At 64.2% G+C, this 57,671-nt stretch carries 46 protein-coding genes, 1 other RNA gene and 1 pseudogene (2 of these 48 only partly in view); 22 read left to right on the plus strand and 26 right to left on the minus strand.

Features of this window, described 5'->3' with window-relative positions; translation table 11 throughout:
* The 3 genes from clpA to icd form a co-directional block, all read right to left on the minus strand.
* Positions 1-1,093, minus strand: the 5' portion of a protein-coding gene (gene clpA, locus R1T44_RS15210; protein WP_043333850.1) for an ATP-dependent Clp protease ATP-binding subunit ClpA. 1,172 nt of this gene lie to the left of the window's left edge; only the first 1,093 of its 2,265 coding nucleotides appear in the window; the start codon lies at positions 1,091-1,093; its stop codon lies beyond the left edge, outside the window.
* Positions 1,094-1,126: 33 nt separating this feature from the next.
* Complete coding sequence (gene clpS, locus R1T44_RS15215) at positions 1,127-1,528, minus strand: ATP-dependent Clp protease adapter ClpS (protein ID WP_284726668.1); 402 nt, start codon at positions 1,526-1,528, stop codon at positions 1,127-1,129.
* Positions 1,529-2,028: 500 nt separating this feature from the next.
* A complete protein-coding gene (gene icd / locus R1T44_RS15220; RefSeq protein WP_043333852.1) occupies positions 2,029-3,291 on the minus strand; it encodes an NADP-dependent isocitrate dehydrogenase in 1,263 nt (420 codons plus the stop codon).
* Between the two features lie 100 nt (positions 3,292-3,391).
* On the opposite strand from icd, the pseudogene R1T44_RS15225 reads away from it, so the two are divergent.
* The 11 genes and pseudogenes from R1T44_RS15225 to R1T44_RS15275 all read left to right on the plus strand — a co-directional run.
* Positions 3,392-3,994: pseudogene (locus R1T44_RS15225) on the plus strand (pseudouridine synthase); the annotation flags it as partial.
* 191 nt (positions 3,995-4,185) lie between these two features.
* Positions 4,186-4,635: an NUDIX domain-containing protein gene (locus R1T44_RS15230; RefSeq protein ID WP_043333853.1), complete on the plus strand. Its 450-nt coding sequence runs from the start codon at positions 4,186-4,188 to the stop codon at positions 4,633-4,635.
* 200 nt (positions 4,636-4,835) lie between these two features.
* On the plus strand, positions 4,836-6,017 hold the full coding sequence (gene mnmA, locus R1T44_RS15235) for a tRNA 2-thiouridine(34) synthase MnmA (protein ID WP_054555617.1): 1,182 nt from the start codon (positions 4,836-4,838) through the stop codon (positions 6,015-6,017).
* A complete protein-coding gene (gene hflD, locus R1T44_RS15240; protein ID WP_043333854.1) occupies positions 6,014-6,649 on the plus strand; it encodes a high frequency lysogenization protein HflD in 636 nt (211 codons plus the stop codon). The genes mnmA and hflD overlap by 4 nt, the downstream gene beginning before the upstream one ends.
* 154 nt (positions 6,650-6,803) lie before the next feature.
* Positions 6,804-8,171: an adenylosuccinate lyase gene (gene purB, locus R1T44_RS15245; RefSeq protein ID WP_192837462.1), complete on the plus strand. Its 1,368-nt coding sequence runs from the start codon at positions 6,804-6,806 to the stop codon at positions 8,169-8,171.
* A 263-nt stretch (positions 8,172-8,434) separates the two neighbouring features.
* A complete protein-coding gene (locus R1T44_RS15250) occupies positions 8,435-9,679 on the plus strand; it encodes a cupin domain-containing protein (RefSeq protein ID WP_054555618.1) in 1,245 nt (414 codons plus the stop codon).
* The gene (locus R1T44_RS15255) at positions 9,676-10,107 is read left to right on the plus strand and encodes a GNAT family N-acetyltransferase (RefSeq protein WP_107336137.1); all 432 of its coding nucleotides are present in this window, start codon (positions 9,676-9,678) and stop codon (positions 10,105-10,107) included. Before R1T44_RS15250 ends, R1T44_RS15255 begins: the two co-directional genes overlap by 4 nt.
* 337 nt (positions 10,108-10,444) lie before the next feature.
* Positions 10,445-11,215 carry a hypothetical protein gene (locus R1T44_RS15260; RefSeq protein WP_284726669.1) on the plus strand — a complete coding sequence of 257 codons (771 nt, stop codon included), beginning with the start codon at positions 10,445-10,447 and terminating at the stop codon, positions 11,213-11,215.
* A gap of 197 nt (positions 11,216-11,412) precedes the next feature.
* Entirely contained in the window at positions 11,413-12,723 is a 1,311-nt protein-coding gene (aceA, locus tag R1T44_RS15265; protein WP_284726670.1) for an isocitrate lyase, read from the plus strand.
* A gap of 534 nt (positions 12,724-13,257) precedes the next feature.
* A complete protein-coding gene (locus R1T44_RS15270) occupies positions 13,258-13,761 on the plus strand; it encodes an outer membrane lipoprotein (protein WP_052384587.1) in 504 nt (167 codons plus the stop codon).
* Positions 13,762-14,269: 508 nt separating this feature from the next.
* Positions 14,270-15,298: a lipid A deacylase LpxR family protein gene (locus tag R1T44_RS15275; protein ID WP_284726671.1), complete on the plus strand. Its 1,029-nt coding sequence runs from the start codon at positions 14,270-14,272 to the stop codon at positions 15,296-15,298.
* A gap of 158 nt (positions 15,299-15,456) precedes the next feature.
* Here the strand turns inward: R1T44_RS15275 and R1T44_RS15280 are convergent, their stop codons facing one another.
* A complete protein-coding gene (locus tag R1T44_RS15280; RefSeq protein ID WP_043333859.1) occupies positions 15,457-15,741 on the minus strand; it encodes a hypothetical protein in 285 nt (94 codons plus the stop codon).
* Between the two features lie 493 nt (positions 15,742-16,234).
* On the opposite strand from R1T44_RS15280, the gene R1T44_RS15285 reads away from it, so the two are divergent.
* A complete protein-coding gene (locus R1T44_RS15285; protein WP_043333860.1) occupies positions 16,235-16,717 on the plus strand; it encodes an FKBP-type peptidyl-prolyl cis-trans isomerase in 483 nt (160 codons plus the stop codon).
* Positions 16,718-16,908: 191 nt separating this feature from the next.
* Here R1T44_RS15285 and R1T44_RS15290 read toward each other — a convergent pair whose 3' ends face one another.
* The 5 genes from R1T44_RS15290 to R1T44_RS15310 all read right to left on the minus strand — a co-directional run bounded on the left by R1T44_RS15290 (position 16,909) and on the right by R1T44_RS15310 (position 23,709).
* A complete protein-coding gene (locus R1T44_RS15290; RefSeq protein ID WP_284726672.1) occupies positions 16,909-17,607 on the minus strand; it encodes a DUF3047 domain-containing protein in 699 nt (232 codons plus the stop codon).
* An 82-nt stretch (positions 17,608-17,689) separates the two neighbouring features.
* Positions 17,690-18,337 (minus strand): CDP-alcohol phosphatidyltransferase family protein, encoded by a 648-nt coding sequence (locus R1T44_RS15295; protein WP_043333861.1) that lies wholly within the window; start codon positions 18,335-18,337, stop codon positions 17,690-17,692.
* Positions 18,338-18,396: 59 nt separating this feature from the next.
* A complete protein-coding gene (locus tag R1T44_RS15300) occupies positions 18,397-20,160 on the minus strand; it encodes an ABC transporter permease (protein ID WP_317292264.1) in 1,764 nt (587 codons plus the stop codon).
* Positions 20,136-21,419 carry an ABC transporter substrate-binding protein gene (locus tag R1T44_RS15305; RefSeq protein WP_317292265.1) on the minus strand — a complete coding sequence of 428 codons (1,284 nt, stop codon included), beginning with the start codon at positions 21,417-21,419 and terminating at the stop codon, positions 20,136-20,138. The genes R1T44_RS15300 and R1T44_RS15305 overlap by 25 nt, the downstream gene beginning before the upstream one ends.
* Before the next feature lie 67 nt (positions 21,420-21,486).
* Positions 21,487-23,709, minus strand: coding sequence for an FAD-dependent oxidoreductase (locus tag R1T44_RS15310; RefSeq protein WP_317292266.1), 2,223 nt, complete (start codon positions 23,707-23,709; stop codon positions 21,487-21,489).
* A gap of 296 nt (positions 23,710-24,005) precedes the next feature.
* On the opposite strand from R1T44_RS15310, the gene msrA reads away from it, so the two are divergent.
* Positions 24,006-24,683, plus strand: coding sequence for a peptide-methionine (S)-S-oxide reductase MsrA (gene msrA, locus R1T44_RS15315; protein WP_317292267.1), 678 nt, complete (start codon positions 24,006-24,008; stop codon positions 24,681-24,683).
* 117 nt (positions 24,684-24,800) lie between these two features.
* Here the strand turns inward: msrA and R1T44_RS15320 are convergent, their stop codons facing one another.
* On the minus strand, positions 24,801-26,120 hold the full coding sequence (locus R1T44_RS15320; RefSeq protein ID WP_317292268.1) for an MFS transporter: 1,320 nt from the start codon (positions 26,118-26,120) through the stop codon (positions 24,801-24,803).
* Between the two features lie 187 nt (positions 26,121-26,307).
* Here R1T44_RS15320 and R1T44_RS15325 point away from each other — a divergent pair, with 187 nt between their 5' ends.
* Positions 26,308-27,282, plus strand: a complete 975-nt coding sequence (locus R1T44_RS15325) for a LysR family transcriptional regulator (RefSeq protein WP_317292269.1) — start codon at positions 26,308-26,310, stop codon at positions 27,280-27,282.
* A 151-nt stretch (positions 27,283-27,433) separates the two neighbouring features.
* On the opposite strand, the gene R1T44_RS15330 is transcribed toward R1T44_RS15325, so the two are convergent.
* The 13 genes from R1T44_RS15330 to R1T44_RS15390 all read right to left on the minus strand — a co-directional run bounded on the left by R1T44_RS15330 (position 27,434) and on the right by R1T44_RS15390 (position 44,225).
* Complete coding sequence (locus R1T44_RS15330; RefSeq protein ID WP_082388350.1) at positions 27,434-28,033, minus strand: C40 family peptidase; 600 nt, start codon at positions 28,031-28,033, stop codon at positions 27,434-27,436.
* 311 nt (positions 28,034-28,344) lie between these two features.
* Positions 28,345-30,972 (minus strand): DUF1266 domain-containing protein, encoded by a 2,628-nt coding sequence (locus tag R1T44_RS15335; protein WP_317292270.1) that lies wholly within the window; start codon positions 30,970-30,972, stop codon positions 28,345-28,347.
* Between the two features lie 241 nt (positions 30,973-31,213).
* Positions 31,214-34,297 carry an efflux RND transporter permease subunit gene (locus R1T44_RS15340; RefSeq protein ID WP_317292271.1) on the minus strand — a complete coding sequence of 1,028 codons (3,084 nt, stop codon included), beginning with the start codon at positions 34,295-34,297 and terminating at the stop codon, positions 31,214-31,216.
* Between the two features lie 3 nt (positions 34,298-34,300).
* Positions 34,301-35,533: an efflux RND transporter periplasmic adaptor subunit gene (locus R1T44_RS15345; RefSeq protein ID WP_317292272.1), complete on the minus strand. Its 1,233-nt coding sequence runs from the start codon at positions 35,531-35,533 to the stop codon at positions 34,301-34,303.
* An 86-nt stretch (positions 35,534-35,619) separates the two neighbouring features.
* Complete coding sequence (locus tag R1T44_RS15350) at positions 35,620-36,246, minus strand: TetR/AcrR family transcriptional regulator (protein ID WP_317292273.1); 627 nt, start codon at positions 36,244-36,246, stop codon at positions 35,620-35,622.
* A 353-nt stretch (positions 36,247-36,599) separates the two neighbouring features.
* Positions 36,600-37,079 (minus strand): YcgN family cysteine cluster protein, encoded by a 480-nt coding sequence (locus R1T44_RS15355; RefSeq protein ID WP_054555633.1) that lies wholly within the window; start codon positions 37,077-37,079, stop codon positions 36,600-36,602.
* Positions 37,080-37,148: 69 nt separating this feature from the next.
* Positions 37,149-37,505 (minus strand): YcgL domain-containing protein, encoded by a 357-nt coding sequence (locus tag R1T44_RS15360; protein ID WP_317292274.1) that lies wholly within the window; start codon positions 37,503-37,505, stop codon positions 37,149-37,151.
* 115 nt (positions 37,506-37,620) lie between these two features.
* Entirely contained in the window at positions 37,621-38,802 is a 1,182-nt protein-coding gene (gene rnd, locus R1T44_RS15365) for a ribonuclease D (RefSeq protein ID WP_131432637.1), read from the minus strand.
* A gap of 234 nt (positions 38,803-39,036) precedes the next feature.
* Positions 39,037-39,663, minus strand: coding sequence for a recombination mediator RecR (recR, locus tag R1T44_RS15370; RefSeq protein ID WP_107336122.1), 627 nt, complete (start codon positions 39,661-39,663; stop codon positions 39,037-39,039).
* The gene (locus tag R1T44_RS15375; protein WP_043333871.1) at positions 39,663-39,995 is read right to left on the minus strand and encodes a YbaB/EbfC family nucleoid-associated protein; all 333 of its coding nucleotides are present in this window, start codon (positions 39,993-39,995) and stop codon (positions 39,663-39,665) included. The genes recR and R1T44_RS15375 overlap by 1 nt, the downstream gene beginning before the upstream one ends.
* Before the next feature lie 181 nt (positions 39,996-40,176).
* Positions 40,177-42,402: a DNA polymerase III subunit gamma/tau gene (dnaX, locus tag R1T44_RS15380; protein ID WP_317292275.1), complete on the minus strand. Its 2,226-nt coding sequence runs from the start codon at positions 42,400-42,402 to the stop codon at positions 40,177-40,179.
* Positions 42,403-42,835: 433 nt separating this feature from the next.
* An RNA gene (ffs, locus tag R1T44_RS15385) (signal recognition particle sRNA small type) lies at positions 42,836-42,932 on the minus strand.
* Between the two features lie 129 nt (positions 42,933-43,061).
* Positions 43,062-44,225, minus strand: a complete 1,164-nt coding sequence (locus R1T44_RS15390) for an AbrB family transcriptional regulator (protein WP_317292276.1) — start codon at positions 44,223-44,225, stop codon at positions 43,062-43,064.
* Between the two features lie 179 nt (positions 44,226-44,404).
* On the opposite strand from R1T44_RS15390, the gene R1T44_RS15395 reads away from it, so the two are divergent.
* From R1T44_RS15395 to R1T44_RS15405, 3 genes are all read left to right on the plus strand, one after another.
* Positions 44,405-45,220: a response regulator transcription factor gene (locus R1T44_RS15395; RefSeq protein WP_317292277.1), complete on the plus strand. Its 816-nt coding sequence runs from the start codon at positions 44,405-44,407 to the stop codon at positions 45,218-45,220.
* Complete coding sequence (locus R1T44_RS15400) at positions 45,217-46,941, plus strand: sensor histidine kinase (protein WP_317292278.1); 1,725 nt, start codon at positions 45,217-45,219, stop codon at positions 46,939-46,941. Before R1T44_RS15395 ends, R1T44_RS15400 begins: the two co-directional genes overlap by 4 nt.
* A 98-nt stretch (positions 46,942-47,039) precedes the next feature.
* Positions 47,040-48,296, plus strand: a complete 1,257-nt coding sequence (locus R1T44_RS15405) for an ABC transporter substrate-binding protein (RefSeq protein WP_317292279.1) — start codon at positions 47,040-47,042, stop codon at positions 48,294-48,296.
* Positions 48,297-48,432: 136 nt separating this feature from the next.
* On the opposite strand, the gene mscK is transcribed toward R1T44_RS15405, so the two are convergent.
* Entirely contained in the window at positions 48,433-51,978 is a 3,546-nt protein-coding gene (mscK, locus tag R1T44_RS15410; RefSeq protein ID WP_317292280.1) for a mechanosensitive channel MscK, read from the minus strand.
* Positions 51,979-52,391: 413 nt separating this feature from the next.
* Here mscK and R1T44_RS15415 point away from each other — a divergent pair, with 413 nt between their 5' ends.
* The 4 genes from R1T44_RS15415 (at position 52,392) to R1T44_RS15430 (ending at position 55,194) form a co-directional block, all read left to right on the plus strand.
* Positions 52,392-53,606: a phospholipase A gene (locus R1T44_RS15415; protein WP_317292281.1), complete on the plus strand. Its 1,215-nt coding sequence runs from the start codon at positions 52,392-52,394 to the stop codon at positions 53,604-53,606.
* Between the two features lie 442 nt (positions 53,607-54,048).
* Positions 54,049-54,387, plus strand: coding sequence for a DUF883 family protein (locus R1T44_RS15420; RefSeq protein WP_082388358.1), 339 nt, complete (start codon positions 54,049-54,051; stop codon positions 54,385-54,387).
* A complete protein-coding gene (locus R1T44_RS15425) occupies positions 54,387-54,809 on the plus strand; it encodes a phage holin family protein (protein WP_043333873.1) in 423 nt (140 codons plus the stop codon). Before R1T44_RS15420 ends, R1T44_RS15425 begins: the two co-directional genes overlap by 1 nt.
* A gap of 34 nt (positions 54,810-54,843) precedes the next feature.
* The gene (locus R1T44_RS15430; RefSeq protein WP_052384593.1) at positions 54,844-55,194 is read left to right on the plus strand and encodes a YqjK-like family protein; all 351 of its coding nucleotides are present in this window, start codon (positions 54,844-54,846) and stop codon (positions 55,192-55,194) included.
* A 95-nt stretch (positions 55,195-55,289) separates the two neighbouring features.
* Here R1T44_RS15430 and R1T44_RS15435 read toward each other — a convergent pair whose 3' ends face one another.
* Complete coding sequence (locus tag R1T44_RS15435; RefSeq protein WP_317292282.1) at positions 55,290-56,486, minus strand: MFS transporter; 1,197 nt, start codon at positions 56,484-56,486, stop codon at positions 55,290-55,292.
* A gap of 246 nt (positions 56,487-56,732) precedes the next feature.
* Here R1T44_RS15435 and R1T44_RS15440 point away from each other — a divergent pair, with 246 nt between their 5' ends.
* On the plus strand, positions 56,733-57,641 hold the full coding sequence (locus R1T44_RS15440; RefSeq protein ID WP_284726692.1) for a LysR family transcriptional regulator: 909 nt from the start codon (positions 56,733-56,735) through the stop codon (positions 57,639-57,641).
* 27 nt (positions 57,642-57,668) lie between these two features.
* On the opposite strand, the gene R1T44_RS15445 is transcribed toward R1T44_RS15440, so the two are convergent.
* Positions 57,669-57,671, minus strand: partial view of a BaiN/RdsA family NAD(P)/FAD-dependent oxidoreductase gene (locus tag R1T44_RS15445; RefSeq protein ID WP_284726693.1) — the 3' end only. The gene runs 1,194 nt beyond the window's last position; only the last 3 of its 1,197 coding nucleotides appear in the window; its start codon lies beyond the right edge, outside the window; its stop codon occupies positions 57,669-57,671.

Consider the following 57,671-nt stretch of genomic DNA (forward strand, 5'->3'; position numbering starts at 1 on the left):
GCCCCTTGAGGATGCGGATGGTGTCATCCACGGACGGCTCCATGACATCGACCTTCTGGAAACGACGCGCCAGGGCGCGGTCCTTCTCGAAGATGCCACGGAATTCCTGGAAGGTGGTGGAACCGATGCAACGCAGCTCGCCGGAAGACAGCAGCGGCTTGAGCAGGTTGGAGGCATCCATCACGCCACCGGACGCGGCACCCGCACCGATGACGGTGTGGATCTCATCGATGAACAGGATCGAGTTCGGTTCCTTGCGCAGCTCCGCCAGCAGCGACTTGAGACGCTTCTCGAAGTCACCGCGGTACTTGGTGCCGGCCAGCAGCGCCCCGAGATCCAGCGAGTAGACCACGGCTTCCTTGATGACGTCCGGCACGTCCTCCTCGACGATGCGCTTGGCGAGACCTTCCGCGATGGCGGTCTTGCCGACGCCGGCCTCACCGACCAGCAGCGGGTTGTTCTTGCGGCGACGCACCAGAATCTGCACCACACGCTCGAGCTCGCCATCGCGGCCGATCAGCGGGTCGATCTTGCCCAGACGCGCCTGCTCGTTGAGGTTGGTGGCGTAGTTGGTCAGCGGGTTGTTGCCGCCCTCGCTGCTCGCCTCTTCGCTCTCTTCATTCTCGACCGACGCCTGGGGCGTCTGGGTGTGACCCGCGACCTTGGAGATGCCATGCGCGATGTAATTGACCGCATCCACACGCGCGACATTCTGCTGCTTGAGGAAGTAGACGGCCTGACTTTCCTGCTCGGAGAAGATGGCCACCAGCACATTGGCGCCGGTCACTTCACTCTTGCCGGAGGATTGCACGTGGAAGACGGCACGCTGCAGGACGCGCTGGAAGCCCAGCGTCGGCTGCGTCTCGCGGTCTTCCTGCTCTTCCGGAATCAGCGGGGTGGTGGAATTGATGAAGTCCTGAAGGTCGACTCGCAGCTTGTCCAGGTTGGCACCACAGGCGCGCAGGACATCGGCAGCGGAGGCATTGTCCAGCAGTGCCAGCAGGAGGTGTTCCACGGTCATGAATTCGTGGCGTTTGGAACGTGCCACGGTGAAGGCCGTGTTCAGGGTCAGTTCAAGTTCTTTGCTCAACATGGCAAGTCCCCTCTAGGCCGCGTCTTGGACGGATCACTCCGCCCGGTCGATGTCGCACAGCAGCGGATGCTGGCACTCTCGAGCATATTGATTGACTTGGTGGCATTTCGTTTCCGCGATGTCGCGACTGAAGATGCCACAGGTTCCTTTTCCCTGATGATGGACAGCGAGCATGATCTGTACTGCCTGCTCCTGATCCTTGTTGAAAAAGGTGGTCAGCACCTCCACGACGAAGTCCATCGGCGTGAAGTCATCATTGTGCAGAACGACCTTGTACATGGGCGGTGGAGCCAGTTCAGGCTCAGCGGTCTCGAATGCCAGATCACCTTCGTGGTCTTCCTGGTATCCGGGTTCCTGAGCCCACGGGGCCTGATTGCTGATCGACAGTGTCTCCAGAAAGGGAGGACTGCCGCGCGATGTCTCTGTCTTGAACATAAGGGGCTGATCCGGTGAACACAAGCCGTGACGAAGCAGATTGCCTCAACGCGCCGCGGAGAAGGTCAAGCGCTGCCACGTCGTCTCAATGTGGGTGTGATAAGGAAAAGATGGGGGCTTGTCGATCTGGTTGCAAGCTTTAGTCGCGCACGCCTGAGCGTACACGTTCATGCCTGCATCGCGACGCTCTGACATGAATGCGGACATTTGCATGCATTTTCGCTCACATACGCGACAGACACCTCTCGACAGGCGTCGCCAACTGGCGACCCATTCAAGCGTCTCGCCGCTCAATGGAACCCGGAATGCTACCGCACAGCCCCCCCCCGCGCAGAACGCTCCACGCAGAATGCCCAGGAGTGGCAATCGTTGGCAGCCGTCTGGGCGCGCAACCGAGAGCTTCCATCTCAAACGCAAGAAGGCCCCCGGACATGTCCGGGGGCCTTCTGCTGAAACCTGTCACGCAACCTGATGCCTGGGCATCAGATCAACGCAGGGTCTCAGGCATCCATGTTGTCAGCAACAGCCTGACCGAACTCGGAGCACTTCAGCAGCTTGGCATCGTCCATCAGGCGATGGAAGTCATAGGTGACTTCGCCCTTGGCGATGGCCTTCTCGACGCCTTTCAGCACGAGATCAGCCGCTTCGACCCAACCCATGTGACGCAGCATCATCTCGGCAGAGAGGATGACGGAGCCCGGGTTGACCTTGTCCTGGCCAGCGTACTTCGGTGCAGTACCGTGAGTCGCTTCGAACATGGCGACGGTGTCGGACAGGTTGGCACCCGGCGCGATACCGATACCACCCACTTCCGCCGCCAGAGCGTCGGACAGGTAGTCACCGTTCAGGTTCAGGGTGGCGATGACGTCATATTCCGCCGGACGCAGCAGGATCTGCTGGAGCATGGCGTCAGCGATGACGTCCTTGACCACGATGTCCTTGCCGTTGTTCGGGTTCTTGAAGGTCATCCACGGGCCGCCATCCAGCAGCTCGCCGCCGAACTCGTCCTTGACGATTTCGTAGCCCCAGTCCTTGAAGGCACCTTCGGTGAACTTCATGATGTTGCCCTTGTGCACCAGGGTCAGCGACTCACGGTCGTTGTCGATGGTGTACTGGACAGCCTGACGGACCAGACGCTTGGTACCTTCTTCGGAGACCGGCTTGACGCCGATACCGCAGTTCTCCGGGAAGCGGATGTTGGTGACACCCATCTCTTCACGCAGGAACTTGATGACCTTGTCGGCTTCCGGCGTTCCCGCTTTCCATTCGACACCGGCATAGATGTCTTCGGAGTTTTCGCGGAAAATGACCATGTCGACGTCAGCCGGCTTCTTGACCGGGCTCGGCACACCAGTGAACCAGCGCACCGGGCGCAGGCAGGTGTACAGATCCAGCTTCTGACGCAGAGCGACGTTCAGGGAGCGAATACCACCGCCCACCGGAGTGGTCAGCGGACCCTTGATGGAAACGATGTAATCCTTGACAGCCTCGAGAGTCTCTTCCGGCAGCCAGGTGTCAGCATCATAAACGTGAGTGGCTTTTTCACCGGCGTAGACTTCCATCCAGTGAATCTTGCGCTCGCCGCCATAGGCCTTGTCGACAGCAGCGTCGATGGCAATCTTCATGGCCGGAGTCACGTCCACACCGATACCATCGCCTTCGATGAACGGGATGATCGGATTATTCGGAACGTTGAGGGTATTGTCGGAATTTGCGGTGATCTTGGCACCGCCTTCCGGGACGACAATCTTCTGGAACCCCATTGATAACTCCCCTGTCATGGATTCAGTGGAGGCGCGAGTATAGCACCCGTGCCGCTTCTCACAGTAGGCTTATACGGCAGCCGCGACAAAAGTCTAAACCATGTCTCTCATATATCTGCTTCACAAGCCTTACCGCGTCCTGACCCAGTTCACCGACCGCGATCAGGGCCGCCAGACACTCGCTGACTTCATCGACGTGCCGGATGTCTATGCCGCCGGGCGCCTCGACTATGACTCCGAGGGACTGCTGCTGCTCACCAGTGATGGCGCGCTCTCCCACCAGATCGCGCACCCGAGAAAGAAGCAGCCCAAGACCTACTGGGTGCAGGTGGAAGGCGCCCCTGACGAGCAGGCCATCGCCGCGCTGCGTGCCGGTGTCGAACTCAAGGATGGCATGACCCGACCGGCCAGGGTCAGGCAGATTGAGCCGCCCACGTTGCCAGACAGGCAACCCCCTGTGCGCTTTCGTGCGAGCATCCCGACCCACTGGCTGGAGATCATCATCAGCGAAGGTCGCAATCGCCAGGTGCGCCGCATGACCGCCCACGTCGGCCTGCCGACCCTGCGCTTGATCCGCGCGGCCATCGGGCCATGGAAGCTCGATGGCCTTGCCCCCGGTGAATGGCACAGCGAGGAAGTCGAGATGCCAGCAGTACCTCGTCGCGAGTCCCGCTCGCCGCGCCACAAGGGCGCGACGGGCAAGCGCCGCACCGGCAACGCTGGCCCACGGGGCAGTGGCGATAGAGGCAACAGCGCGGGCAAGAGCGGCAAGGGCTCAGGTCGGGGTTCCAGTCGGAGTTCTGGCCAGACTGAAGGCAAGGGTTCAGGCAAGCCCCCCGGCTCCCGCGGCGCCTCTCCTCGTCCCTCATCCCCCAAGAAAGGAAGGAAATCCTGATGGCTGCTCGCTGGACCCCGAATGTCACCGTCGCCTGTGTCGTCGAACGCGCCGGGCGCTACCTGATCGTCGAGGAAGACAAGGGCGGGCCCTGCACGGTGTTCAACCAGCCGGCCGGCCATCTCGAACCGCATGAGCGCATCATCGACGGCGTACAACGCGAAGTCCGCGAGGAAACCGCCTGGCGCATCCTGCTGACCGGCTATCTCGGCCTCTATGTGCATGTGGCCGAGGACGGCACCCACTTCCACTCCCACAGTTTCGAGGCCGCCGCCCTTGAGCACCTGTGCACGCCGCTGGACCCTGACATCGTCAGAACGCACTGGCTGTCGCTTGAGGAGATCGAGCAGCTCGAGGACATGGGCCGCCTGCGCAGCCCGCTGGTGACCCGTCGCATCCGCGACAGCCAACGTGGCAAGCGTTTCCCGCTGGATGTGCTGCACGATTGAGCGATTGCCCGCGCCGGAAGTCCGCCGCCAGGCGTGCTGCCGAGCGGCGCTTGCGGCCCAGTGCGGCAGACGGCGCAGGCGGGGTGAATCCCACCCCCGCATTCAGGTATAATCCCGCCCATTCAAGCGGCGCCAGAATGACGGGTCTGCCGCCCCCCTGTTTGTGACAACCCGCGGCCATGCGGGTGACGAGAGAACTGATGACCGCTGAAACCGGTACCGGAACCAAGGTCATCGTCGGCATGTCCGGCGGTGTCGACTCCTCCGTCTCTGCCCTGTTGTTGATGGAGCAGGGCTACCACGTCGAAGGCCTGTTCATGAAGAACTGGGACGAAGACGACGGTAGCGAATACTGCACCGCCCTCGAAGACCTGGCCGATGCCCAGGCCGTGTGCGACAAGCTCGGCATCAAGCTGCACACCGCCAACTTCGCCGCGGAGTACTGGGACAACGTCTTCGAGCACTTCCTGGCCGAGTACAAGGCCGGTCGCACGCCGAATCCCGACATCCTGTGCAACCGCGAGATCAAGTTCAAGGTCTTCCTCGAGTATGCCGAGATGCTGGGCGCCGAGCTGATCGCCACCGGTCACTACGTGCGTGGCGGCGTGCGTGATGGTCTCCCGCGCCTGCTCAAGGGCCTGGACACCAACAAGGACCAGAGCTACTTCCTGCATGCCGTGCCGCAGGCGGCCATCGCGCGCACCCTGTTCCCGGTCGGCGAGCTCGAGAAGCACGAAGTGCGCGCCATCGCCGAGAAGCATGAGCTGATCACCGCGCGCAAGAAGGATTCCACCGGTATCTGCTTCATCGGCGAGCGGCGTTTCGCCGACTTCCTCAAGCAGTACCTGCCCGCTCAGCCCGGCAAGATCGAGACCCCCGATGGCGATGTCATCGGCGAGCACATGGGCCTGATGTACTACACCCTCGGCCAGCGCCAGGGGCTGGGAATCGGTGGCCTCAAGCGCTATCCGGACGCGCCCTGGTTCGTGTGTGCCAAGGACCTGGAGCGCAACGTGCTGATCGCCGTGCAGGGCAAGCACCACGACCTGCTCTACACTCAGGCGTTGAGCACCGAATCCGTCGACTGGGTCGCGGGCGAGCCGCCGCAGACCGACGCCAATGGCGAGCTGCGCATTCGCTGCAAGAACCGCTATCGCCAGGAAGATCAGGCCGCGACCTTGATCGTCAATGACGGCCAGCGTGTCGAGGTGCGTTTCGATGAACCGCAACGCGCCGTCACGCCCGGCCAGTCCGCCGTCTTCTATCTCGGCGACATCTGTCTGGGCGGCGGCGTGATCGATGCCGCCTGGAAACTTCCGGCGGCGGACGCCAGCGCTTCCACCGCCCCGCTCTCTGGCCCCGAGGAGTCCGCCGCGCAATGACCAGCGTGCCGATCCGTCCCGTCACTGATACCACTACTCGCCAGGCACTTTCGCTGGCGGGCGTCTTCCAGGCAGCCGCGCTGGTCGATGAGCTGGCCCGCCACGGCCAGTGCGATGAGCGCGCCTGGGAAACCCTGGTCAATGCCACACTGGATACCAATCCGGAAAGCTTTGAAGCCATCTACGGCGGGCACCATAACCGCCTGCGGCTCGGCATCGACACCGTCAGTGCGGTGATGGAACGTCGCCAGGTCTCGCCCGTGGTGATGCGTTACGGCTTCTCGCTGGTGATGCTGATGAGCAAGCTCAAGAAGGACCCGGACATGCTGGACAAGCTGGGCGCGGGCCTGACGCGCATCCAGGGCCAGGCCGAGCACTTCGGGCCGACCCATGAGAACGTGATCGCAAGTCTGGGCGAGCTTTACCAGCAGACCCTCTCCACCTTCCGCTACCGGATCGTGGTGCAGGGCGACCCCGGCCTGCTGCAGCAGCGCATGATGCCGGAACGCATCCGCTGCGCCCTGCTGGCAGGCGTGCGCTTCGCCCTGCTGTGGGACCAGCAGGGTGGCCGTCGCTGGAAGCTGGTCTTCCAGCGCAGCGCGCTCAAGAAGTCATTGCAGCAGCTGGGTTGAGCCGAGCTCGCCTACGCGCTCGCGCCAGCGCGTCACCTGACGCACCTGATTCACACCCGAATTCGCTTCAACAACGCTGGAGCCCATCAACCGGGCTCCGAGACACTTGAACCGGCAGCGCATCATGTCCTGCCACCATCGGAAGATTCTCATCATGCAGCTGTCCGCCCTCACCGCCCTGTCTCCCGTCGATGGCCGCTATGGCGCCAAGACCGAGGCCCTGCGCGAGCACTTCAGTGAATTCGGCCTGATCCGTGCCCGCGTCATCGTCGAGGTGCGCTGGTTGCAACGCCTGGCCGCCCACGCCGAGATCGCTGAAGTGCCGGCCTTCTCCGCGGATGCCAACGCCGTGCTGGATAGCATCGTCAGTGAGTTCAGTGTCGAGGATGCCCAGCGCATCAAGGACATCGAACGCACCACCAACCACGACGTGAAGGCGGTCGAGTACTTCCTGAAGGAAAAGGTCGAGAGCAACGCCGAACTCAACGCCGTCACCGAGTTCATCCACTTCGCCTGCACCAGTGAAGACATCAACAACCTGTCTCACGCCCTGATGCTGCGCGGCGGCCTGGACAACGTGCTGCTGCCGCAGATGCGTGAAGTGACCGAAGCGATCGTCGCGCTGGCCCACCAACACGCCGAACAGCCGATGCTGTCGCGCACCCACGGCCAGACGGCCAGCCCGACCACCCTCGGCAAGGAAATGGCCAACGTCGCCGCACGTCTGCGTCGTCAGCTGGCGCAGATCGAACGCATCGAGATGCTCGGCAAGATCAACGGTGCCGTGGGCAACTACAACGCCCACCTGACCACCTATCCGGCCATCGACTGGGCGGCCAACGCCGAAACCTTCGTCGAGAGCCTCGGGCTGACCTTCAACCCGTACACCACCCAGATCGAGCCGCACGACTACATCGCCGAGCTGTTCGATGCCATCTGCCGCTTCAACACCATCCTGATCGACTTCGATCGTGACGTCTGGGGCTACATCTCGCTGGGTTACTTCAAGCAGCGTACCGTGGCCGGCGAGATCGGCTCCTCCACCATGCCGCACAAGGTCAACCCGATCGACTTCGAGAACTCCGAAGGCAACCTGGGCATCGCCAACGCCGTGCTGGGCCATCTGGCACAGAAGCTGCCGATCTCCCGCTGGCAGCGTGATCTGACCGACTCCACCGTGCTGCGCAACCTGGGCACCGGCCTGGCGCAGGGTCTGATCGCCTATCAGGCGACTCTGAAAGGCATCAGCAAGCTGGAAGCCAACCCGGAGCGCCTGAACGCCGATCTGGACAACAGCTGGGAAGTGCTGGCCGAGCCGATCCAGACCGTCATGCGTCGTTACGGCATCGAGAAGCCCTACGAGAAGCTCAAGGAGCTGACCCGTGGCAAGCGTATCGACCAGGCCGGTTTCGCCGCCTTCATCGAGACGCTGGAACTGCCGGACGACGTCAAGACCGAGCTGAAGGCACTGAGCCCGGCCAGCTACATCGGCAACGCCATTGCACAGGCCAAGGCGCTCTAAGCGGCGCAGGTCACTGCAAGTCTCAAGACGCCGGGGCCTCTGCTCCGGCGTCATGCATTACGCATTACGCATTACGCTGCACGCTGAACGACACACTGGATTCACGACCACTGACGCTCTCCGTCAGTGGGCACGACATGCCACGCTCTCAAGGCTCGGCATGGAACGCATCGCCGTCTGCCATCCGGCAAAACGGCTTCAACGACGTCATCGCGAGACCGCCGCCCCCTGACAGGCTGCCGTTCGCGTTCGAGAGGTTCTGCATGAGCACATCCCCCGCCCCCCGCGACACCGACACGCCACTGGCACTGTTGGGCGGCCTGAGCATCCGTGAATTCCTGCGCGATTACTGGCAGCAGAAGCCGCTGCTGATCCGCGGAGCCTTCGCAGACTTCGAGACGCCGCTGGAAGCCGATGAACTGGCCGGTCTGGCCTGTGAAGATGGCATCGAAGCCCGTCTGGTCGAGGAAAACGGCCCGGACAAGGCCTGGCAGGTCAGCCACGGCCCCTTCGATGAAGCGACCTTCGCGCGTCTCGACGCCAAGGACGACAGCCAGTGGAGCCTGCTGGTGCAGGCGGTGGACCATTACGTCCCCGACGTCGCCGCGCTGTTCGAGCCCTTCACCTTCCTGCCGCGCTGGCGTCTCGATGACATCATGATCAGCTACGCGCCGACCGGCGGCAGCGTCGGCCCTCACCTGGACAACTACGATGTCTTCCTGCTGCAGGCCCAGGGCCAGCGTCATTGGCAGCTGGGCGGCATGCACGGTGACGACGCCGAGATCATCGATGGCATCGACCTGCGCATCCTCAAGCACTTCGAGGTCACTCCGGGCGAGGACTGGGTGCTGGAACCCGGCGACATGCTCTACGTGCCGCCGCGCCTGGCGCACCACGGTGTCAGCCAGTCCGATGACTGCATGACCATCTCCGTCGGCTTCCGTGCGCCTTCCGCCGATGAAGTCGTCACCTCCTACGCCGACTATCTGGGTGCCAGCCTGCCGGAATCGCTGCGCTACCGTGACCAGGGCATGGCACCGGTCGCCAATGCCGGCGAGCTGGACGACGCCTCGCTCGAGCGCGTGCGTGAATTGCTGCTCAGCACGCTGGACAACCCGACCCAGCTGGCGCAGTGGTTCGGTCGCTACATGACCCAGCCCAAGTATCTGGAGCAGCTCGCCGCCCGCGAACCGGCCCTCAAGACGCATGAGCTGGTCGAGTATCTGGAAGACGAAGGCGTACTGGTGCGCTCCCTGGGCTCACGCTTCGCCTTCCGTCACGGCGAGAATGGCACCAGCACGCTGTTCGTCGATGGCGATGGCATCCTGGCCCCTCAGCCGCTGGCGGAAGCGCTGGCCTCCGATCAGCGCCTTACCGCGGTGTTGCTCGACTACACCACGGCAGACCTTGATCGCAGTGCCGTGGTCAGCCTGCTGACGGCGCTGATCAACCGCGGCAGCCTGATACTGGAATGTGACCTTCAGGACGAAGAGGACGATGAAGAATGAGTGACGCCATGATCAGTCTGGAACGGGGCGACTGGCAGACGTTGGGCAACGAGGCCAGCGAGATCCGCCGCGTCGTGTTCATCGAAGAACAGCAGGTGCCACAGGAGGAGGAGTGGGACGGGCGCGATGACGCCTGCGAACACTTCCTCGTGCATCTGGATGGCCGCACCGTCGGCACGGCCCGTCTGTTGCCGGACGGCCATGTCGGCCGCGTCGCCATCCTCTCCGAAGCGCGCGGACTGGGGCTTGGCCAACGCCTGATGGAAGCGGTCATCCATGCTGCGCGCCAGGCTGGTCATGCTGAAGTGCTACTGGATGCTCAGACCCATGCGCTGGAATTCTATCAACGCCTCGGCTTCACGGCTTACGGCGACGAGTTTCTCGATGCCGGCATACCGCACCGCAGCATGCGCTTGATTCTGAACTGAATTTTAGCGTCCGCCTTACAAAACCGGCCCCATTTGGGGCCGGTTTTTTTGTGCCTTGAAGTTTCTTGTAGTCTGGCTACAACCTGCTCCTTGACCAAGTCATCATTCCCCAAGGCCCATGGATACTGGCATCATGACGTCATTAAGAAATATTAAAACGACCGTTTGCCAGCAGAAATTCCACAACGTTGAAACTGAAATAAAACGATCGTTTTAATGCGACCAAGGAATGAAAGACAGCACTCAATTTCGGAGCGATGCTAGAGATCAGGTCATTTACGCTGCACTGCGACATGACACGCTGCCCGATCCGGCACCGCCTTCAGGAGATTCGCCCATGCTCACCTCAGATTCACGAACGCAGACCACCCTGATGGGCGGTAGAGGTGACCAGGTACTCGGGCAGCCTGAGGATGCCGCTCTGGCCGAGCAATGGCACAACGCCGAGATCCGCACGCGGATTCTCAAGCTGGCACGTCCCCTCAAGGACCTGCTACCACCGCAGACAGCGGAGTCGGTGGCGGCACAGGCGCAGACGATCTGCCATCTGAGTCGCGACCAGCGCTGGCAACTTCCCGGCGAGCAGTGGCAACTGCGCTCACAGGGCAGCGGCTGGCAGCTGAAGTGCAATGGGCAGCTGAAGTGCAATGCGCAGCCGGCAACAGCTACCGAGACGCAGGACGCGCCTGACCAGCTGGCGCTTGCCGGCCTCACCGATGACGTGACGGGGATGCAGCTGGGCAACCGCCCGCTCCCCCGGGCCCTCTGGACACTGGCCGCCGCGCGGCATCGCGGCGAACGTCATTCGGTGCTGGCCATTGCCCAGATCAGCAGCGTGCGCGAAGCGCTGTGCTGGGGAGAGCTGATCTCACGGCTGCGCGCGCCGGACGGCAGGCCACCGCGCATCGCCCTCACCCTCAGCCACTGCACGTTACCCACGCTGGAAGCCAGCCTGTACTTCCTGATGCCCTGGTTGGACAGCCTCACGCTGACAGCGGCACCCGGCCTGGAAACTGCCTGCCTTGGCGTGATCAAGGCTCGCTTCAGACTTGCTGAGCCAGCGGAGCTCGACAACGCCACCGACGACGCCTTCTGTCGCACGGCGTGACTCCACTGGTAACGCCTGAAAGATCAATAACAACAACAAACTGTCATGCAGCAACTCAAGACGCAGAGCACCGACACTCCCATTTCACGCGTCGCTCTCGCGTCGACCGCCAGACGAAAGACAAGTGAACAGACACAAGACACAGACAACACGCCAGGGGCTGAGCCCCAACGACGAAGCCATCAGGAGATGCCACCATGAGTCACACACGTGCCGATCAGATTGCCGCGCTCGAAAAGGACTGGGCCGAGAATCCGCGCTGGAAAGGGGTCACTCGCCCCTATTCCGCCGAGGATGTGGTGCGCCTGCGCGGCTCCGTTCCGGAAGCCAATACTCTGGCGACCCGCGGTGCCGAGAAGCTCTGGAAGCTGGTCAATGGTGATGCCAGGAAGGGCTACGTCAACTGTCTGGGCGCCCTGACCGGTGGCCAGGCCATGCAACAGGTGAAGGCCGGTATCGAGGCCATCTACCTGTCCGGCTGGCAGGTCGCCGCCGACAACAACACCAGTGAAGCCATGTACCCGGATCAGTCGCTCTATCCGGTGGATTCCGTGCCGACCGTGGTCAAGCGCATCAACAACACCTTCCGCCGCGCCGACCAGATCCAGTGGCAGAAAGGAGCCAATCCGGGCGATGCCGGCTTCGTCGATTACTTCGCGCCTATCGTGGCGGATGCCGAGGCCGGTTTCGGTGGCGTGCTCAACGGCTACGAGCTGATGACCGCCATGATCCGTGCGGGTGCCTCCGGCGTGCACTTCGAGGACCAGCTGGCCTCGGTCAAGAAGTGTGGCCACATGGGCGGCAAGGTACTGGTGCCGACCCAGGAAGCGGTGCAGAAGCTGGTGGCCGCTCGCCTGGCCGCTGACGTGGCGGGTGTGCCGACCCTGGTCATCGCACGTACCGATGCCAATGCCGCCGACCTGATCACCTCCGATGTCGACGACTACGACAAGCCGTTCCTGACCGGTGAGCGCTCCGAAGAAGGCTTCTATCGTGTCAATGCAGGTCTGGATCAAGCCATTGCCCGCGGCCTGGCCTACGCGCCCTACTCCGACCTGATCTGGTGTGAAACCGCCAAGCCGGACCTCGAGGAGGCGCGCCGCTTCGCCGAAGCGATCAAGAAGGAATACCCGGACCAGCTGCTGGCCTACAACTGCTCGCCTTCCTTCAACTGGAAGAAGAACCTCGACGACGCCACCATCGCCAAGTTCCAGCAGGAACTGTCGGACATGGGCTACAAGTACCAGTTCATCACCCTGGCCGGTATCCACAACATGTGGTTCAACATGTTCGATCTTGCCTACGACTATGCGCAGGGTGAAGGCATGAAGCACTACGTCGAGAAGGTGCAGGAAGCCGAATTCGCCGCAGCCGAGAAGGGCTACACCTTCGTGGCGCACCAGCAGGAAGTCGGCACCGGTTACTTCGATGACATGACCAACGTCATTCAGGGCGGCAACTCCTCCGTCACCGCACTGACGGGCTCCACGGAAGAAGACCAGTTCTAGACCGCTGACATCGCGGTATGGCACCTCGCAATGACAGGATTGCGCGAGGTGCCACCCGCAGACTGACCGAAGCCCGCTCACGCGGGCTTTTTCGTGCCTTGGCGCCATGAATGCCCGCTGCGAATGTCCACCATCAGCAACGAACGCCCCTGCGCTGACATTCACGCGGCATGGCTCATGCATAAGTGCTCATGCAGAAGTTCTCACGCGGAAATGCTTGCGTGGCAGCACTCATGCACCGGTACTCACGTGGTCGGAACTCACGTGGTCGGTACTCACGTAGTCGGTACTCACGTGGTAGCACTCACGCGACAGGGAAGTGCAGAAGTTGCGTCACCTCAGCGTTTCAGGTCGGGAACCCGTCATGGTCGACGTGGTCTATAATGTTAAGAAACAGTGTTCTCGCACGCCCGTCGTGACAAGAACCTGCTGGCGGCCCAAGGAAGTGATCGCCTACCTGAGCCTTGCTCTCTCAGCACTCAGCATTCTCCATCACAACCTCAAGCTGCATTGCATCATGCGAGGAGACACACCATGACACTCTCACTGACTCACAAACGATCGACTGGCGCACGCCGCTGGCTGCCCGTGATCGCACTCGGCGTGCTGACGCTTGGCGGCTGCGCGAACAGCGACATCTATTCCGGCAACGTCTACACCGGCGATCAGGCCAAGCGCGCACAGTCCGTCAGCTACGGCACCATCACCTCGCTGCGCCCGGTGCAGATCCAGGCACAGGATGAAGGCAGCGGCGTGCTCGGTGGCCTGGGTGGCGCGGTCGTCGGCGGCCTGCTCGGCAGCCAGATCGGCGGCGGCTCCGGTCGTGCGATCGCCACCGCCGCGGGTGCCATCGGCGGCAGCGTGGCCGGCAAGTCGATCGCTGACAATGTCGACCAGATCGACGCCTACGAGATTGAAGTCCGCCGCGATGCCGGAGACAGCCTCATCGTCGTCCAGAAAGCCGACACCGCCTTCTCGGTTGGCCAACGTGTCCGCCTGGTCGGCTATGGCGCCAACCTGAGCGTCGCGCCTTACTGAGTCTCTCGACGGCTGGCACTCCCTTGCCGGGGCGCCAGCCGCTTTGTTTCTGCGCCCTTCAGCGGCGCCTGTCGCAGCCCTGCGCGGGAAACGCCGCCACGCTCTCCCCCATCTCGCCTGGCTCACGCATCCCCGCCTCTCTCGCACCTCTCTCGCACCTCTCGCGCTCCTCTCGCGCTCCTGCATCTCCCACACGCCCCACCGCCTCGCTTCGCATCCCCTCCCTCGATCTCACACAGGCACGGCTCGCCGCAGTGGGGATAGGCAGATTGCCTATTGATTAACAGGCTATGAAATCGGGATTTTTTGTGCAAAGTTATACGCCTGCAGCCTAACTTGACTCTGTACACAACTACCCGTCCCAGGAGTTGCGATGCGTCCCGTCACTGCCCGTCCGCCAGGTTCTCGCCCAGGCACCCGCAAGCTGTCTTGTGTCACGTCATCTTCAAGAAACGCTCCCCGCGCTTATCCCAGTCCAGTCAGTGAGAACCCTGGCGGTACCGCCGCCTTGAGCCACGCCCCGCAGATGGCGCCGGCCTTCTCGACCCGGCGCCTGGGCATGGCATTGATCATGCTGGGTGCGGTGGCATTGGCACCCATGGTGGAGGCAGCCGACGACGAGGGTGGCGTGCTGTCATTGAAGGTCGAGAACGACATTCTCACCTCCGGCGATGATGGCCATTACACCAACGGCTTTGCGCTGAGCTACACCTTCAAGACACCAGAGCAGCACTGGTCACGCTCATTCGCGGACTGGGTGCCCGGCTTCAGCGCGGCGCGACTGGACGCCACGGCCTATCGCTTCGGACAGCAGATCTATACCCCCAATGACATCAAGCGGGAGCAACCGGATCAGGATGACCGCCCCTACGCGGGCTACCTGTTCGGTGGTGTCTCGCTGTTCGCCGGTGAAGAGGGAGATGACTGGCGACGGGTGGATACCTTCAATCTGGATCTCGGCATCGTCGGCCCGGCCTCGGGTGCCAAGGATGCTCAGAAGGCGGTGCACAAGCTGACCGGCAGTGATGAGCCGGAGGGTTGGGATCACCAGCTGCACAACGAGCCGGTGATCAGCACCGGCTGGCAGACGCAGCTATGGCTGCCCGCCAGGGCCGCAGGACTGGAGGTGGAGTACGGCCCCTCGGCTTCCGTGGCGCTGGGCAATCTCTACACCTATGCGGGTGTCGGTGGCGGGGTACGCATCGGCCAGGGGCTGACCCGCAGCTACGGGATACCGACAGTGGCGCCGGCCCAGGGCGGCCGACAGTACTTCCATCCCGACGGTGACTTCGCCTGGTACCTGTTCGCCAATATCGAGGGCCGCGCGATGGCCTACAACATGCTGCTGGATGGCAATGGCTTCGAGGACAGCGCCTCGGTGGACCGTCGCCCACTGGTCGGCGACCTGCAACTGGGCTTCGCGTTCAGCTGGCAACGCTGGCAGCTGGCGTTCGTCAACGTGTGGCGCACCCACGAATTCGAGACGCAGCAGGAGAGCGATCAATTCGGCTCGCTGACGCTCTCGACCTGGCTATGACTCGGCGCTGAGCTGCAGGCGGCACTGACAAGACGCGATGGATGAGCAGAGCCTGATGAGAAGTGTCTGATGAGCAGAAACAGAAAGGCCGGGCAGATAGCCCGGCCTTTCTGTCTGCGGGAAACGTCATGCTTCCCGGAAGGTTGCTGCTGGTTGAATCAGTGCATCTTGACCTTGCTCATGCCCCAGCAGATCAGCTTGCCGCCGATCAGAACGATCAGCGCCAGCACGATCAATGCCATCAGCATGGAGACGGGATTGACGATGAAGGTCGCACCCAGGATACCCAGGGCCACGCCCCAGACGTAGCGGTCACCGCTATCGATGCTCAGAGCCTCCGGCAGGACACGCTTGACGGTGGCACCCAGCGAGCCTTCCCAGCGGTTCAAGCACAGCATGAAGATCGCAGCGAAGCTCACCAGCCAGATCAATGTCACGGTCATCGAAATTCTCTCCTGAAAAATAGGGTCGCATGGCGCCTGAGTTGTCATTTCCCGTCAGGCGACGGGACAGAGTGTGCAGAGCGAGGCCACCTCGGGCCCCGCGTCAGAATCCGCAATATCCGAGTAGGCAGAGTAACCAGACCCTGTGGCCCTCGCAAGCCATCGCCCCAACCTTGTCTGGCCGCCAGCAGCAAGGCCGCTGTGCGCTGACAGGGCAACCCCGCCAGACACCCGATAATCCAACCGTTTTGCCCCTTTCTTCACCGATGGCGTCGGGGGTGAGAAAAAACCCTGTTTCAGGGTTGAAATGCACGCCTGCGAGCGTCACCTATACTTTCAAGACAAGGTAACGTGCGCTGGATTGCCTCTCAGGCAATGTCATCAGCGGGCCAGGAGCCACGTGATACGCGGCTTTTTTCCAGTTTCCCCCCTGACAGTCACCTCAGGGGCACGTTACCATTGACGTTCATATACCTATCGAAAGGCTCTCATCATGCAAATCGCCCAGAATGCCGTCGTATCCTTCCACTACACCCTGACCAACAACGAAGGGGAAGTGCTGGATAGCTCCGAAGGTCGCGAGCCGCTGGCCTACATCCACGGCGCTGGCAACATCGTCCCGGGCCTCGAGAAGGAACTCGACGGCAAGACTTCCGGCGACGAGCTGAAAGTTGCCGTCTCTCCGGAAGAAGGTTACGGCGAAGTCCAGGAAGCCCTGGTCCAGGAAGTGCCGCGTGAAGCCTTCCAGGGTGTCGAAGACATCGAAGCTGGCATGCAGTTCCAGGCGCAGACCCAGGGCGGCCCGCTGATGGTCACCGTCACCAAGGTCGAAGGCGACACTGTCACTGTCGATGGCAACCACCCGCTGGCCGGCGAAACCCTGAACTTCGACGTGCAGATCACCAACGTGCGTGAAGCTTCTGCCGAAGAGCTGGAACACGGCCACGTTCACGGCGAAGGCGGCGTGGAGCACTAAGCTCCGCCTCTTCCCTCATCTGAGGCATCGCCCCGGATGAGCGCCTCCCACAGTGTGGGAGGCCGGAACCGAAAGCCCCGCGACTGAGCCATCAGTCGCGGGGCTTTTTCGTGTCTGGGTTCGTGTCGGCCTGGCTGGCTTGGCGCGCTTGTCAACCCATTACACCCAGCTCTCTACCCCAGGCTCCCGGATCAGGCACCGCAGCTGGGCGGCGTGGCATCGCTGGAAAGGCTCAGGCCACGAAACAGCGCTGTGGCATCGCCGCCAGCATTGTCACCGTCAGCCATCAGCGCAAGCCCGGCAATCTCGCTCGGCGTGCTGCCAAACAGTGACGCGTAATCAGCCCGCAGATCACGCACCTCCGCCACCCACTGCCCCACCTTCTCATCGCCGGATTCGACCGCCAGCAGCACGGCACGATCCGTGAAGGCATTGTCCCAGTGACTGCCTTGCGCTTCGTTGCTGGACCAGACGTAATTGATGGCCTCGACCTGCCACGGCAGGATGCCGGTCTTGTTGACCACGTAGAGACGCGCCGGATAGTCATCGCCGCCCTTGGTCTTCTCGTTCACGCTCGGGTAGATGCTGTCCACCTGCCAGCACCATTTCAGGTAGGGCGTCTCTTCCAGCGAGATATCTTCCTCGAGAAAACGCGCGGATGCCTGGCCCCGGGCGCGTGCCTCGAGCGCAGGTCTGCCGTCGCGCTCCACCACGCGATAGGCCGTCTGGCCTTCGAAGGTCTTCTCGCCCCAGGCAAGGATCTGCGCAGGCGAGAAGGACTTGTCAGCCGCGTGGGCCACCGAGGGCAGTAGCGCCGCCAGCAGGCCGCTGGAGGCGACTGCCGCGAACAGGGGCAGGAATGACGGCAACTGACGGGAAGCAATCTTCATTGGCAGGACTCCGAGGCGCCCGAGCAAGGCAAGTGAGAAAGGTAACGAGCCGTATCATCAGCAAGGCCAGGTTCGCAGCACATCATTCTTGGTCGATGCTGTGATGCTCATTCTGATCCTGGGCTCGCAAGGTGACATACCCTCCCCATACGCGCGTCAGCGTGGTCAGGATGCATGCCGCGGCGAAGATCCATGCCAACCACGCGAAATACTGTGGCATCAGGCAGGCCAGCACGAAGAAGGCGATGGTCTCGGTGCCCTCGGTCAGGCCATCCAGATAATAGAAGGCCTTGCGCGTGAAATTGGGCCGCTCCAGCTGATGCTTGGCCGCCATGATGGCAAAGGCCAGAAAGCTCGAGCCCGTGCCGACGAAGGCGAACAGCAATGCCACCGCCGCCATCGCATTGGCACCAGGGTCGGCCAGTGCGAAGCCCACCACCACGGCGGCGTAGAACAGGAAATCGAGACAGATATCCAGAAAGCCACCGGCATCGGAGCTCAGGCCGGCATGCCGCGCCAGCGCGCCATCCAGCCCGTCCACCACCCGATTGATCAGGATCGCGATCAGCGCGAGACCGAAATGCCCATAAGCCAGCAACGGCAACGCCAGCATGCCGATGGCGAAGCCCGCGAGGGTCAGCTGATCCGGATGCAGACCGCGCGCCGCCGCACTTTTCGCAAGACGTTTCAGAGGCGGCTGTACCCAGCGTGAGGTCCACTTGTCCAGCATGTTGCATCTACTCCCATGAAGTCGTTGAGGTCATCGTCATTCCAACACCTGACAGGCGCTCAGCCGCGCGTCGGCGAGACCGAGCGCCCGGCAGGTACCGCACGCGCCAGCAGGTAGACCACCAGCGGCAGACAGGCCTGCAGGCAGGCAGCCACCGCGGTCAGGCGTGGGTCGGCTCCCGTCGCCAGCGCCAGAGTTTCGGTGGTCAGGGTCGGGACACGCCCGCCGCCCAGCACCACCGTCGGCACGTACTGCGCGATACTGACCGCGAAGGCCACTGCCCAGCTGATGGCCAGCGGCCTGAGCATCAGGCGCAGGCGGATACCGATCAGCACCTCGAGCCGTGAACGCCCCAGCAGGCGCGCCGCCTGCTCGAGTCGGGTATCGAAGCGTGCCCAGGGGCCGGCCAGCGTCAGCCAGGCGTAAGGCAGGGCGAACAGCAGATGGCCGATCACCACTCCCGCCCAACCGGGGCTGGCCCCCAGGCTCAACCAGCCGACCTGAAAGCCGAACAGGAAGCTGGCCTGCGGCAGCAGCAATGGTAGATAGAGGCAGACCACGAAGCCGCGCAGACGGCCACTTTCCCGCTCTCGCTCGAACACCGCAACGCTGAGGATGACGGCCAGCGTCGCCACCAGCAGTGCCAGCCACAGGCTGTTGCTGAAGGCATCCCCCAGGCCAGCGAGGGCCTGTTGCCAACTCTCCCAGCCCCAGCGAGACGGCAACAGCGCAGGGAAGAACCAGCTTCTGGCCACCGATTGCACGCCGATCACCACGAAGGCGAGCAATGAGATCAGCGTGACCACGCCCAGCACTCCGCGCGCGACACGCCCGAACATAGCTTCGCTCGCCAGCGCCAGGCGGCTTGCGCGCGCCGGGTGATGGCTCAGTACCCAGTCGCGATGCCAGGCGAGCAGAGCGCGTCCCAGCGCCGCGCCAAGCGCCATCATCCCGATCACCAGCAGGGCCAGCATCAGGGCGCCGACACTCGCCGGCAGGCGCGCCGACGGGTCACTGTCGCGCCACAGCTCGATCAGGCGCACCGCCAGCGTCGGCGTACGCGTCGGCCCCAGCACCTGCGCCACATCCACCACCGCCAGCGAATAGGCCAGTACCGCGCCGATGGGCAAGGCGATGGCGCGCATCACCTGTGGCATCAGAATGCGCCAGCGCAGCTGAGGGATGCTGTAGCCGAGCGCCTGACCTGCCTGAAGCTGCGCCGTGACCGGCAGGCGTGACAGCGCCGTCTGCGCCATCAGCATCAAGAACGGCGCCTCCTTGAGCGCCAGACCGACCGCCAGCGAGATGCCATGGGCATCCGGCAGCGGATACTGCGGCGGTACCATCACCTCGAAGGGCGCCAGTAGCATGCGCATCAGCACGCCACTCGGGGCGGCCAGCCACAGCAACCCCAGCGCCAGCGCCAGATGCGGCATCGCCAGTATCGGGGCCAGCAGGCGCTCCATGCGCTCGCCGAAGCGAGTCCCGGCGACCGCCGAGACCCACCCCATGGTCAGCAGCACCGCCAGCAGCGTACCGCCGAGGCCACTGACCAGCGTCAATCGAAAGCCCTCCGCCAGCCCGGGCAAGGCCCACCAGCGTTGCCAGGCGACCGCCGAGACTTGCTCGAAGCCCAGCGTCGGCCACAGCCCGAAGGCCGGCGCGACCAGTCCAGCCAGCCCCAGCGCCGTCGGGCCGAGCAGCAACAGCAAGACGCCCCAGCGCAGCACGCGGGCGGGAGTCAGCGGTGCATGACCAGTGGCGGGGGCGACACGCCAGCGGTCAGCGACCCATTGCGTCAATTGCGATAGCGTCGCGCCCACTCGGCCTCCAACGCATCGGTCCAGCTCGGGTGTGGCTCGCTGAGCGGAGTGCCCAACGCCTCGGGCGACATGCTGCCGGGCAGCTGCGGCAAGGCTTCGAAGGCGGCGCGCTCTTGCGGCGGCAGGCGGGCGACATCCAGCACCGTGTCATCGCCCCAGCGTGAGGGGTCGGCCTTGGCAGCCTGGGCCTCGGCGGACATCAACTGATTGATCCACACCAATGCTGCGGCCTTGTGGGGTGCACTGGCCGGAATCGCCAGATAGTGCACATTGCCGAGAGTGCCGCCGTCATGGATATACGGCTCGATGGTCGGTGGCAGCCGCCCTTCCTGACGGGCGTTGGCCACTTCCTGGGGCACGAAGGTCAGCGCGATCCACACGCTGCGCTGAGCCAGCAACTTCATCTGCTCTTCGGCACCGGCTGGCTGACGCTCGCCCTGCGCCCACATCAAAGGATGCAGTGCATCGAGATAGCCCCACAGCGGTGCGGTCACCTCAGCGAACTGAGCATCACTCGCCACGGGAGATGCCAGCACTTCGCGCTGCTCGACGGGCAACAGCTCCAGCAACGCCTGCTTGAGGAAGGTGGTGCCGTGGAAGCTGGGCGGCTGTGGATAGGTCACGCGCCCGGGATGCTCTCTGGCCACCTCCAGCAGCGCCTGCATCGAGCGCGGCGGCGATTCCAGCAGCGCGGTGTCGTACATGAAGATCAGCTGCGCACGCCCCCAGGGCGCCTCCAGACCATCGGTGGCGAGTCCGAAATCGCGCGCACCGATCTCCTCGAGCAGATAGTCGCTGTTGGGCAGACGCTCGACGAAGGGCCCCCACACCAGCTCGGCCTGCTTGAGCGCACGGAAGTTCTCGCCGTTGATCCAGATCACATCGATGCTGCCGTCGCGGCGCCCTGCCGCCTTCTCGGCCAGCAGAGTCGAGACGCTCTCGGCGGTATCGGCGATCTTGACGTGGCGCACCTCGATGCCATGCCGCGCCGCCGCTGTCTCGGCCTGGGCGCGCAGATAGGCGTTGGTCGCCTCACTGCCGCCCCAGGCATGAAAGTCGATGCGTTGACCGCGCGCGCGCTCGGCGATCACCTGCCACTCGAGCGAGGCGAGCTCAGGGGTCGCGCGCCCGGCCTGCGCGTCGGCGGCATACGCCAGAGAAGCGGCCCAGGGACTGGCAGTGACGCCGGCCAGCAAGACCAGCGAGCCACCCATCAGCGCCAGGGCACGACGGCGACCCGCCAGATGATTTGTCTTCATGAAGGGCTTCTCCTGATGGAAAAATGCCGCGACCCTGCACCTGCAGGCCCGCGGCATGATTCAGCGATTACTCTTTTTCGACAGCTACAGTCCGCTCAGCAGTGTTTGCCTTGAGGGTCTTGGTCGGCTCGAAGCGGCCGTTGCGGCGCCAGGTGAAGTAACGGTCGAGCACCTTGAGCACGCCTTCCGGCTTGTGGGCATTCTTCCACATGCCCGCCGCGGCCTTGTTGGCCTCGGACAGCGTCGGATACGGATGGATGGTGGACAGGATCTTGTTGAGACCGATGCCGTGTTTCATCGCCATGGTGAATTCCGCCAGCCATTCCCCCGCATAGGCACCGACCAGCGTCACGCCGAGGATACGATCGCGTCCCTTCTCGGTGAGCACCTTGACGAAGCCTTCGGTGGCCCGCTCGGCCAGCGCGCGATCACTCTCGCCCATCTCGTAATGCGTGACCTCGTACTCGTAACCCTGGGCCTTGGCTTCGGTTTCGTTGAGGCCGACACGTGCCACTTCCGGCTCGGTGTAGGTGACCATCGGCATGATACGGTAGTCGACCTTGAAGGTCTTCAGGCCACCGAACAGCGCGTTGACCGCCGCGTGCCACGCCTGGTGACCCGCCGCATGGGTGAACTGATAGGGGCCGGCCACATCGCCACATGCCCAGATGTTCGGCTGCAGGGTCTGCAGCGACTCGGAGACATCGATGGTGCCGCGCTCGGAGACCGCGATGCCCAGCGCTTCCAGACCGAAGCCTTCGACGTTGGCTTCGCGGCCGATGGCCACCAGCAGCTCGTCAAATTCGATCCAGCTCTCTTCGCCCTCCGGTGATTCGACCACGATGTTGCGCATCGGCTCGCCGTCCTTGCCGGTCAGCACCTCAATGCGAGTCGCCTTGGAGTTCACTCGCAGATCAACACCTTCACCCGAGAGCTGTTCATGCATCAGCGCGCTGACTTCTTCGTCTTCACGCGGCATCACACGGGGTGCGCCCTCGATGATGGAGACCTGGCTGCCGAGACGCGCGAAGCTCTGGCCCAGCTCCATGCCGATGGGGCCGGAGCCCAGCACCACCAGACGCTTGGGCTGCACCTTGAGGTCCCACAGGTTCTCTGAGGTCAGCGGCGTGATCAATTCCATACCCGGGATAGCTGGCACACGCGGACGGGCACCGGTGGCGATCACCACGTTGCGCGTGGTCAGCACGCGGCCATCGACTTCCACCTCCCAGGGCGTCTTGAGCATGGCACTGCCGGTATGCACTTCCACGCCGAGGCCTTCATAACGTTCGATGCTGTCATGCGGCTCGACGCTTTCGACCACGTCATGCACATAGCCCATCACCTTGGCGAAATCGATTTCCGGCTCGTTGGCGGTGATCCCGAAGCGCGCGGACTGGCGGATCTCATGGGCCGCACGTCCGGCACGAATCAACGCCTTGGAGGGCACGCAGCCGGTATTGAGGCAGTCGCCGCCCATCTTGTGCCGCTCGATCAGCGCGACACGCGCATTGACGGCGGAGGCGATATAGCTGGTGACAAGGCCGGCGGAACCGGCACCGATGACCACCATGTCGTAGTCGAAGGTCTTCGGCTTGGTGAAGCCCGCCTGCTGCTTGCGCTTGCGCAGCACGCCGACGATCTTCTTGGCGATCAGCGGGAACAGGCCCAGCGCGATGAAGGAGGCGATCAGTCCCGGCGACAGGATGCCGGACAGGGATTCCAGCTGGCCCAGCTCACGCCCGGCATTCACGTAGATGGCAGTGCCCGCCAGCATGCCCAACTGGCTTGCCACGTAGAAGGTGACCACGCGCATGCGGGTCAGGCCCATCACCAGATTGACGATGAAGAACGGGAAGACCGGCACCAGGCGCAGCGTGAACAGATAGAAGCCGCCTTCGCGCTCGACGCCACGATTGAGGGATTCCAGCTGACGGCGGAAGCGCTTCTCGATGCTCTCGCGCAGCAGAGTGCGGGAAATCAGGAAGGCCAGCGTCGCACCGATGGTGCTGGCGAAGGAGATCAGCAACAGCCCCCAGCCGAAGCCGAACAGCGCGCCACCCAGCAGTGTCAGCAGTGCTGCACCGGGCAGCGAGAGTGCCGCCATCGCCACGTAGACGACGAAGAAGGTACCCGCGACCTTGTAGGGTGATTCCGCGAACAACGCCTGAAATTCCGACTGGCTGGCCTTGAGGCTCTGCAGAGTGAAGTAATCCTGTGCCCCGCTGGCAAAGAAGACCACGATGGCAGCGACGATGGCGCCCAGAAGCAGTAACTTGCGTTTATTCACTGGCGATTTCCTTTTCGATTCCTGCCGTCATGGGCATGTCATTGGGATGTACCGTGTCCTTACGAGGCATGTCGCTGACTGGATGCACAGATTCGCGTAGCGGAGTGAATGGCAGTGGCTTGATCACGACAACGGTAACGTTTCATTCTGCATGTTCGCATCCATCCCACGTTTATTCGCGTAGAAACCTATACAGGCAGTGAGGACTCAACAGCGCCAGTCACCTCACGGCTCACCGAGACATGGAGATTTCCGTGTACTCATCTCGAAGGAATGACGCCTTTCCCGGAGACACCATGACCCGATACACGCGAATCCCCTTCCCTGCGCTCAGACGTCTCACGCCACTGGCAAGCCTGCTCGGCGGCCTGCTGCTTGCCGGCCACGCCCATGCCTTCGACCCGCAGACAGCGCCCAAGGGCGTCGCCGAGGGTGTCGCTCAGGGCCAGGAAGTCGCCATCTTCGCCGGTGGCTGCTTCTGGTGCATGGAAGGCCCCTTCGACAAGCTTGACGGTGTGATCTCGACCACCTCCGGCTATACCGCCGGCGAACAGGACAACCCGACCTACAAGCAGGTTTCCTCGGGCGGCACCGGGCATACCGAAGCGGTCAAGGTGGTCTATGAGCCGGAAAAGGTCAGCTACGACACCCTGCTGGAGGTCTTCTGGCACAACATCGACCCGGTCGCGGTGGACCGCCAGTTCTGTGATGCCGGCACCCAGTACCGCAGTGGCATCTACCCCCTCGATGAGGCCCAGCGAGACGCCGCCGAGGCCAGTCGCGATGCGCTGAAGGACAGATTCCCCGAAGGCATCGCCACCGAGATCGAGGCGGCAGGGCCCTGGTATGCGGCCGAGGACTACCACCAGGACTTCTACAAGAAGAACCCGGTGCGCTATCGCTTCTACCGCGCCGGCTGTGGCCGCGATGATCGTCTGGAAGAGATCTGGGGTGACGACGCGCCCGCGCACTGATCTCGCCCTCCAGGCCCTCTGAACGACAACGGCTCGCCATCTGGCGAGCCGTTGTCGTTTGCGTGCTCTGGTGTGCGTGCCCTGCTCTCTATTCTGCGGTCTGCCCTGCTCTCAGGCTCAATACTGCGTGGTAGCCCGGCGCCAGCACAGGATCGCCAGCGAGAAGGTCACCGCCAGCACCAGTACGCTGGCGGCCACCACCCCGGGCCAGCCGGCAGCCTGCCAGAAGGGTTCCAGCCAGAAGCCGCCGAGACTCGCGCCCAGATAGTAGGCGGTCAGATACAGCGCACTGGCACTGGCCCGCGCGCCCTCGGCATTGCGCCCGACCCAGGCTGAAGCTGTGGCATGCGCGAGGAAGAAGCCGAAGGCATTCAGACTCAGGCCGATCAACATGCCGATCAGCGAGTCACTCAGCGTCAGCAGCGTGCCGAGCATCACGATGCCGGTGCCCAGCATCATGGTCAGCGCCTGACCGCGTCGCTGAGCGATCGCCGGCGCGGCCTCGCCGTCCTCAACCACGGCCCCCGGCACCAGACGCCGTGCCAGCCGGCCAGACTGGGAGGCGCCGAAGGTGCCCGCCAGATAGGTCAGGAACAACAGCCCCAGCCATTGACTGCTGAGCGACCAGGGCGCCTCACTCAGCCGGAAGGTCATGTAGCTGTAGAGATTGACGAAGATGAAGAAATTCAGCCCACCGAGCAGAAACACCGGCCACAGCCGAGGATTGCGCAGATGGCGACCCAGACCTGCCAGCATGCTGCTCAGCTTGAGCGGCTGGGCGACGAAGCGTCTCTGGCGCGGCAACAGCTGCCATAACGCCCCCAGCACCAGCAGGCTGACGCCGCCGATGGCGGCGAAGCTGGCCTGCCAGCCCCAGTGCTCCGCGATCACGCCCCCCGCGACCCGCCCCGAGATGCCGCCCAGCGAATTGGCACTGATGTAGAGCCCCACCGCCACCATCAAGGCGGGTTGCTCCATCTCGTCACTCATGTACGCCACTGCCACCGCCGGCAGGCCGCCGAGCAGAAAGCCCTGCAGCGCGCGCACCGCCAACAGCGACCAGAAGCCCTCGGCGAACAATGCCAGCCCTGAACAGGCCACCCCGCCGGCCAGGGTCCACAGCAGAATACGCCGCCGCCCCAGCGCATCGGACAGCGGGCCGAACACCAGCAGTGCCATGGCCAGCGTCAGGGTGCTCACCGACAGGGACAGACTCGCCTGCAGCGAGCTCAGGCCCAGATCCGTCGCCAGCAGCGGCAGCAGCGGTTGCACCAGATAGAGGTTGATGAAGACCACGAAGGAGCCCAGGCACAGCGCCTGGGTCATGCGCCGCCAGTCACGCCCGCGCGCCTTGAGCGGCTCGGGCAGCTCGGACTGTGAGGCGGAAACCGAGGTGGCGGAATCGGGGGAAGAAGACGCGGAAAGCGATGAAGCCATCAGGTACCTGCACTCAATCAAGCATGGGGATGGCGCCAGTCTGCGCCGCGCGCTCGCATCAGTAAAATAGCTCGACATGATGCTGGCCATCAGCAAAGCTGATGGCAAAGGCGACACAGGGATGTCGCAAACTGCGTCGAGAGGAAGCTGCGCTGATAAAGGACTTCGCGATCAACAGGACCCTGCGATGAAACTGCCCTTCGATCTGCGTGCACTGGAGATATTCGTCAGTGTCGTCGAGCACCAGAGCTTCACCACTGCCGCTCAGGCACTCAGCCTGGCCCAGTCAGCGGTCAGCCAGTCGATCGCCGGGCTCGAAAGCCGGCTGGGCACGCAACTGCTGGTCAGGGGCTCACGCGGTCTGCGCCTGACACCGGCCGGCGATACGCTGCTCGAGCATGCCCGCCCCCTGCTGCAACAGGCACAGCGCGCGGCACTGGCGATGGCGGAGCTCGAGGGGCTGGTCAAGGGCGAGGTGCGCATCGGCGTCTCCTCGATGCTCGGCTCCTACTACTTCCCGCCGCTGTTGATGGCATTCAAGGCACGCTATCCCGACATCAAGCTCAGCGTGATCGAGGGCGGCACCCTGAGCCTGCGCCGGATGATCGACAATGCCGAGCTGGACCTGGGCGTCATCGTCGAGGATCAGCTCGGCACCGACACCCATGGCCTGATTCGACGCCACTTCCTGAGCGAGGAAATGGTGGTCTGCCTGGCGAACGATCATCCGCTGGCCGCTCGCGCGCAGATCAGCGTCGAGGAGTTCTTCGCCGAGGAGCTGGTGGTCTTCAAGCGCGGCTACTTCCATCGCGACTTCATCGAGCGCCTGGCCAGTCAGCATGGTCTCGCGCCGAGCATCGCCTTCGAATCGAACCTGATCGCCCTAAACAAGGCGATCGTCGCACGTGGCTTCGGGATCACCACCTTCCTCAAGCGTGTGGTCGAGGACGACCGTGAAGAGAACAACCTGACCGCCGTCTCCTTCGATGAGCCCGCCTGGCTTGAGCTGTCACTCGCCTGGCGCCGTGAGCGCGGCCTGTCACGTGCCGAGCAGGCGCTGGTCGATTTCGTCATTGAACACTCGGCGGCCGGGAGGCCCACCCCGGATGCCTTGAGCGCTGATGATCAGGCAAGCAGCACTGCGCTGAAGCCCCCTTCCTGAGCAGTGACTGACATTTGCCAGGGCTCACAAACGACAACACCCGGCCAGGGCCGGGTGTTGTCGAGGAAGGTACTTGTCTCTTCAAGGGCTTGTCTATTCAAGGGCTTGTCTGTGTCAGCGCTTGTCTGTTTCAGTGCGACGCGTGATCAACTCACTGGCTGCGCATGGCCAGCTTCATCTGCATGGCCTCGTAGGGCATCGGGCGACGCGACTGCCAGTAGTGCTGGGACCAGTAGACATTGTCGAGTCGCGACAACTTCACGCCACGCGAGGTGGAGGCATGCAGGAAGTAGCCGTTGCCAACGTAGACCCCCACGTGGTTGTAGCGACGCGAGGGACGGAAGAAGACCAGATCACCCGGCTTGAGCTGCGACTTGTCGATGCGCTTGCCACGCTTCACCTGGTCGGTGGTAGTGCGCGGCAGATCGATGCCGAAGCCATCACTGAAGACATGCTGCATCAGGGCGGAGCAATCGATGCCGCGGGTGTTGGTTCCCCCCAGACGATAGGGCGTCCCGGCCCAGCGGTCATGCTCTTCCAGCAGGACATCGCGAATGCTCGGCCCTGACATGGCGTAGTCCTGCGACTCGGCGGCCGGCTGGGACGCGGACTGGCGATAGCGCTTGAGCTTCGGCAGTTCCGGCAGGTCCACATCGTAGTAGGCCACATCATTGGACGGTGTTGAGTGACTGGCACAGCCTGCCACACCCAGTGGCAGGATCAGAAAACAGCATAATAACGCGTGGCGCATCCAGCATTCCTCGTCGTGGGCCCGGCGCTGGAAGGGTGAAGGTGAGCAGCGCTTGCGGACGGCGATAACCATTGATGCATGACGATGATCGTTGATCGATCAGGGATAATACGGCGACTATCTGACAAGGTGGGCCGGATCAGGCAGCAGCACACCTTGCAACACGATGACGACAGTCAGATGACAAACTCGAGTCGTTCGCAGGATAGTAGTTCATGTTTCCGCAAACCGTATGCCATTGCCGCACAAGTTAGACCAAAGCATCAGAGAAAGTGCCCTCTGCCGCTCACCCAACCTGAATTGAATCCTGCTCAGTGCAGCGTGCGGGCGTCTCCGCTCAGCACATCCAGATGCAACGCCGGCCAATGCCCCGGGCGCGCGCCCGGGAAATCGAGACTCGACCAGGCACCCGCCAGCGGTGGCGCCGCCGTCAACCACTGGATGAGCGCATCGCGGAAGCCGCGCAGGAAGCTGTCACGCTGGTCGGTGTCGCCCATGAAGAAGGCATAGCCGGCGAACAGCCCCCGGGCATATTCCTTCCAGCTGCCGTAGTGGTCACGCGCCATCGCATAGGCGCTGTCCAGATAGGCGGTGAAGGTCGCATCGTCCAGCCAGCCCAGCTGGCGCCCGGCAATCGCGAGATCCACCATCTGGGCGATGTCCCACGCCGCCATGTCCAGCTCGTTGCAGCGCGCCTCGTTGTTCCTGACGCGTCGCAGACGGTCCAGATGCACCTGCTCATCATCGCCGCGTTCGGCGCTTTCCAGCACGTCGATCTCATTGTCGAGACGGGCGCGATTGAGGGTGTAAGGGCCGTAATTGATCTGGTATTCGTCCCGATCACCGGCATCGCGCAGGAAGTCGAGGAAGCCCTTGAGCGCCTCGGCATTGGCGAGGCCGTAATGGCCTTCGAGCCAGCCGCTGAGCTCCTCGACGCCCCGCCCATACTCGACCATCGGCTCGCCCCAGCACGGCGTATTGAGCGGACCGCTCAGCGCCAGCGCCGTGAAGCGATCCAGACTCGGGCGCAGCCCCGGCTCCTGCCAGTCGCTGGCGCGCCAGTCGAGCCAATGGAACAGGCTGCCGGGGTCATCGAGATGCCAGCGGATCTCGTTGACCAGCGGATGATCCTCGAGTTCCGGCACCGCGGATTCCCACACCGCCCAGGCTCCCAGCAGACGCATGGCGTCCGGATAGTAGCGGCACAGGGCACTGCGCAGACGCTCGGCACACTGGGCCAGCTCATCGGCCGGGAAATCACCGCTGTCCTGGACCATCAGCAGGTAGAAGGCGTACTTCTCGGCCATCACCACGCTGGCGGGATAGCGATGACAGACGGCCAGACGCTGTCGGCGTTCCAGCTCGACGGCATCGGCACGCCCGAAGGGCGTCTGGGCGTCGGGCAAGGCACCACGCGCGGCATCGGCGGCCAGCTGGTTGAGATGATGCGCCTGCGCCGGCAGCCAGAAGCGCGCCATGCCCTGCACGCCATCGCGGGTGTCCAGCGCCAGCGTCTCGTTGAGATATTGGCGTGCCTCTTCGCGGCGCGCCGTATCGACCTCGGCGACAAGGCCCTGGCGATAGAGCAGGTCCGGCTCGCGGATACTGGCGATGGCCAGCACCCAGTGGCGGCTGTCATTGCGCCACGCACGAATCGCCGTGCGGCAGCGCTCACGCTGGGCGGCAGGCAGCAGCGCATGCAGCTCGCAACGCAGCGGCGTCAGCGGCGACGCCATCAGCGGACGCCAGTCACTCTCGGTGTCGCGGGTCAGATCGACACCCTCGAACAGACTGCGACCGCGCTGATAGGCGCGGGCCACGCCCTGCCAGTCGGCATAGCGACGCACCAGCAGGTCGATGCCGTGGGCGGCGAAGTCCTCGCCCTCCTCACGACTCAGCCAGCCGGCACATAGCCCGGCGAAGGCGAGATCGACCAGACGCAGCCAGTCCCAGGCGGCGAATTCCAACGGCTCGCCACGATCGAGATACTGCAGCAGCAGCTCGCCATAGGCCGTCGGTGACGGGGGCTTTTCCAGCCCGCCATCGGCGACGTCGATGCTGGAGGAGGCATGCGCGGGGGCGCCCTTGCGCCCTTCCGTCTTGCGTTCGGCCTCTTCCTGAGCCGCATCCGCTTCCAGCTCATCCAGCCACTTGGCACGCTCGCTGTCGCTGGCCGTCATCAGGCGTGCGCTGTCGATGTCCCAGCCATAGCGATGCCCCTGCGAGGCCAGCCACAGCAGCAGTCGAATCAGCTCATCACGCCCGGTGATCGCCCAGGTCTCGGCCAGCCAGCGCGTGACGTCCGGCCAGTGCGCCGCGGCGTCAAAACCGCTGGCACCGTCCTCGTGCGGGCCGCTGTCATCGGTGGTCAATGTCTGACCGCCGAGCCACGGCGAGAAGATGGCGCGCGCCATCCAGACCCGGTCGCGCTCGCCCTGAGGCCAGAGCTCAGTAACCGCCACCGGAGGCTGTGCCTCCAGCGCTTCCTGCAGACGCGGCCAGGTGACGCCGGCGTCTTCGTGCTCCAACTGAGACAACGCGAGGCTGGCCTCGAAGAAGCCATCATCGCCTCGCGTCCAGCCCGCATCGCTGCGCGAATGAGCCAGGGCCTTGAGCCAGTCATCCAGCGAGGCGAAACGCCCGCCGATCGCCGTGAGCAGACGTATCAGCCAGGCACGCGTGCGCGCCTCTGACAGCCAGCCGGCGGTACGTGCCAGCGCCAGCAACTCCAGCGCCTCCAGCTGGTGCAGCGGGTCCGGAGTGTCATTGGGGAAGGCCTCCAGCAGACGCCATCCCAACTCGCCCGCATCCGGGACTTCCTGGGCCTTCAGACGCGCGCACGCCTGGGCCGGTGTCCACACCGTTTCCGGCGCTGCACTGAAACCCCAACCGCACAACACCAGCTGTTGCCCCCACCAGGCACTCAGGGGTTCGACCAAGGCACACCTCACGACTCGATAGGATTCGACTGACGCAACACTTGCGACCGGGCAACTCGCAACCGGCGGCGCATAGTGTAACGGAAAGGGGCTTGCGGCGATGCCCCTCGCGCAGGATAGCGACCACGAACCACACCATGACGCCCGATGACAATGGCACTGTCATCGGGCGTCATGGTGTGGGTGGCCGCGACTGCGCAGACCAAGATTACCGCATTCTCATCACATCAGGATCATCACATCAGGATGTCTTCATGGACTTGTTGCCGGTCGGGATGCGGAAGAAGGCGCAGTACGCCACCGGCAGCACCACCAGCGTCAGCAGGGTCGCCACGCCCAGCCCGAACACGATCACCACCGCCATGCTCGAGAAGAAGGCATCCGGGAACAGCGGAATCATGCCCAGCATGGTGGTGATGGCCGCCATCGACACCGGCCGCACACGACTGACAGCTGCCTGCACCACCGCCTGGAAGCGATCCTCCTGCTCATCGAGCTGCACGTTGATCTCCTCCACCAGCACGATGGCGTTCTTGAGCACCATACCGATCAGACTCAAGGTGCCGAGCAGCGCCATGAAGGTGAACGGCGCGCCGAACACGATCAGACCACTGACGATACCGATCAGCGTCAGCGGCACGATGGACCAGATGGCCAGCGCCTGACGCAGATTGGAGAACAGCAGCACCGTGATCACGAACATGCCCAGCAGCCCCATCGGCAGCGAGGAGAACAGCGCCTCCTGAGCTTCGGATGAGGTTTCGTACTCGCCACCCCACTCCAGGTGGTAGCCCTCGGGCAGCTCGATGGCCTCGATCTTGGGACGGATACGCCCCAGCACGCTGGCGGCCGTTTCGCCGGACAGCGGCATGGGCTCGGCGTACACCGCCAGCATGCGCTGACGATCGCGACGCTTGATCAGCGGGTCGCGCAGCTCGGTCTCGAGCGGCCCCATCACCGAGCCCGCCGGCACGTAGGTTTCCTGCTCATCGCTCCAGACGTTGAGGCTCGCCAAGGTGTCGAGGTCGAAGCGTTGACGCTCTTCACCACGCAGCAGGATCGGGATCAGCTCGGAGCCTTCGCGATAGACACCGACGCTCTCGCCGTCGCTGTTGATCAGCAGCGCCTGATGCAACGAGTCACGCGTCACGCCGACACGCCGCGCCTGATCCTCCAGGAATTCGGGCTCGATGCGATTGACGCGATTGCGCCATGACAGACGGATGCTGTCGGCCAGCGGCTCCTCCTCGAAGACGCTACGCACCTTGCCCGCCAGCTGACGCAGCACTGCGGGGTCTTCGCCGTAGAGGCGCGCCTCGAGACTCGCCTTGGCCGAGGGGCCGACCTGCAACGCCTGCACCTTGTACTCAACTTCAGGATACTCGGCGCGCACCAGGCGTATCACCTCCTCCATGCGCGCTTCGCGACTGGCCCGGTCCTGAGTCTCGACGATCAGCTGCCCGAAGCTTGCATAGCTGTCTTCCGGCGAGTAGGTCAGCGTGAAGCGCTGGGCGCCCCCGCCGGTGACGCTGGTGACATGATTGACCTTGTCCATCTTGAGCACCTGCTGCTCAAGGTCGGCGATGCGCGCTTCCGTCGCCAGCACATCGGTGCCTTCCGGCATCCAGACATCAACGAAGAACAGCGGTGTCGAGGCATCCGGGAAGAAGGCATTCTTGACCTGCCCGAAGCTCATCACGGCCGCCACCAGCAACGCCACCGCGCCCCCCAGGGTCAGCCAGCGCAGGCGAATCGCCCAGCTCAGCAGGCTGCGGAAGCCACGGAAGATGACGCCACGATAGGGGTCTTCCTCCTGATTCTCGTCCGTGTCGCTGCCTGCCGTCTCCCGCGCTTCGCGGAAGAACATGTCGAAGAAGAACGGTGTCAGCGTCAGGGCGGTGATCCAGCTCAACAGCAACGAGTAGCACAGTACCCAGAACAATGACCCGACGAACTCGCCGGTGGCATCCGGCGACAGACCGATGGGCGCGAAGGCGGTGATCGCGATCACCGTGGCCCCCAGCAGCGGCATGCGGTTCTGGTTGACGACCTCGAAGGCGGCCTGGCGCTTGGTCTTGCCGCGCTTGAGGCCGATCAACATGCCCTCGGTGACCACGATGGCGTTATCCACCAGCATGCCCAGCGCGATGATCAAGGCCCCCAGCGAGATCTTCTGCAGCTCGATGCCATGAATCGACATCATCACGAAGGTACCGAGAATGGTGATCAACAGCACCAGCCCCATCAGCACGCCGCTCTTGACGCCCATGAACACCAGCAGCACCAGAATCACGATGCCGACGGCCTCGGCCAGATTGATCAAGAAGCCGGACACCGCCTCATCCACCACCTGCGGCTGGTGATAGACCGTGGTCAGCTCCATGCCCAGCGGCATGCGCGACTCAAGCTCGCCAAGACGCTTGTCGACCAGCGCACCGACCTCGACCACATTGACGCCAGAGGCGAACGAGATGCCCAGCGACAGCGCCGTCTCACCATCGGTGTGATAGAGACGCGACGGCGATTCGGTGTACTCGCGGCTGACCGAGGCGATATCGCCGAGACGAATCAGGCCACCATTGCCGGGACGCCCGACCACCAGACGCTCCAGGTCCTGCACGCTCTGGAACTCGCCGCTTGGCTGCAGTTCCAGCGACAGGCCGTTCTGACGGATACGCCCGGCGTCGCCGACCACGTTCTGGGCATTGAGCAGGTTGGCGAGCTGATCCGGCGAGATGTTCAGCGCCTGCATGCGATCACGATCCAGCGCGACGATGACCTGCTCGCTGCGCGCGCCGACGATGGAGACCTTCTTTACCCCCTCCACCAGCGTCAGCTCACGCTGCAGGAAGTCGGCCTGGTCCTCGAGATCATGCGCCGAATAGCCCTTGCCGCTCAGGTTGTAGAGCAGCCCGAACACATCGCCGAAGTCATCATTGACGATCGAGGAGCCACTGCCGGGTGGCAGGCTCGACTGGGCGTCATTGATCTTGCGGCGCAGCAGGTCCCAGTACTGCTGCATCTCGCCTTCGCGCACGCTGCTCTCGAGCTCCAGCGTGATCTGGGAAAGCCCGGAGCTGTTGACCGAGCTGACGCGCTTGAGATTGGGAATCTGCTGGATCGCCTTCTCCAGCGGCAGCGTGACTTCCTCTTCCACCTGCTTGGGCGTCGCGCCCGGATACTGGGTAATCACCACCGCGTTGCGGATGGTGAACTCGGGAAATTCCAGCTGGCCGAGGCCGAAGAAGGAGGTCACGCCACCCACCGACAGCAGCAACACGACCATCCAGCTGATGACCTTGTGTCTCAGGAAATAATCGACCATGGATCAGAGCCCCGCTTCCTTGACCCAGGGACGCACAGGCTCCCCGGCTTCCATGCGACTGGCGCCCGCCGTGACCAGACGGTCACCGGCACTCAGTTCTCCCGTGATCACCAGCCCTTCGCCGGTGGCCTGCAGTACCGTGACCGGCACGGCCTCGACGGTGCCCTGGGCGCCAGCTTCCTGCTGCTTGCCCTCGCTCTTGCCGGCGTCCTCGTTGATCGTTTCGCTCACCTGAGCGTCACCGCCCTTGGGCACATAGCGCCACACCACGGCCTGATCCGGGCTTTCCTCCTGAGTGACCACCGCCTCGATCGGCACGCGCCACTGGCCCTGGGTCGCCGCCGTCAGCTGCTGCATGTCCAGCTCCACGGTGGCGCTCATGCCTGACAGCACGGTGATGTCCTGCGGCTCCGGCAGCGTCAGGGTGACTTCATAGCTCAGCGAGCCCTCGCTGGCGCTGGTGTCGTGCTCCTTGTAACGGGCCGGATAGCGCGACTCGCCACTGCCGAAGCGCACCCAGGCCAGGGCGGCATCCTCAAGGCGCCCGGCCTCGGCACGCTCACGATCGATGGCGCGCACCTGACGCTCCGGCATGTTGAAGATCACGTCGATCTGACCCGGCTGCTGCAGCACGGCGATGGTTTCCTGAGCGGCGACCACCTGATAGTTGTCCACCGGCACACGCGCGATCACCCCGTCATAGGGTGCCTTGAGATAGGTGTAGCTAAGTTGGTCCTGCGCCTGGGAATACTGGGCCTGCGCTGACTGGAATTCGGCCTGCGCCTCATCGAAGCGCGCCCGACTGATGGCGCCCTTCTCCACCGAGTACTTCATGCGCTTGTAGGTCGCCTGCGCCAGATTGAAACTGGAGCGGGCATTGTTGAGCTCGCTTCTGGCATCGCGATCATCCAGGCGCGCGATCAGCTCGCCCTTCTCGACCTCCTGACCGGCCTGGACCTTGAGTTCACGCAGCTCACCGCCGATACGGAACGACAGGTTGGAGCGCTCCGAGGCCTCGACCACACCGGGGTAGCGCTGGATGACACCGCCGCCTTCATCCGACAGCGACAGCAACTTGACCGGATGCACCTTCTGCTTCTCCAGCGGCGCCTCTTCCTCGCTGCAGGCCGCAAGCCCGAGGGCCAGCACGAGTCCGGCGAACAGCTGAAGGACGCGGCCTCCCCGCCAGGCGAAAGGAGTACGCAGGTGTGGCTTGGCACCAGGTCGAAGTTTCATCAGCGGGCCCTTGAGTCGTTGGAATAAAATGGCACAAGCGAAAATCTGTCATCTGTCCGGCGTGCGCGCTTCGGGGCTGGCTGCCCTCACTGGCGAAGCGCGATCGCGTCCCAGGCCATCTCGAAGGCCTGGTCGAAGCTGGCATCACTGATGGCCGGCAACTGGCAACTGGAGCCCTGCAGCAGGCTGTAGATCGACCGGAACATGAACACCTCGATGAGGGCGAGATCGATCTGCTTGAGGATGCCGGACTGCTGGCCCAGCGCGAAGGCGTCCAGCAAGGGCGCGGCGCGCTCCTGATTGGCCACCCTCAGGGCGTCCTGCATATGGGAAGAGTGCAGAAACTGATCGTGAAAGAGGAACAACGCAGGCTGACGGCGCCCCAGCGCCACCAGGGCATTCCACACCCGACACAGTGCCGACTTCAGCTGCTGGGCGGCCGGCGACAGCGGTGACGGCTCGGCCTCGAATGCCTCTGCCGGCTCGGCCTGGAAGGCCTCGATGGCGACCGCGATGATGCGCCGGCTGACCTCACGAAACGTCGCCTCCAGCAGGTCATCCTTGTCGCGGTAGTAGAGATAGAGCGTGCCGGGCGACATGCCGGCGGCACGCGCGATGCGCGCCACGGAGGTCACGGCAAAACCATGCTCGGCCACCTCATGCAGCGTGGCTTCCAGCAACGCCTGCTGCTTGTGTTCATCACGATGGCGCATGGCCCGTCTGCCTCTGGTCTGTTCTGGTCTTGAGCGAATCCCCACAAAATAAATGAACGTTCATTTATTTACAACCAGACATTGCGCGGCCGAGTGCGTGCACGCGCCTCGGCCATGCAAATCAGCTCATGCAAATCAGCTTATGCAAATTATCTTATCTAGCAGATCAAGCCGTGACTGAGGGTCAGAGGCGTCAAATACAAGGCCAGCGAATGCCTGACTCGAAATGCCTGACTCGAAATGTCAGGCACGGAATGCCAGATACAGAATGTCAGAAACAAGAAAGCGCAGCTCATCGAGCTGCGCTTTCTAAAGGCATCCACCTGAAATCTGACACGCGCCCGCGGCGCGTCTCAGCTCTCGGGATCGATGATCGCGATGATGTGGTCTTCCAGGTCCTGCTGGCGCACCGATACCTCGGAGACGGCGAAGCGTGACACCGAGACCCCGGCGCGCTTGACGCTCTTGGCATCGCCGGTCAACAGCGGGTGCCATTCGGGCAGCTCACGACCTTCATTCAGGCGACGATAGCCGCAGGTTTCCGGCAGCCAGCGCAGCTTGCCCACCGTCTCGACATCCAGCGGGATGCAGCCCGGCACGCGCGTGGCGCGATTGGGATAATCGCGGCAGCTGACCTTGCGCACATCCAGCAGACGACAGGCGACATCGAGTACCGCGATATCGCCACTGTCTTCATCCTCGAACTTGAGCAGGCAGCATTGGCCACAGCCATCGCACAGCGCCTCCCACTCGGCGGTATTCAGCTCCGAGAGTGCGTGGCGCTCCCAGAAACGCTCACGCTTTCCGCCGTCAGGCTGCGGAACATCGCTCATCTTGCTCTCCTCGCCCTGCCGGGCAGCAGGGTCGTTTCATCAGTACGGCCTTGTCTGCCGGACAGGGCGTCAGTAATGCGTTTCCGGCGGCGTCACGCCAATCTCCTTGAGGAGATTTTCCTTGGCCGGCGGCATCTGCAGATAGAAGCCCTGCTCGCGAATCTTCTCGAGCACCGTGGTGCTGGCAACGCGCGCCAGCGGCTTGTCGGCACGAATCAACAGTGTCATCAAAGGGGTCGGCGTGCCGAAGATGCCCAGCAGGGATTCCGGCACATCCTTGAGTCCACGCGCCTTCTCGACGTAGAGATACATCTCGTCCTTCCTGGCGCTCTTGTAGATCTCGCAGATCATCTTGTCGTCTGTCATCGGGCTACCCATCATCTTGCAGCGCTTGCGCGCATCAGCGGGCTCTCGCGTCACGGGCATGACCCGAGAGCTCACTACCGGTTTCTGGCCTGTTTCTGACCTGTGTTGCTGGCAGGCCAGGCTGCGCGAGCCTCGCGCATGCCCCTTGCAGTCTGGCCCACGAAAGCGGCGAGCGTCAGCTCTCGAGCGCCTTGGCCAGGCGCGCGGCCAGCAGCTCGCCACGCCAGCCCTGCGGCAAGGGCAGCGGCTCGCCCTCGTAATCGGCGATCACCAGCGCTTCCATGTCACGGCGCTTGCCGAGAATCTCCGGCTTGAGCTGCTGTGCCTCGGCCACCGCATTGACCTCACGCTTGAGGCGCTTCATGCAGTTCTTCCACTCCGGCGCCAACGGCGACGGCGGCACGCGCGGCAGCTGACTGTCATCGATCATCGCCACGTCCTTGAGCAGCGTCAGCACGGTGTCCCCGTGGCGCTTGATCTGCGGCGGATGCATGCCATCGACCTTGGCCAGCTCGAAGCGATTGGTCGGCAGTCGCTCGCAGATCCCGAACAGCTGCGCATCGGCCAGCAGGCGTGAACGCGGCACGTCGCGCAGACGAATCTGCTCCTCGCGCCAGTCACACAGCACCTGCCAGGCGGCCAGGCCACGCGGCGAGAGCTTCCACAGGCTGCGATGACGCTTCCAGTACTCCGGGTCCGGCGTGGCACCGCCGCTGCTGCCCGGGTCCCGGCAATCCTCTTCAAGCCACGCCATGCGGTCCAGCTCGAGCAATGCATCGCGCTGCTCGGACCACACCTGCGGCAGAAACAGCACGTCCAGCGCGGCGTAATCGCACTGCGCCTGACTCAAGGGACGCTTGAGCCAGTTGGAACGCGTCTCTTCCTTGGGCACGGTGACGCCCACCACGCGCTCGACCAGACGCTGATAGCCCATCGAGGCTTCGCCGCCGGTCAGGCCTTCGGCGATCTGGGTATCGATCAGCGGCGTGGGCGCCACACCCGCCCAACGCAGGAAGACTTCCATGTCCTCGCCACAGGCGTGCAGCAGCTTGAGCGGACCCTCTGCCCCCAGCAGACGCTTGAGCGCCTCGCTGGCCGGCACCACGGTGGGGTCGATCAGGAAGATGCGCGGCGTCTTGCCGTCCGCACCGGGCAGCTCGCCGTCACGGGCGGCCATCAGCTGCACCAGTGCCGGAATCGGGAAGAAGGTCGACTCGCGGATGAATTCGGTGTCCAACGCCAGCCAATCGGCGCCTTCCAGTTCTGCACAGGCAGCGGCCAGCGCCTCGGGGGTCTCGACCCAGACGGCCTCGAAATCGAGTTCTGACAGCAGTGCGGTGGCGGGTTGATCACTCATCAGCAAGGAAATCTCGTGGTGACAGGCTTGCCCGGGCAAGCGGAAATTGAAGGTGACGGGCACTCGCCAGACACCGGGCGGTAAACGACCGCGGGCGTGGTGGTTCCTGACCACCACGCCCGCAGACGTGCTGCTGTAGTTGCTTTGATACCGAAGCTGCTTTGATACCGAAGCTGCCTTGATGCCGAAGCTGCCTTGATGCCGGTGCCGAACAGCGTCGGCACCGGTATCGCATCAGATCTCGCCGAGGGTGAACGGCAGACGGCCGCTGAAGGCACGACTGAGCGTGCCACCATCGACATATTCAAGCTCGCCGCCCATCGGCACGCCATAGGCCAGACGCGTCAGCTTGAGCGGCTGCCCAGCGTGCTGCACATCGCGAAGCTGCTCGGCGATGTAATGTGCGGTGGCCTCGCCCTCGACCGTCGGGTTGGTGGCCAGCACCAGCTCTTCGATCTGGCTCTCGCGGACGCGGGTTTCCAGCGCATCCAGCCCGATATCCTCGGGCCCGATGCCATCCAGCGGCGACAGATGGCCGTGCAGCACGAAATAGCGCCCCACATAGCCACCCGCGCCCTCGATGGCGAGCTGGTCGGCGGGCGATTCCACCACGCACAGCACGCGCTCATCACGCCGCGGACTCAGGCACAGCTGACAGACCTCTTCCTCGGTCAGCGTGCGGCAGCGCGCGCAATAGCCGACGCGCTCCAGCGCCTCGCCCAGCACGCCGACCAGACGGTCGGCGCCCATGCGATCACGCTCCAGCAGATGCAGCGCCATGCGCTGTGCCGTTCGCGGGCCAACGCCCGGCAGCACGCGCAAGGCATCCAGCAACTGATCTACCAGCGGCGAAAATCCCATCAGAACGGCATCTTGAAGCCGGCCGGAAGGTTCATGCCAGCAGTCGCCTCTTCCATCTGCTTCTTGGAATTGACTTCGACCTTGCGCACCGCGTCATTGACGGCGGCCGCCAGCAGATCTTCCAGCAGCTCCTTGTCTTCTTCCATCAGGCTCGGGTCGATCTCGACGCGCGCGACGTCATGACGACCGTTCATGGTGACCTTGACCATGCCCGCGCCGGATTCGCCCTGGACTTCCGCCTTGGCGGCTTCTTCCTGGACCTTCTGCATGCGCTCCTGCATTTCCTGCGCCTGCTTCATGATGTTACCCATACCGCCTTTTCCACCGAACATGGCTCACCTCATCAATAACGTGTTGAACATGACCTAACGATAAATGCTGTCTGCCGGACGTGCCATGTCGTGGCACCTCCGGCCTGTGGTGTGCATGCCTTGTCGGCACACGCACCGCGAATCCGGGAAAGCGTCAGCGATGCCCGGCACCGCCGACACTCGGTCGAAACTGCCCAGAGCGTCAGAAATCGTCCGGCTCGAAGGAGTTGACGCTTTCCTCGATCAGACGTGCGCCCAGCTGTTGCTCCATGGACTGGATATGCGGGTCAGCACGCAAGGCTTCAACCGCGCGCACATGACGTTCGCCCAGCAGACGAATGCGACGACTGTGCGGCGTTTCCAGACCTTCCGGCAGCGGCGCGACGCTGATCTCTAGCACACGCTCCACGCCCTGGCCCGCCAGCGCCTTGCGAATGCGATCCTGATGGACTTCGGCCATCATCGCCGACTGGGCGGGGTCCAGCCTCAACTTGAGGTGGGTGCCGTCATCGTGCTCGACCAGGCAATGCGCGCCGATATTGCGCGTGATGCCGCCCAGCCCCAGTGAGGGGAACAGCTCCAGCCACGCCGCGTGATTCAAGCGACCATCGGTACTCGGGGCGCTCGGCGCCGGCGTGGGAGCAGCCGCGGGTGCCGGCTCAGGCATCGGTTGCGCTGCCACGGCTGGCTCGTTTGCGACAGGCTCAGACACGACCGGCTCAGGCGCCAGCGGTGCAGCGGGTTCGGGTTGTGCTGGCGCTGCTGGTACAGCTTCAGCGGGCTGCGGCGCTGCCATTTCAGCGGGCTGCGGGGCCGATGACTCGGTAGCCTCTGGCTGCGCCGGCGCGGAACCGAAGGCGGCACTCAGGCGTGACATCGCCGAACTGGGCGCAGCGGGCGCCTGTGCGGGAGCTGCCGTCTGTTCTGGCGCTGGCGCCGACACCGGCGCGGCCGCTGGCTGGGGCGCGTCTTGCGCTACGTCGCGAAAGCCGGCATCCCGGGCGTCCTGCGGAACGTCCTCCGTCGCCCACGGGGGCGGCTCGTCGGCCATCGGCGGCTGTGCTTCGGTCGCTGGCGCGGCCACTGGTGCGGCAGGCTGAGGCGCGGGTGCCATCGGGGCTGCCGGTGCTTGCTGAGGCTGAGCCTGCTGGACAGGTGCCTGCTGAACCGGAGCTTCTTGAACAGGAGCCTGCTGAGCCGGAGCTTGCTGAACAGAAGCCTGCTGAACAGAAGCCTGTTGAAGAGAAGCCTGTTGAACAGGCGCTTGCGGGACAGGCGCCGGAGCTTGAGCGCCATCCGCCTGGCCGGTCATCGGCAGCGGCGTCTGCGCCGGGCGCGGCACGCCCTGCGGGCGGAAGGCCAGCATGCGCAGCAGCGTCATTTCCAGCGCGGTGCGCGCATCCGGGGCGTTGGCCATGTCGCCACGCCCCTGCAGGGCGATCTGGTAATAGAGCTGCACGTCTTCGCCGGTGAAGCGGCTGGCCAGCGCCAGCAACGCATCACGGTCGCCATGCCCGTTGTCCAGTGCGCTCGGCACCATCTGGGCGATCGCCAGACGGTGGAAGACGGAGGCCATGTCATCCAGCACCCCTCCGTAGTCCGGCCCCTGCTCGGCCAGTGTCGCCACCTCCGCCAGCAGACTGGCGGCGTCCAGCGAGGCCAGACACTCCAGCAGCGCCAGCACATGGCGGTGATCCAGCGTGCCGAGCATGGCGGCGACATCTTCGCGCCGCACCTGGCCATGGCCGAAGGCGATCGCCTGATCGGTCAGACTCATGGCGTCACGCATCGAACCATCGGCGGCCTTGCCGAGCAGCCACAGCGCGTCTTCCTCGAAGCTGACTTCCTCCCGGGCGAGAATGTCGGACAGGTGCTCGACCACGCGCACCGGCGGCATGTTCTTGAGCGTGAACTGCAGGCAGCGCGACAGGATGGTGACCGGCAGCTTCTGCGGATCAGTGGTCGCGAGCAGGAACTTCACGTGGGGCGGCGGCTCTTCCAGCGTCTTGAGCAGCGCATTGAAACTGTGGGTCGACAGCATGTGCACCTCATCGATGAGGTACACCTTGTAGCGGCCCTGGGTCGGCGCGTACTGGACGTTGTCCAGCAGCTCACGCGTATCCTCGACCTTGGTCCGCGAGGCGGCGTCGACTTCGATCAGGTCGACGAAGCGGCCCTCATCGATCTCGCGACAGGTGCCACATACGCCACACGGCCTGGAGCTGACGCCCTCTTCACAGTTCAGGCACTTGGCCAGAATGCGCGCCAGCGTTGTCTTGCCGACACCGCGGGTCCCGGTGAACAGATAGGCATGGTGCAGGCGCCCCTGATCGAGGGCATTGACCAGCGCACGGCTGACATGCTCCTGACCGATCAGTTCGTGAAAATTGCGCGGGCGCCACTTGCGCGCCAATACCTGATAGCTCATTGAGCGGGGCATTCCTTGGGCGATCTGAAACATGAGCTGAAACCTGCACGACCCGGCTGGGCTTTACCCCCGACGGTCGACAGACGGAGACCGATGACGAGGCCTCGCTGAGAATGCGCTCATTCTAGCGACTTGCCGTGTGGCTTCAAAGCACGATGCCACTTGTGCAACAGGATTGAGGGCACGAGGCCGGATGACAGGCGTGGTGCTCGTCCCGAATTGCGGGCACGACGAAACGCCAAGCGGGGCTCGGGACAAGCAGGAGATGACAGATTCAGACAGCGAGGGTGTGGCGAAAGGCTTCAGGCAACGTAAAGCGAAGGGCTTGCAGGGGGGGGGGCTTGCGAGGACTTGAGATAGAGCCTTGCGCAGCAGGCGGGATGATGCGGACATTTCACGAGCAGCCACTTTCAGGGCCCTGAAATGGAGGCGGCCCCATCAGCCACATCCCGGCACACGCGTCAGCCACTACCGTTGCTCCCTTCCGGGCCTGGCGGGGTTTGCAGCCTAGCATTGCGGGAGGACCGACAGGGCCACCACAAATATGATCATTCGGTGAACTACCGAGCCAATCGCTTGAACTTCAAGCACTTGGCGTGATCAAGGCGAACACTATAACAGCGCATCGCCGCCCTCACAAGGGGAGATCACGCCACGGGCTATTGCGTCGCCTCACGCGCTCGGCGGTGACGGAAATGACGCGCCATCACCGGTAGCAACAGCATCAGGACGATCAGGCGCAGAAGGTGATGGAAGGCGACGAAGATCGGGTCGAGATCGAGCGCCACCGCCAATAGCGCCATCTCGCCGATACCGCCGGGCGCCAGGGCGAGGAAAGCCACGTCACGCGGCACGCCCATCAGCTGATGGATCAGCTCGGCAAAGCAGCCCAGCACCGACAGCGAGATCAGGGTCGCCACGCCCGACTGGCCCATCACCCCGACCAGCACCCGCGGCGTAAGGCCCTTGAAGCGCGCCCCGATGGCGCAGCCCAGCACCAGCTGCATGACATCGGTGCCCCATACCGGTGGCGAGAAACGCACCACGTCGCCAAGCGACAGCACCAGCGCCAGCAACAGCGGCGCCAGCAGCGAGGCATTGGGAATGCGCAGTCGCCTGGCCAAGGGCAGCAGAATCGGCAGCACCGCGATCAGCCACAGGCCGCTTACCGCCACATCGCTGCCGATGCCGGGCGTGCCCGCCGCGCCTTCCAGCACCCAATAGAGCGGCGGCAGAATCATGATCACCAGCAGCACCCGCAACGATTGCGCCACCGCGATGCGCTGCGGATCGCCACCGATGCGCTCGCCGATCACCACCATCGCCGTCAGCGCACCAGGCACCGAGGAGAACCACGCACTGGTGGCGTCAAAACCACAGCGGCGATACCAGGCGGCGCAGGCCAGCGTCGAGGCCCACACCCCCGCCAGCAACAGCAACGCTGACAACCACCAGCTGGAGAGGTGTGAGACCAGCTCCGGCGAGACGCGCGCGCCCAGCGTCAGGCCCAGTACGCCCAGAAACAGGTTGCGCAGGCGGTCCGGCACACCAAGCTTCAGCCCGGCCATCGCGCCCAGCAGGTTGGCGACCAGCGGCCCCAGCATCCACGCCAGCGGCATGCCGGTGAGCTGGAACAGCCAGCCGCCCACCACCCCCAGCGCCAGCGAGGTCAGCAGCGGCCTGAGCGGCGCGTCAGCCTTGAGCGAGGTGGCAGCCTTGAGCGACGTGATAGCCCTGAGCGACATGACAGCCGTGAGCCAATGGGCTGGCGAGAGACAAGAGGCGCGCGCCTTGAGGCGCTGCAATAGCGGAACGGATGGCATGCTGGCTTCCTTGTCAGCGACACGAAACAGGCCACCAATGATACGCTGGCGCAAGCGCCATTGGCTGCCTGTTTGAGGCAATATTGCGCCTTCAAGCGGCCATTGCAGGTCGCAGACCGGCCCTGAGCCTGACTCTCATCACTCTTGTCGCGTACCTGACGCGCCCTTGCGGAGCCCGGATGACTTCTCCCGACTCACTCCCCTCAGCGGCTGACGCATCAGCGCATGGCCCAGCCACCGCACCGCCCCCGGCCCTGCTGCTGGTCGAGGACGACGCCCTGCTGTCCAGCACACTGTGCAGCGTCTTTTCCGCCGAGGGCCTTGCGGTCACCCACCTGGCCGATGGCGCCGTGGCGCTTGCCCGCCTGGCGACCCACCACGATCACGGCTTCGCGCTGATCGTGCTCGACCTCAACCTGCCCGGCGCTTCCGGGCTCGAGATTCTCGCCGCGCTGCGCCAGCACGACCGCCAGACACCGGTGCTGATTCTCACCGCGCGTGGCGCCATCGAAGATCGCGTGCGCGGGCTGGACCTGGGCGCCGATGACTATCTTGCCAAGCCCTTCGTGCTCGATGAACTGGAAGCCCGCGTGCGCGCCCTGCTGCGCCGCCATGCCACTCTTCAGGCCAGTCAGCAGGCCACTCTTCAGGCCAGTCAGCAGCCGGCGGCCTCGTCTGGCATCGCCCCACGCCTGACCCTCGGCAGTTTGGCCTTCGAGCCACTCAATGCACGCTTTCTGCTCGCCGATGCCCCGCTGGCGCTGCCGCCCCGTGAACAGCGCCTGCTGGGTTGCCTGATCCAGCATGCCGGCGAGCCGGTGGACAAGGCGCGCCTGACCCGCGAGGCCTTCGGTGAAGAAGAGGCCGTGGGCGACAACGCCATCGAGGTCTATGTACACCGCCTGCGCAAGCGCCTGGAAGGCAGCGACGTCAATCTGCGCACCATCCGTGGCCTTGGCTATCTACTGGAACAGACCACGGACGGCAGCGCTTGAATTCCGCACCCTCACCGCGCCCACAGACAGAGGCGAAACGCAGCATCAGCCTCTATCGGCGCCTGCTGAGCTGGCTGCTGCTGCCCCTTCTGGCGCTGGGCACGCTATTGCTGGTGCAGGCCTTCCTGTCGGCGCGCGAGGCAGCGGACCGCGCCTACGACCGGCTGCTGGAGGCCTCGCTGGTCACCATCGCGGAGCAGGTCAAGTGGCAGGACGGCCAGCTGTGGCTCGATCTGCCGCCCGCCGCGCTCGAGATGCTGGCCACCGACGCCCAGGAGCGCGTCTTCTACAGCCTGGTGGACGCCGATGGCGAGCAGGTCACCGGCAATACCCACCTGCCGGATGCCAATCGCGCCGCCAATGGTCGCCTGGCCCCGCAGGAATCACTCGGACGCAGCGGCGAACTGTCGTTTCGCGATATCGCCTGGCAAGGACAGGCACTGCGGCTGGGCAGCCTCGATACCCGCTTGGGCGGCTGGGGTGATGACCCACGCCACGGCCAGCGCTACAGCATTCGCGTCGCCCATACCCGCGAGGGGCGAGACACCCTGACGCGTGAGCTGTTCAGTGGCTCGCTGGTGCGTCTGGCGGGCATGGCCACGCTGGCACTGCTGGTGGTGCTGATCGGCGTCCGGCTGGCGCTGTCGCCGCTGACCCGCCTGCGCCGCGCCATTCGCGAACGCGACTCGCGCAGTCTGGCGCCGCTCAACCTGCCCCTGCCGCGCGAGCTCGAGGAGCTCAAGCACACCATCAATGACCTGCTGGCGCGCATGCGCCGCGTGCGCGCCAATCAGGAGCGCTTCATCGGCGACGCCTCGCACCAGCTGCGCACCCCGCTGGCGGGACTCTCCGCTCACGCCGAGCTGGCACTGCGCCAGCAGGACCCCAGCGCCTGGCATGCCGCGCTGAGCCAGATGCAAGCCACCGCCAGCCATACCGCCCATCTGGCCAATCAGCTGCTGTCGCTGACACGCCTCAACAACCCGGAAGTGCAGCCGCCGCGCGTGCCGCTGGAGCTGTCAGCGCTGGCGCGCGCCACCGTCAGCCGGCTGTTCCTGCGCTGTGATCGCGCCGGCGTGGACCTCGGCCTCGAGATCGCCCCGGACATCGATGGCGCCGCCTGGACGCTGGGCGTCGAGTGGCAGCTCGAGGAGGCACTGGCCAATCTGATCGACAATGCCTGCAAGCACGGCGCGCGCACCGTCACGCTCACCCTGAGCCGGATGGCGGCGCCGAGCGATGCCACGTTCACGCAACCGGACAGCGCCGCACTGGCGGGCCGCTGGCGACTGAGTGTCGAGGATGACGGCCCGGGCATCGACGCCGAGCGACGCCTGCTGGTACTGCGCCCCTTCCACCGCAACACCCAGCCCGACAGTCATGATCAGGTGCCGGCGCAGCAGCCCGATGAGCTCAAGCATCACGAAGGCGCCGGACTGGGGCTGGCGATCGTCGATGGCATCGCGCGACACCACGATGCGCGCCTGACGCTCAGCGACGCGACAGCACGCAGCGTGACGCAGGCTACTGATCCTGCATCCCGCACAGACGATGCAACCCGCGCAGCCGACGCAAACGGCACAGCCGAGACAGGCGCGTCCTGCGGGCTATGCGTCAGTCTGCATCTGGCGCCCTGTGCAGCGCCTGAGGTGAGAGTGGATGGGGATGATGAATCAGCACAGGCCGGCAAGCCTGCGAAGACAGGAGGCACAGCATGCTAGCGAGACGACCGCCAACCGGGCAGCAGCGCCCTGACCTTCACGGTCATGACAATCACCGCCCGGGTAGACAGCAATCTGGACGGCTGACGGCCTGCCTCGTGCTGGCCGTGCTTCTGAGCCCCGTCAGTCAGGCCGCAACCCAGGCGGCGACCCAGGCAGCGTTTGACCCGCTGCTCGAAGAGCATCAATCGCTGTGGTTGCAGGGCGGCCAGGCAGTCACGCCGCCCGCGCCTGACAGCGACGCCAGCCTCGCGGCCGACCTGACGATTCATGCCGCCCTGGACCTGCCCGAGATTCGCCCGCTGCTGCTGCGTTACAGCCGCCAGCACCCTGAGCGAGTGCTGCACTACGTCAACCGCTCCGCCCTGGGGCTTGAAGCACAGTACCTGCAGGCGCCGCTGACACCGCAGGCGGATCTGATGATCTCCTCGGCCATGGGACTGCAGTACCGACTCGCCAATCAAGGTCACGCCCTGGCACTCGAGGCCCCCAATCTGGCCGCCTGGCCGGCCAACTCACGCTGGCGCGATGAGCTGTATGCGATGAGTTTCGAGCCGATCGTGATGGTGGCCCGGCGTGATGCGCTCAAGCGTCTGGCGGACCTCGACGGCCTGCGCAATCCCCGCGATGTGCTGCGCAGCCATCGCGACTTCTGGCACCTGCTCGAGACGCGCCGCGAGCAGCTGCGCGGCCGCATCATCAGCTACGACCCGCGCCGCAGCGGCTCAGGCTTTACCTATGCCGTGTCCGATGCCCGTCAATCACCGCGCTACTGGACGTTGGTGCGCGCCATGGGTCAGGCCGATGCCAGACTGGTCAGCACCACCGGCGCCATGCTCGAGGCACTGGCCAGCGGTGAGGTGGACATCGCCTACAACCTGGTCGGCCCCTACGCGGTGACCTTTGCCCGCGCCCATCCGGAGCTGGTGGTGATCGTGCCGGAAGACTACGTGCTGATTCAGCGCCGGCTGGCCTTCGTCCCCCAGCAGGCGCCTCATCCCGAGGCCGGTGAGGCCTTTCTCGACTGGTGGCTGAGTCTGCAAGGCCAGCAGGCGGTGGCCAGCGACAGCCAGCTGGGCGCACTGCACCCCGAGGTGCGTGGCGAGGGCAGCGCTCAGCATATGCGCGAGCAGCTGGGCGATGCGCTACGCCCGATCGAGATCGGCCCTGGCCTGTTGGCGACACTCGATCGCCTCAAGCAGGCCAGTTTCCTGAGCCGCTGGGTACTGGAATTCGAGGCCCCTGCTCCCTTTGCCGGTGAGGCGAGCCAGGGTCAGGGTCAGGGTCAGGGTCAGGGTCAGGGTCAGATTCAGGGGCAGGCCCCGTCAGCCACGCAGCCCGAATTGAACCAATGATGCGTGGCGTCAGGGCTGGCTAGCCCCTCCCGTTCTGTAAACGCACTGGAGAGCCCATCACGCACAAGGCGCCCCGCGGGGCGCCTTGTGCGTGATGCCATGCGGCATTCAATGAGATGAGCGAGAGGGTTCAGCGTCAGCGACCGCCGGCATCTCCGCCGCCGTCACCACCATCGGCGTCCGGTGCGGCCTCGCGCAGCCCGGCGTCCTCACGGCCTGCCAGACCCTCGGCGGGCTTGCGACGCGCGATCAGCGCACCACCTTCCCGGTGCTCGCTGCTCTGATACTCCGTGCTTTCCGCCTCGCTGCTTTCCGGTGAGCCGCTGGCGGGGCGCAACGGCTCCGCCGAGGCGCTGCGCTGCTCGACGAGGCGCTCGGTGCCATCGTCGCGATGCAGCCAGACATCCATCTGCTGGAAGGCGACCTTGAGGCCATGCTCACGGAAGCGTGCATCCACCCAGCGGTTGATCTCATCGGTGGCGTAGAGGCGATCGGTTAGGTCATTGACGTAGATGCGCAGCTCGAAACCGAAGTTGTCCTGGTTGTAGGTCAGGCAGAACACCAGTGGCTCCGGGTCCTTGAGCACCCGCCTGTTTTCCTGGGCGGCCTGCATCAGCAGACGATGCGCCAGATCCAGATCACTGCCATGGGCGACACCGAAATTGAGCACCACCCGCGTGACGTTGTCTGACAGCGACCAGTTGATCAACTGGTCGGTGACGAACACCTTGTTGGGGATGATGATCTCCTTGCGATCGAAGTCCGTCACCGTGGTGGCGCGGATCCGGATGCGATTGACCGTGCCATGCAGGTTGCCGATGGTGATGGTGTCGCCGATGCGCACCGGGCGCTCGAACAGGATGATCAGGCCCGAGATGAAGTTGGCGAAGATCTCCTGCAGACCAAAGCCCAGCCCGACACTCAACGCCGCCACCAGCCACTGCAGCTTGTCCCAGCTGACGCCCATGCTGCCCAATGTCATCACGAAGCCGGTGGCCATGATCACGTAGGACAGCAGCGAGGTGATCGCGTAGCTGGAGCCCTGCTTGAGCTCGAGCCGCGACAGGATCGAGACCTCCAGCAGGCCCGGCAGGTTGCGCGCCATCATCACCGCCACGGCGAGGGTGATCATGCCCGCGATCAGATCCGCCAGCGAGATGGGCGTCGCCGAATCGCCCTCGACGGAAGCGGCGATTTCCCACACCACCACGCTGTCGAGATAGCTGAGCACATTGAGCAGATCGGCCCACACCACATAGAAGATCGACAGGAAGCTGATGACCAGGATCAGCTTCGAGAGACGCAGCGACTGGGAGTTGACCTGCTCCATGTCCAGCGGCGGCTCTTCCACTACCTCGACACCGCCTTCGGCGCCCTCCTGCACCTGGGCGCGGCGACGCGCCACGGCGCGACGATAGGCCAGACGCCGCGCGGCGACTGCCAGCCCGCGCACCACGGTGGCCTCCACCAGAATCCAGGCCCCGAACAGAAAGATGGTGGTGATGAAGCGGCCACACAGGCGCAGCGCGGTGTACTCGTAGCCGAGGCAGATCAGCACGCCCAGCGCCACCGGCACCAGCGCCATCGCAAGGCCCAGAATCAGTCGGAACAGCTTGAGGCCGAAGAAGGGGACATGCGCCAGAATCAGTCGCGACAGGCAGAAGCTCATCGCCATCAGGCCCACGAACAGAATGGCCAGCCCCAGCGGACGCTCGAGCAGATTGAGGTCCGCCTCGCTGATGATGTTGGTGGTCAGCACCACCGGCAGCAGCGCGAAGCCCAGCCACCAGATATGGCGACGCAACTCCGCCACGTAGTTGGCCGGCCACTGGAAGTGACGCTCGGCGACGCCGTCCTTGACCAGCAGGCGGCGGAAGATGGCGAAGATGCCCCACGCCAGCGACAGCTTCAACAGCGCCTGGCCCAGCGCCCACAGCATGATGCCCTCACCCAGCGACAGCACGCCGCCGATCAAGGCCAGCGCCAGCGCGCCGGGAATGGCCAGCAGGACGTTGAGCAGAATGGCGCGCGGCGTATGCAGCTGGGTGTCCTGCTTCAGGCGCCCTATCTGGGCGTGCAGGTCCGCCAGGCGCGCACGGATGCGCGAACGCTTCCAGGTGATGAAGATCAGCAGCAGCAAGCCCGGCAGCGCCACCCACAGGTCACTGAGCTGAAAGCCCTTGGACAGCCCCGCCACCACGCCACGCCAGACGTTGGGCCTGAGCTCCTCGGCGAGCATTTCCGGGGTACGCGACAGCCAGTCGAGATCCAGCGGCTTGCCGTTGGCGACCCAGAACAGCTGCTCCTCGATGGTCTGGCGCAGACGCCCTGACACTTCCAGCAGCTGCTGCTGGTTGAGCTGCAGATCGATGGCGCGTGCCAGCAGGCTGTCGTATTCCTTGTCGAGCTTGTCGACCAGCTCCTTGCGCGCCTCCAGCTGACCGATCAACGCCTGACGCAGCTCGGCGCTGATCTGGCTGACATCGGCATTGCCGCCGGGGCGTTCCAACGCCGCGGCCTCGCCCAGCACGTAGGAATTGAGATAGCCCGGAATATCGGCGAGCTGCTCGCGCACCTTGTTGAGTTCGAACTGCTTGAGGCGCAGGTCGGCGATCTCTTCCTTCAAGTCCTTGCGCACATCGACCTGTGGCAGGCGGCTCTGCTGCTCACGCAGGATACGCGCCAGCAGGACGCTGCCCTTGATGGCCTCGATCTGCTCGCTCATGGTGCGCTCGACCTGGGTGACGCGATCGAGCTGGGTGCGCACCTCCAGCCCGTCGCGAATCACGGCGTTGACGCGATCGGTGATCGCCAGCAGCTGGCTGCTGAGCTCGCGGTTGCGGTTGAGCACCTGCTGGAAGATGGGGTTGTCAGCCAGCGCGGCATTCTCGCCACTGGTGGCATCGGCGATGGTCTGCTCGGACTGGTTGCGACGCTTGTCGTTGACCAGCGTCTGGACCTGCTCCAGGTCCTGCTCCAGATTGGCGATCTGGCGGCTGTAGAGGGTCTTGCGCACCTGGGCCAGCTCACGCAGCAGGGAGCTTGAATTGAGCTCTGAATGGCTCAGCTCGCCACGCGTCTCGGCCAATGCCAGACGCGCCTCGATCAGGTCACGCCCGGTACCGGACAGGTCGGCATCGCCGCTGCCACCCAGCTGGGTCTGCAGGCGCTGCACCTGCTGCTGCGCATCGGCCAGGGTCGAGCGTGAACGCTCCGGCAGGCTCTGGGCATTGATCAGGCGCCGGTTGGTATCGGCCAGCTTGTCCTGCAGGTTCTGCAGCGAGTCGAGAATCGAGGTCATGCGCTTGTCCAGCGCCTCGACCGACTCGTCTTCCAGCGACGCGATGCTGGGCGGGGTGTAGTCCTGAGGCAGGCGCGCCAGCTCGGCCTGCGCCTTCGCCAACTCCGCCGGCGCCTCCTTGACCTCACTCTTGAGGGAATTCAGGCTGCTGGTGGCCTCGGCGAGGTCGTCGAGCACCGTCAGGGTATCCTTGAGGTCCGCGATGCGCTGACGGGTGTCGGCATCCGGCTTCTCGACGCTCTGCAGGTCTTCAAGCTGAGTCTGGACATCAGCACGCTTCGGGGCGTCCGCACTGGCCGTGGCCGGCACCCAGGCCAGCAGCACCATCAGCAGCAAGGCGCCTGCCAACATCATCAGTCTCAAGGACTTGTTACCTGTCACAGCTGTCTCCTCAATGGTCACCACCGCACTTCTTCATCGGCTCTGCTGCCCCGCCAGGCCGCCGCCAGCCATGCAGGATGACATCGTGACCGGCCGCAAACGCGGGCAAGGGCCGCATTGTCGACTGGCGCTGCATCCCACGCAATCCTTGTCGGCAAACGTCCGCCGGCGGCCGCTCAGCAAAGGATGAAGTGGAGAATGAACTAGAAAATGCAGCAAAGAGTGACGGGGCGAGAAAGCGGTGCTTGCGGGCCAGCGTGAGCGACATGCATCGTCGCATCGAGGCGACGCACCTGTCGGAATCTTCGTGCTGGAACCGGACACTGCGCCACCAGTAGAATGGCAGACATGTCATGAACATTGCTCCATAATGCGCTGCTCCCCCGCCGCGGTGTAACCGACAGGATATTTCCATGCCCCTCCGCCTTGCCTCCATCGGATTCCGGTCCGTCCCTGCACGCCTCTCGGGAGTGCTGGCCACAGTACTGCTGGGTGCCGCCGCACCGGCAGCGGCCAACGTGCCCTACACCATGGATGCCGAGGGACGCGTGGTACTGGCCAACGGCAAACGCTTCGCTCCCGAAGCACTGGGCATGACTGCCGCCCAGGCCCGCGCGGGTGCCATGAGCCAGGCTGACTGGCGCGAGCTGGCGGCCTCTGCACCGGGCACGGCGGACGGCGTCGAGAGTGACCCGCGTACCGAGCAGGTCTTCCTCTCCAACCGCGAAGACGCGGATTACGAGCGCTACTCGGCGGAAGCGGCCGAGACCGAGCAGGCAAAAGGCCAGAGCGTCGATGCACCCCTCGATGAAAGCCTGGCCCAGCAGCGTGCCAAGGAACGTGTCGTGCTGGAGAACGACGCCGAGAAGAATCCGCTGGCCATCACCGCCTACAAGCGCAATTACCTGCTGCCCTGGGCCTACAACACCAACCCGGATGCCAACGGCTTTGCCGAAGTCACCCAGGAAGGCGAGGTGGACAAGACCGAGGTGAAATACCAGCTCAGCCTCAAGGTCGAGCTGATGGATGACATCTTCGGTGACAATGGCGACGTGTTCTTCGCTTATACCCAGCGCAGCTGGTGGCAGGCCTACAACTCCGATGCCTCGGCGCCGTTCCGCGAGACCAATTACGAGCCGGAAGCCTTCCTGCAGTTCGACAATCGTTATGAGCTGTTCGGCTGGACCAATACCCGCAACCGCATCGGTTTCGCGCATCAGTCCAACGGCCGTTCCGACCCGCTGTCGCGCAGTTGGAACCGCGTCTACGCCGACATGATGTTCCAGAACGGCGACTGGGCCATCGCGGTCACACCGCACTGGCGCGTGCCGGAGGAGTCCGACGAGGACGACAACCCGGATCTCTACAACTACATCGGCTACGGCGACATCACGGTCGGCTATACCTCCGATCAGCACGAAGTCACCTGGATGGTGCGTGGCAACCCCTCCAAGGGCAACTACGGCAACCAGCTCGACTACTCCTTCCCGCTGTTCGGCAAGGTACGTGGCTACGTGCAGTACTACCACGGCTACGGTGAAAGCCTGATCGACTACGACCACAGCGTGAATCGCTTTGGCCTGGGCTTCTCGATCAATACCTTCTTCGCCGGCTCACCCGAGACCTGATCAAAGAGCTCTGATTAAAGAGTTCTGATAAAAGAACTCGCACGACCCTCCCGCAACGGGCAGCCCAGGCTGCCCGTCTTGCCATCTGCCCTCCGTATGCACCGCCCCCATGTGGACTGCCCATGTGGACCGCCCATGTAGACCTAGTGGCACGTCCATGATCCAGATCATGCCTCCCGCACGTCACATGGCGATATCGTGCTCTGTGCGTGTCTTGCCCTTGTGTTTGTCGCGTTCGACCCCCACGACTTGTGCATGACCACGCAAGACGCGTCATGACGACGTGCTGACGATGCTTGCAGAGAGTCTCGTGCAAGTGGATTCAGGTCATGCCCTGCCGCCTGCGGCGCCCCAGGGAAGAGAGAGTTCGAGAGTCAAGCGCAGACAACACCGCGCTCACCATTCGCGAAATCTGATTCGACATACGGGAAGGAGTTACACCATGGCTATGCAAAAGATCGGCGATCACACCACTTCCGCGACCGGTGCCAACACCGACCAGCTGAAGGAAGATCTGCGCCATCTGTCCCAGACCGTCGAGGAACTGCTGCACGCCTCGGCTGAAGATTCCCGCGAGAGCATGAAGGAAGCCCGCGCCCGCGCCCAGACTCGCCTGGAAGCCACCCGCGCCCGCCTCAGCGCCCAGGGCGATCGCCTCGCCGCCGGCGCGCGCGAATCCGTGGACTGCGCTGATCGCTACGTGCACGACAACCCGTGGACCAGTGTCGGTATCGGCGCGGCCGCCGGTGTCGTCGTCGGCATGCTGCTTGGCCGTCGCTGATGCAGGAGCAAGGGCCGGTTGAACGCGTACTTGGCGCCATCCGACGTCTGACTGCGAGCCTGGTCGAGAGTGGCGAGACGCGCTTGCGTCTCGCCGTGCTGGAGCTCGAGGAAGAGCGCGAACGGCTGTTCGTGATGCTGTTGCTGTCGGGTATCGCCCTGATGCTGATCTGCTTCGGCATCGGCCTGGCGATCCTGCTGGTGGTCGTGGCCTTCTGGGATACCCACCGCCTGCTGGCCATCGCCCTGAGCGGCGGTATCCTGCTGGCATTGGGGGGATTGATCGCCTGGCGCGTCAAGGTGATCGCTTCCCAGCGCAGCCTGCTGCGTTCCACGCTCAGCAACCTGAGCCGTGACAGCGACAGCCTCAAGGATGTGCGTGCCGACGCACTGGAACGCCAGCGCCAACGCGAAAACCTTTGATGCCCCGCCTGCCAGTGCCTGCCAAGGAGGCGAGATGAGTTCTTCCAGACAGTCCCTCGCGCGACGCGAGCCGGCGCTGCCCCCTGTACAGGGGAACGGACGCCGGTCAGCACATCCGCGTGACGCTCGGCGTGCGGAACTCGAAGCACGCATCAGTCAGCAGCGCCTCGATGTCAGCCATGCGATGCGCGAACTCAAGGAGGCCACCGCCCCCATCGACCGCGGCTGGGCCAAGGTCCAGCAATACCGCGGCCCGTTGGTGCTGGTGGGCGGCCTGATCGCGGCGCGGGGCGGGTTCCGGCCAAAGAAGGGCCTGAGCCTGCTCAAGCGCGGGCTGATGAGCTGGGTGATGATTCGCCGTCTGAGAATATTGTTCGACAAATGATCACGGCAATACAGCGAAAGCCCCGCCACCTGGGATTCAGGTGGCGGGGCTTTTTTTCGTCATTGCGACGTGTCGTTCTGTTAACCCTGCCGCGATCAGGCGCTGCGGCTGTCACGCTTGAGCAGATACACGCCCAGATAGAGCACCGCGAAGATCAGCCCCAGCACGGCGGCGGCGCCGAAGACGTTGCTGCCGTCACCGGGCAGGAATTCCAGGAAGGACGTCAGGAACTGTCCCAGGAAGATCGCCATCGTCAGGTAGGAGAGATTGCGACCGCGCACCGAGGTGTGGCTGCGCTCCACCGTCATGTGGTTGAGCAACGGGATCGAGAAGCCGAAGCCCATGCCGGACAACACGGCACCGACGCTCATCAGCGTCATGTTCTCGGCCTGCTGGAAGAGGAACAGGCTGCCGGCATAGAGCAGGAAGGCCAGCACCAGCGTCGGCATCTCACCCAGGGCACGCGACACCTTCGGCATCAGCATCGCCGCGACCACCGCGACCAGCGAAATGCCCGCCAGGAAAATACCGGTGGCCGCTTCATCCAGCCCCAGCAGATTCAAGCGCATCGGTAGCATGACGATGGCGGTGAAGAACAGCGTCAACGAGATGGCCGCGGCCAGGTAGACGCTGGTCAGCGAGGAAGACAAGGCCTCACCGCCGGCATTTCCGCTCTCCTCGGTGGGCGCTTCAGGCGACTGCTTCGGCACCATCATCCACAGCATGGCCAGCAGTACCCAGGCTATCAGATAGAGGGCGAAGGGCCACTGCCAGGCGATCCCCGCCAGCACACCACTGACGAACAGGAAGATCACCCCGCCAAGCTCGATGGACATGCCCTGCTGGGCGATCATCGCCAGACGCGCATGGCCGTGATACCACTCGGAGATCAGCGTGGTGCCGCCCGCCATCACCACGGCGGTCACGCCGCCGAGCAGGATGCGATCGGCGAACACGACGACGGTGCCTTCCAGCAGTGCGCCGCCCGCGCCCAGCACGCCATACAGCAGCAGCCCACCCACCAGCGAGCGATAGGCACCGACACGATCGATCATGCGCCCGGCGATGGGCGCGAACAGCACCGCGCCCAGCGATGGCAGGGTAATCAGCCAGCTGGCATGGCTCTCCACCTCAAGCGCCGAGGCGATGCTCAGAAGCCCCGGCGCGACCACGGTACCCACCATGATGGTCAGACAGGCGATGGCCAGCAGCGTGAAACGGCCGCCGGCAGACAGCGGTTGTGAGGGTCCGCGCGTATCCTGCGCGGCCACTCCACTCGTTGATGTCGTCATATTGGCTCCACTCGAATTCAGAACCCTCCTGTCAGTCGCTACGCGCCCCGCCTTCTCGCTTGCTTGCGTGCTTGCGAGGCAAAACCAGCGGCAAGCAGCAAGAGACAGGAGACGAGGCGAGACGGCAGAGACTGACGAAGGGAGGTTTGGCAGGCCTTCAGACTAGCGAGTGCAGGCTTATAATAGAAATGACAATACTTGATATGACTTATACTGACTGAACATCAATCAGCCACGAGGACCGGCATGGAACTCCGCACACTGAAAACCTTCGTCTCGGTGGCGACGCACAGAAGCTTCTCGGCCGCCGCCCGCGAGCTGCATACCGTGCAACCCGCCATCAGCCGCCAGATCGCCGATCTCGAAGCCGAGCTGGGCGTCAGCCTGCTATGGCGCAATACGCGGGAAGTGAAGGTGACGGCACCGGGGGAGGCATTGCTGGAAGAAGCGCAGCGCATGCTGGCGCTGGAGGCTCAGGCACGCAAGCGCGTGGCGATGGCTGCCAGCGGCCAGACCGGCACACTGCGCATCGGCTACATGAGCTCGGCCTGCGCAAGCTTCGTGCCCGGACTGATGCGCGACTTCGCCAGCGACCATCCCGAGGTCAGCCTGTCATTGCATGAGATGAGCGCCCAGCAGCAGCTGGATGCCTTCGCGCGTGACGAGATCGACATCGGGCTGTCGCGCCCGCTTCCCGGCGAGCAGCGTGACAGCCTGACCGCCCTGGCGGTCTACGAGGATAGGCTGATGGCGGTGGTGCCCGAGGGGCATCGTCTGGCGCACCGCAAGCGACTGGCCCTCAGCGAGCTTGCGCAGGAAGATTTCGTGCTGTTTCAGCGCGGGCAGGCGACGGGGCTGTTCGATCAGATCATCAGTGCCTGCGGCGATGCCGGCTTCTCGCCGCGCATCCAGCGCCAACCGGCCTTGATGCAGACACTGCTCAGTGAGGTGGCGGCGGGACTGGGAGTCGCCATCGCGCCCGGCTGCATTCGCCGCCTGCAACGTGATGGCTGCCAGTTCATTCTCCTGCGCCCGGCACTCGGCGCGGTACCGCTGGAGCTGCACTACCCGACCACACCGGTCCGCCCGGTGATCGAGGCCTTCGTCGCACTGGTCGAGCAGCGCCTGCCCGCCATCCGCCAGCAGATGGCGTGAGCGCGAGTAGTGGCGAGAAGGTGCCGGTCA

The sequence above is a fragment of the Cobetia amphilecti genome (assembly GCF_032923285.1).
GTDB lineage: Bacteria > Pseudomonadota > Gammaproteobacteria > Pseudomonadales > Halomonadaceae > Cobetia > Cobetia amphilecti.

Excerpts from the sequence above, each read along its gene's own strand:
- msrA (WP_317292267.1), top strand. The coding sequence starts at position 24,006 with ATGACCCGATACACGCGAATCCCCTTCCCTGCGCTCAGACGTCTCACG.
- R1T44_RS15345 (WP_317292272.1), bottom strand. The coding sequence starts at position 35,533 with ATGAAACTTCGACCTGGTGCCAAGCCACACCTGCGTACTCCTTTCGCC.
- R1T44_RS15425 (WP_043333873.1), top strand. The coding sequence starts at position 54,387 with ATGCAGGAGCAAGGGCCGGTTGAACGCGTACTTGGCGCCATCCGACGT.
- R1T44_RS15375 (WP_043333871.1), bottom strand. The coding sequence starts at position 39,995 with ATGTTCGGTGGAAAAGGCGGTATGGGTAACATCATGAAGCAGGCGCAG.
- hflD (WP_043333854.1), top strand. The coding sequence starts at position 6,014 with ATGACCAGCGTGCCGATCCGTCCCGTCACTGATACCACTACTCGCCAG.
- R1T44_RS15415 (WP_317292281.1), top strand. The coding sequence starts at position 52,392 with ATGCCCCTCCGCCTTGCCTCCATCGGATTCCGGTCCGTCCCTGCACGC.
- R1T44_RS15330 (WP_082388350.1), bottom strand. The coding sequence starts at position 28,033 with ATGCGCCACGCGTTATTATGCTGTTTTCTGATCCTGCCACTGGGTGTG.
- purB (WP_192837462.1), top strand. The coding sequence starts at position 6,804 with ATGCAGCTGTCCGCCCTCACCGCCCTGTCTCCCGTCGATGGCCGCTAT.
- dnaX (WP_317292275.1), bottom strand. The coding sequence starts at position 42,402 with ATGAGCTATCAGGTATTGGCGCGCAAGTGGCGCCCGCGCAATTTTCAC.
- R1T44_RS15395 (WP_317292277.1), top strand. The coding sequence starts at position 44,405 with ATGACTTCTCCCGACTCACTCCCCTCAGCGGCTGACGCATCAGCGCAT.
- R1T44_RS15430 (WP_052384593.1), top strand. The coding sequence starts at position 54,844 with ATGAGTTCTTCCAGACAGTCCCTCGCGCGACGCGAGCCGGCGCTGCCC.
- R1T44_RS15435 (WP_317292282.1), bottom strand. The coding sequence starts at position 56,486 with ATGACGACATCAACGAGTGGAGTGGCCGCGCAGGATACGCGCGGACCC.
- R1T44_RS15390 (WP_317292276.1), bottom strand. The coding sequence starts at position 44,225 with ATGCCATCCGTTCCGCTATTGCAGCGCCTCAAGGCGCGCGCCTCTTGT.
- R1T44_RS15295 (WP_043333861.1), bottom strand. The coding sequence starts at position 18,337 with ATGCTGGACAAGTGGACCTCACGCTGGGTACAGCCGCCTCTGAAACGT.
- R1T44_RS15320 (WP_317292268.1), bottom strand. The coding sequence starts at position 26,120 with ATGGCTTCATCGCTTTCCGCGTCTTCTTCCCCCGATTCCGCCACCTCG.
- R1T44_RS15285 (WP_043333860.1), top strand. The coding sequence starts at position 16,235 with ATGCAAATCGCCCAGAATGCCGTCGTATCCTTCCACTACACCCTGACC.
- R1T44_RS15260 (WP_284726669.1), top strand. The coding sequence starts at position 10,445 with ATGCTCACCTCAGATTCACGAACGCAGACCACCCTGATGGGCGGTAGA.
- R1T44_RS15250 (WP_054555618.1), top strand. The coding sequence starts at position 8,435 with ATGAGCACATCCCCCGCCCCCCGCGACACCGACACGCCACTGGCACTG.
- R1T44_RS15440 (WP_284726692.1), top strand. The coding sequence starts at position 56,733 with ATGGAACTCCGCACACTGAAAACCTTCGTCTCGGTGGCGACGCACAGA.
- R1T44_RS15360 (WP_317292274.1), bottom strand. The coding sequence starts at position 37,505 with ATGCCCGTGACGCGAGAGCCCGCTGATGCGCGCAAGCGCTGCAAGATG.
- R1T44_RS15290 (WP_284726672.1), bottom strand. The coding sequence starts at position 17,607 with ATGAAGATTGCTTCCCGTCAGTTGCCGTCATTCCTGCCCCTGTTCGCG.
- R1T44_RS15230 (WP_043333853.1), top strand. The coding sequence starts at position 4,186 with ATGGCTGCTCGCTGGACCCCGAATGTCACCGTCGCCTGTGTCGTCGAA.
- R1T44_RS15340 (WP_317292271.1), bottom strand. The coding sequence starts at position 34,297 with ATGGTCGATTATTTCCTGAGACACAAGGTCATCAGCTGGATGGTCGTG.
- aceA (WP_284726670.1), top strand. The coding sequence starts at position 11,413 with ATGAGTCACACACGTGCCGATCAGATTGCCGCGCTCGAAAAGGACTGG.
- R1T44_RS15420 (WP_082388358.1), top strand. The coding sequence starts at position 54,049 with ATGGCTATGCAAAAGATCGGCGATCACACCACTTCCGCGACCGGTGCC.
- clpS (WP_284726668.1), bottom strand. The coding sequence starts at position 1,528 with ATGTTCAAGACAGAGACATCGCGCGGCAGTCCTCCCTTTCTGGAGACA.
- R1T44_RS15270 (WP_052384587.1), top strand. The coding sequence starts at position 13,258 with ATGACACTCTCACTGACTCACAAACGATCGACTGGCGCACGCCGCTGG.
- R1T44_RS15305 (WP_317292265.1), bottom strand. The coding sequence starts at position 21,419 with ATGAAGACAAATCATCTGGCGGGTCGCCGTCGTGCCCTGGCGCTGATG.
- R1T44_RS15255 (WP_107336137.1), top strand. The coding sequence starts at position 9,676 with ATGAGTGACGCCATGATCAGTCTGGAACGGGGCGACTGGCAGACGTTG.
- mnmA (WP_054555617.1), top strand. The coding sequence starts at position 4,836 with ATGACCGCTGAAACCGGTACCGGAACCAAGGTCATCGTCGGCATGTCC.
- icd (WP_043333852.1), bottom strand. The coding sequence starts at position 3,291 with ATGGGGTTCCAGAAGATTGTCGTCCCGGAAGGCGGTGCCAAGATCACC.
- rnd (WP_131432637.1), bottom strand. The coding sequence starts at position 38,802 with ATGAGTGATCAACCCGCCACCGCACTGCTGTCAGAACTCGATTTCGAG.
- R1T44_RS15280 (WP_043333859.1), bottom strand. The coding sequence starts at position 15,741 with ATGACCGTGACATTGATCTGGCTGGTGAGCTTCGCTGCGATCTTCATG.
- R1T44_RS15350 (WP_317292273.1), bottom strand. The coding sequence starts at position 36,246 with ATGCGCCATCGTGATGAACACAAGCAGCAGGCGTTGCTGGAAGCCACG.
- R1T44_RS15325 (WP_317292269.1), top strand. The coding sequence starts at position 26,308 with ATGAAACTGCCCTTCGATCTGCGTGCACTGGAGATATTCGTCAGTGTC.
- recR (WP_107336122.1), bottom strand. The coding sequence starts at position 39,663 with ATGGGATTTTCGCCGCTGGTAGATCAGTTGCTGGATGCCTTGCGCGTG.
- R1T44_RS15355 (WP_054555633.1), bottom strand. The coding sequence starts at position 37,079 with ATGAGCGATGTTCCGCAGCCTGACGGCGGAAAGCGTGAGCGTTTCTGG.